This is a genomic window from Enterococcus sp. HY326 (assembly GCF_026157065.1).
In the GTDB taxonomy this organism is placed as follows: Bacteria; Bacillota; Bacilli; order Lactobacillales; family Enterococcaceae; genus HY326.
In genome coordinates this window covers 1-57,671 of the sequence record NZ_JANLGQ010000005.1, presented here as the reverse complement: position 1 = coordinate 57,671, position 57,671 = coordinate 1, and the positions used below count along the sequence as shown (strand labels likewise).

47 protein-coding genes and 2 pseudogenes (1 of these 49 running past the window's edge) are annotated in these 57,671 nt (G+C 40.4%); 42 read left to right on the top strand and 7 right to left on the bottom strand.

Annotated features, from left to right (window positions below):
* The 3 genes from ORH16_RS13035 to ORH16_RS13025 form a co-directional block, all read left to right on the top strand.
* Positions 1-996: the 3' portion of a M24 family metallopeptidase gene (locus tag ORH16_RS13035; protein WP_265459287.1), read on the top strand. Its footprint begins 411 nt before the window's first position; the window shows 996 of its 1,407 coding nt (coding positions 412-1,407); the start codon falls outside the window, past its left edge; it ends in the stop codon at positions 994-996.
* 230 nt (positions 997-1,226) lie between these two features.
* A complete protein-coding gene (locus tag ORH16_RS13030) occupies positions 1,227-2,054 on the top strand; it encodes a PRD domain-containing protein (RefSeq protein ID WP_265459286.1) in 828 nt (275 codons plus the stop codon).
* Between the two features lie 88 nt (positions 2,055-2,142).
* Positions 2,143-3,597 (top strand): PTS transporter subunit EIIC, encoded by a 1,455-nt coding sequence (locus ORH16_RS13025; RefSeq protein WP_265459285.1) that lies wholly within the window; start codon positions 2,143-2,145, stop codon positions 3,595-3,597.
* A gap of 127 nt (positions 3,598-3,724) precedes the next feature.
* On the opposite strand, the gene ORH16_RS13020 is transcribed toward ORH16_RS13025, so the two are convergent.
* A complete protein-coding gene (locus ORH16_RS13020; RefSeq protein WP_265459284.1) occupies positions 3,725-4,096 on the bottom strand; it encodes a hypothetical protein in 372 nt (123 codons plus the stop codon).
* Between the two features lie 487 nt (positions 4,097-4,583).
* On the opposite strand from ORH16_RS13020, the gene ORH16_RS13015 reads away from it, so the two are divergent.
* The 8 genes and pseudogenes from ORH16_RS13015 to ORH16_RS12985 all read left to right on the top strand — a co-directional run bounded on the left by ORH16_RS13015 (position 4,584) and on the right by ORH16_RS12985 (position 12,612).
* Positions 4,584-5,417 carry a phosphate acyltransferase gene (locus ORH16_RS13015; RefSeq protein ID WP_265459283.1) on the top strand — a complete coding sequence of 278 codons (834 nt, stop codon included), beginning with the start codon at positions 4,584-4,586 and terminating at the stop codon, positions 5,415-5,417.
* 115 nt (positions 5,418-5,532) lie between these two features.
* Complete coding sequence (gene buk / locus ORH16_RS13010) at positions 5,533-6,603, top strand: butyrate kinase (RefSeq protein ID WP_265459282.1); 1,071 nt, start codon at positions 5,533-5,535, stop codon at positions 6,601-6,603.
* Positions 6,604-6,629: 26 nt separating this feature from the next.
* Positions 6,630-8,042 (top strand): dihydrolipoyl dehydrogenase, encoded by a 1,413-nt coding sequence (gene lpdA, locus ORH16_RS13005; protein ID WP_265459281.1) that lies wholly within the window; start codon positions 6,630-6,632, stop codon positions 8,040-8,042.
* 17 nt (positions 8,043-8,059) lie between these two features.
* A complete protein-coding gene (locus ORH16_RS13000) occupies positions 8,060-9,046 on the top strand; it encodes a thiamine pyrophosphate-dependent dehydrogenase E1 component subunit alpha (RefSeq protein WP_265459280.1) in 987 nt (328 codons plus the stop codon).
* Positions 9,047-9,077: 31 nt separating this feature from the next.
* Complete coding sequence (locus tag ORH16_RS12995; protein WP_265459279.1) at positions 9,078-10,064, top strand: alpha-ketoacid dehydrogenase subunit beta; 987 nt, start codon at positions 9,078-9,080, stop codon at positions 10,062-10,064.
* A gap of 25 nt (positions 10,065-10,089) precedes the next feature.
* Positions 10,090-10,260: pseudogene (locus ORH16_RS18950) on the top strand (biotin/lipoyl-containing protein); the annotation flags it as partial.
* A 213-nt stretch (positions 10,261-10,473) separates the two neighbouring features.
* Positions 10,474-11,388, top strand: a pseudogene (locus ORH16_RS12990) (dihydrolipoamide acetyltransferase family protein); the annotation flags it as partial.
* Between the two features lie 171 nt (positions 11,389-11,559).
* On the top strand, positions 11,560-12,612 hold the full coding sequence (locus tag ORH16_RS12985; protein ID WP_265459277.1) for a PTS sugar transporter subunit IIC: 1,053 nt from the start codon (positions 11,560-11,562) through the stop codon (positions 12,610-12,612).
* Positions 12,613-12,652: 40 nt separating this feature from the next.
* On the opposite strand, the gene ORH16_RS12980 is transcribed toward ORH16_RS12985, so the two are convergent.
* A complete protein-coding gene (locus tag ORH16_RS12980) occupies positions 12,653-13,549 on the bottom strand; it encodes a LysR family transcriptional regulator (protein WP_265459276.1) in 897 nt (298 codons plus the stop codon).
* 147 nt (positions 13,550-13,696) lie between these two features.
* On the opposite strand from ORH16_RS12980, the gene ORH16_RS12975 reads away from it, so the two are divergent.
* The 3 genes from ORH16_RS12975 to ORH16_RS12965 all read left to right on the top strand — a co-directional run bounded on the left by ORH16_RS12975 (position 13,697) and on the right by ORH16_RS12965 (position 16,429).
* On the top strand, positions 13,697-14,638 hold the full coding sequence (locus ORH16_RS12975; protein ID WP_265459275.1) for a 2-dehydropantoate 2-reductase: 942 nt from the start codon (positions 13,697-13,699) through the stop codon (positions 14,636-14,638).
* Between the two features lie 291 nt (positions 14,639-14,929).
* A complete protein-coding gene (locus ORH16_RS18910) occupies positions 14,930-15,547 on the top strand; it encodes a helix-turn-helix transcriptional regulator (RefSeq protein ID WP_322597305.1) in 618 nt (205 codons plus the stop codon).
* A gap of 243 nt (positions 15,548-15,790) precedes the next feature.
* Positions 15,791-16,429, top strand: coding sequence for a YczE/YyaS/YitT family protein (locus ORH16_RS12965; RefSeq protein ID WP_265459274.1), 639 nt, complete (start codon positions 15,791-15,793; stop codon positions 16,427-16,429).
* Between the two features lie 68 nt (positions 16,430-16,497).
* Here the strand turns inward: ORH16_RS12965 and proC are convergent, their stop codons facing one another.
* A complete protein-coding gene (proC, locus tag ORH16_RS12960; protein WP_265459273.1) occupies positions 16,498-17,298 on the bottom strand; it encodes a pyrroline-5-carboxylate reductase in 801 nt (266 codons plus the stop codon).
* Positions 17,299-17,485: 187 nt separating this feature from the next.
* On the opposite strand from proC, the gene mprF reads away from it, so the two are divergent.
* From mprF to ORH16_RS12935, 5 genes are all read left to right on the top strand, one after another.
* Complete coding sequence (gene mprF, locus ORH16_RS12955) at positions 17,486-20,062, top strand: bifunctional lysylphosphatidylglycerol flippase/synthetase MprF (RefSeq protein ID WP_265459272.1); 2,577 nt, start codon at positions 17,486-17,488, stop codon at positions 20,060-20,062.
* 248 nt (positions 20,063-20,310) lie between these two features.
* Positions 20,311-21,168, top strand: coding sequence for a 4-(cytidine 5'-diphospho)-2-C-methyl-D-erythritol kinase (ispE, locus tag ORH16_RS12950; RefSeq protein WP_265459271.1), 858 nt, complete (start codon positions 20,311-20,313; stop codon positions 21,166-21,168).
* Between the two features lie 176 nt (positions 21,169-21,344).
* Entirely contained in the window at positions 21,345-22,313 is a 969-nt protein-coding gene (locus ORH16_RS12945) for a metal ABC transporter substrate-binding protein (RefSeq protein ID WP_265459270.1), read from the top strand.
* A gap of 92 nt (positions 22,314-22,405) precedes the next feature.
* The gene (locus ORH16_RS12940; protein WP_265459269.1) at positions 22,406-23,086 is read left to right on the top strand and encodes a metal ABC transporter ATP-binding protein; all 681 of its coding nucleotides are present in this window, start codon (positions 22,406-22,408) and stop codon (positions 23,084-23,086) included.
* Positions 23,059-23,892: a metal ABC transporter permease gene (locus tag ORH16_RS12935; RefSeq protein WP_265459268.1), complete on the top strand. Its 834-nt coding sequence runs from the start codon at positions 23,059-23,061 to the stop codon at positions 23,890-23,892. The genes ORH16_RS12940 and ORH16_RS12935 overlap by 28 nt, the downstream gene beginning before the upstream one ends.
* Positions 23,893-24,023: 131 nt before the next feature.
* Here ORH16_RS12935 and ORH16_RS12930 read toward each other — a convergent pair whose 3' ends face one another.
* The 3 genes from ORH16_RS12930 to ORH16_RS12920 form a co-directional block, all read right to left on the bottom strand.
* Entirely contained in the window at positions 24,024-25,751 is a 1,728-nt protein-coding gene (locus ORH16_RS12930; RefSeq protein WP_265459267.1) for an ABC transporter permease/substrate binding protein, read from the bottom strand.
* Complete coding sequence (locus tag ORH16_RS12925; protein WP_265459266.1) at positions 25,744-27,000, bottom strand: quaternary amine ABC transporter ATP-binding protein; 1,257 nt, start codon at positions 26,998-27,000, stop codon at positions 25,744-25,746. The genes ORH16_RS12930 and ORH16_RS12925 overlap by 8 nt, the downstream gene beginning before the upstream one ends.
* Before the next feature lie 140 nt (positions 27,001-27,140).
* Complete coding sequence (locus ORH16_RS12920) at positions 27,141-27,779, bottom strand: GntR family transcriptional regulator (protein ID WP_265459265.1); 639 nt, start codon at positions 27,777-27,779, stop codon at positions 27,141-27,143.
* A 255-nt stretch (positions 27,780-28,034) separates the two neighbouring features.
* Between ORH16_RS12920 and ORH16_RS12915 the strand changes: the two genes are divergently transcribed.
* Together ORH16_RS12915 and ORH16_RS12910 are read left to right on the top strand one after the other, a co-directional pair.
* Complete coding sequence (locus tag ORH16_RS12915) at positions 28,035-28,490, top strand: LytTR family DNA-binding domain-containing protein (RefSeq protein ID WP_265459264.1); 456 nt, start codon at positions 28,035-28,037, stop codon at positions 28,488-28,490.
* Positions 28,491-28,511: 21 nt separating this feature from the next.
* Positions 28,512-28,919 (top strand): hypothetical protein, encoded by a 408-nt coding sequence (locus ORH16_RS12910; protein ID WP_265459263.1) that lies wholly within the window; start codon positions 28,512-28,514, stop codon positions 28,917-28,919.
* Positions 28,920-28,997: 78 nt separating this feature from the next.
* On the opposite strand, the gene ORH16_RS12905 is transcribed toward ORH16_RS12910, so the two are convergent.
* Positions 28,998-29,519 (bottom strand): methyltransferase family protein, encoded by a 522-nt coding sequence (locus tag ORH16_RS12905; RefSeq protein WP_265459262.1) that lies wholly within the window; start codon positions 29,517-29,519, stop codon positions 28,998-29,000.
* A 239-nt stretch (positions 29,520-29,758) separates the two neighbouring features.
* Here ORH16_RS12905 and purR point away from each other — a divergent pair, with 239 nt between their 5' ends.
* From purR to ORH16_RS12805, 21 genes are all read left to right on the top strand, one after another.
* Entirely contained in the window at positions 29,759-30,577 is an 819-nt protein-coding gene (purR, locus tag ORH16_RS12900; RefSeq protein WP_265459261.1) for a pur operon repressor, read from the top strand.
* 386 nt (positions 30,578-30,963) lie between these two features.
* A complete protein-coding gene (locus ORH16_RS12895; RefSeq protein WP_265459260.1) occupies positions 30,964-33,234 on the top strand; it encodes an LPXTG cell wall anchor domain-containing protein in 2,271 nt (756 codons plus the stop codon).
* A 275-nt stretch (positions 33,235-33,509) separates the two neighbouring features.
* Positions 33,510-34,898, top strand: coding sequence for a bifunctional UDP-N-acetylglucosamine diphosphorylase/glucosamine-1-phosphate N-acetyltransferase GlmU (glmU, locus tag ORH16_RS12890; protein ID WP_265459259.1), 1,389 nt, complete (start codon positions 33,510-33,512; stop codon positions 34,896-34,898).
* 85 nt (positions 34,899-34,983) lie between these two features.
* Positions 34,984-35,952 (top strand): ribose-phosphate diphosphokinase, encoded by a 969-nt coding sequence (locus tag ORH16_RS12885; RefSeq protein ID WP_265459258.1) that lies wholly within the window; start codon positions 34,984-34,986, stop codon positions 35,950-35,952.
* Positions 35,953-36,168: 216 nt separating this feature from the next.
* Positions 36,169-36,960 carry a helix-turn-helix transcriptional regulator gene (locus tag ORH16_RS12880; protein WP_265459257.1) on the top strand — a complete coding sequence of 264 codons (792 nt, stop codon included), beginning with the start codon at positions 36,169-36,171 and terminating at the stop codon, positions 36,958-36,960.
* 447 nt (positions 36,961-37,407) lie between these two features.
* Positions 37,408-38,103 carry a winged helix-turn-helix domain-containing protein gene (locus ORH16_RS12875; protein ID WP_265459256.1) on the top strand — a complete coding sequence of 232 codons (696 nt, stop codon included), beginning with the start codon at positions 37,408-37,410 and terminating at the stop codon, positions 38,101-38,103.
* 150 nt (positions 38,104-38,253) lie between these two features.
* Entirely contained in the window at positions 38,254-42,018 is a 3,765-nt protein-coding gene (locus ORH16_RS12870; protein WP_265459255.1) for a beta strand repeat-containing protein, read from the top strand.
* A gap of 71 nt (positions 42,019-42,089) precedes the next feature.
* A complete protein-coding gene (locus tag ORH16_RS12865; RefSeq protein WP_265459254.1) occupies positions 42,090-42,350 on the top strand; it encodes an LPXTG cell wall anchor domain-containing protein in 261 nt (86 codons plus the stop codon).
* 116 nt (positions 42,351-42,466) lie between these two features.
* Entirely contained in the window at positions 42,467-42,862 is a 396-nt protein-coding gene (locus ORH16_RS12860) for a hypothetical protein (RefSeq protein ID WP_265459253.1), read from the top strand.
* 18 nt (positions 42,863-42,880) lie between these two features.
* Positions 42,881-43,231, top strand: coding sequence for a WxL domain-containing protein (locus tag ORH16_RS18945; protein WP_416207866.1), 351 nt, complete (start codon positions 42,881-42,883; stop codon positions 43,229-43,231).
* Between the two features lie 82 nt (positions 43,232-43,313).
* The gene (locus ORH16_RS12855) at positions 43,314-44,453 is read left to right on the top strand and encodes a DUF916 and DUF3324 domain-containing protein (RefSeq protein WP_265459252.1); all 1,140 of its coding nucleotides are present in this window, start codon (positions 43,314-43,316) and stop codon (positions 44,451-44,453) included.
* A gap of 3 nt (positions 44,454-44,456) precedes the next feature.
* A complete protein-coding gene (locus tag ORH16_RS12850; RefSeq protein ID WP_265459251.1) occupies positions 44,457-45,122 on the top strand; it encodes a hypothetical protein in 666 nt (221 codons plus the stop codon).
* A 187-nt stretch (positions 45,123-45,309) separates the two neighbouring features.
* The gene (gene lepB, locus ORH16_RS12845; protein ID WP_322597307.1) at positions 45,310-46,065 is read left to right on the top strand and encodes a signal peptidase I; all 756 of its coding nucleotides are present in this window, start codon (positions 45,310-45,312) and stop codon (positions 46,063-46,065) included.
* Entirely contained in the window at positions 46,062-46,664 is a 603-nt protein-coding gene (gene lepB, locus ORH16_RS12840; protein WP_322597304.1) for a signal peptidase I, read from the top strand. Before lepB (ORH16_RS12845) ends, lepB (ORH16_RS12840) begins: the two co-directional genes overlap by 4 nt.
* Before the next feature lie 29 nt (positions 46,665-46,693).
* Positions 46,694-49,312 carry a YfhO family protein gene (locus ORH16_RS12835; RefSeq protein WP_265459250.1) on the top strand — a complete coding sequence of 873 codons (2,619 nt, stop codon included), beginning with the start codon at positions 46,694-46,696 and terminating at the stop codon, positions 49,310-49,312.
* Entirely contained in the window at positions 49,296-50,252 is a 957-nt protein-coding gene (locus ORH16_RS12830; RefSeq protein ID WP_265459249.1) for a DUF5067 domain-containing protein, read from the top strand. The genes ORH16_RS12835 and ORH16_RS12830 overlap by 17 nt, the downstream gene beginning before the upstream one ends.
* A 1-nt stretch (position 50,253) precedes the next feature.
* A complete protein-coding gene (locus ORH16_RS12825; protein WP_265459248.1) occupies positions 50,254-50,976 on the top strand; it encodes a hypothetical protein in 723 nt (240 codons plus the stop codon).
* 55 nt (positions 50,977-51,031) lie between these two features.
* Positions 51,032-52,015 (top strand): glycosyltransferase family 2 protein, encoded by a 984-nt coding sequence (locus tag ORH16_RS12820; protein ID WP_265459247.1) that lies wholly within the window; start codon positions 51,032-51,034, stop codon positions 52,013-52,015.
* Positions 51,996-53,690, top strand: coding sequence for a hypothetical protein (locus ORH16_RS12815; protein WP_265459246.1), 1,695 nt, complete (start codon positions 51,996-51,998; stop codon positions 53,688-53,690). The genes ORH16_RS12820 and ORH16_RS12815 overlap by 20 nt, the downstream gene beginning before the upstream one ends.
* Positions 53,691-53,988: 298 nt before the next feature.
* The gene (locus ORH16_RS12810) at positions 53,989-54,222 is read left to right on the top strand and encodes a hypothetical protein (protein WP_265459245.1); all 234 of its coding nucleotides are present in this window, start codon (positions 53,989-53,991) and stop codon (positions 54,220-54,222) included.
* Positions 54,223-54,894: 672 nt separating this feature from the next.
* Positions 54,895-57,671: lectin like domain-containing protein (locus ORH16_RS12805; RefSeq protein ID WP_265459244.1), on the top strand; the 2,777-nt coding region annotated here is incomplete at its 3' end.

The following is a 57,671-nucleotide window of genomic DNA, read 5'->3' as shown; positions in this document are numbered from 1 at the left end:
AAAAATCAAAAAGTTGGTCTTGTTGGTTGGAAGATGTTTACAACTAAGCAGGTGGATGCTCGGAAAATTTATGATACTCCGTACTATATTGTACAAGCGCTAATTCATCTAGTTGGGGAAGAGAAGCTTGAAAATTATGCAGATTTCTTTATTGGTGGGGCAAAGGGTGCAAGGACTACGAATAATGCAAATGAACTTGCCCACTACGAGTTTGGTGCGCAGCTAGCCAGCTTCGGACTGCTCAAAGCTTTGAACCAAATTGAAGTTGGAATGAGTGAAATGACTTTAGGTAATCTATTGAATCAAGCTGGTCAACGCAACAGCGTAGTGACAATTGCAGCTGCTGGAGAACGATTCATCAAAGCCAATATTTATCCAACTGAAAAAAAATTAAAACAAGGTGAGACATTATCATTGACGGTTGGCTACAAAGGGGGGCTATCATCAAGAGCAGGATATGTTGCTAGAGGTGAAGAAGACTTGCCAAGTGACCAGAAAGATTATTTGGAGAAGGTCGCTAAACCCTATTTTGCAGCAGTTGTCAGCTGGCTTGAAAATATGAAAATTAACTCAATCGGTGCAGATATCTATAATCTGATAGATAAAGTTTTACCTCAGAAAAAGTATCATTGGCATTTAAACCCAGGACACTTAGTAGCTGATGAGGAATGGATGTCCTCACCGATTTATCCCGATTCTTCTGAAGTATTAAAAAGTGGCATGCTGTTACAGATTGACATTATTCCAAGTGTCAGCGGTTATGCAGGAGCAAGTTGCGAAAGTACAATTGCATTAGCAGACGAGGAACTGCGTAATGATTTGCACAAAAAATATCCACTTCTGTGGGGCAACATAGTGAAGAGACGCAGCTTTTTAAAAGATATTTTAAATATTCAACTTCCTCCAGAAGTGTTACCGATGAGTGATACAGTTGCGTACTACCGGCCTTTTATGCTTGATAAGCAAGCCGTTTTGCGTAAAAAACAGAGTCGTTAACTAAATCTTTAAACTTAGCGTAGAGAGTAACAATATTGGTGGAAATGATTACGCTATAGCAGCTGAGCATGATTTCAAAAGTTGTAAAACAGGATGTTTTTTATTATTGATGCAGATATCTAGAATATTTTTTTCAAGCGGTAGTAGGAATCATTAGAACAAGAGATAGTAAAAATTTTATTAGTAAGTCCTTTCGAAGGTTTGAAGAGTTACCACGGGGGTGGCAATCGTTGAAAGTAAAACAGGTTTATAATAATAATGTACTTTTAGCTGAAGATAATCACCACAATGAGTTGATATTATTAGGGAAAGGTATCGGCTTTGGTTTAAAAAAAGGCGATGAAGTTACCCCGAAACAAGTGGAGAAAATTTTTAAGCTTTCAAAAGAAGAACAATTCAAGTTTCAAGAAATAGTCAATACCCTACCGTTAGATTACATCATGATTTCAGATCAATTGGTTCAAATCATAAAATCAAAATTGGGAGAATCTATCAGTGATAGTATCTATATTACATTAACTGACCATATTTATAATATTATGGAACGTTATCAAAGAGGTATTTTTTTTGATAAGCATGTTCTTGCAAATATTAAACGACTATATGCTAGAGAATATCAAGTGGCTTTGGTTTGTGTAGCTTTATTACGAAAAGAACTGGATGTGAAAATTCCAGATGAAGAAGCAAATTTTATTGCCTTACACATTGTTGCTGCTGAAAGTCAGGTAGATTTTGTTGATTTAGACTTGCTGAGTCAGATGACAGAGCAACTGCTGGCTGTTATAAACAACTGCTTTCCTAAACTAGACAAAGCGAGTTATCGTTATGAGCGGCTGAGTCTGGAATGTCGTTTTTTTGCTAAGAAAGTGATGGAGAACCAAAGAAAAGAGCAGAATCGCCACACAGAGGAAGATGTTGCCAATTTTGAGACAAAGTACCAAGTAGAATTTCATTGTGTCTATCAAATTACGGTTCTATTCAAGCAACGATATCAATACAGCATCTCACTCGATGATCAAATATTTTTGTTGATGCAGCTTATACAGCTAGATTTGTAAAGGAGGGAAGTTTTTTATGTTCTAAGGTGGATGGTTACATTAAGTTGGCCAAACCTCCTCACTGTCAAACCAACAAGGAGGAGCAATTATGACTTATAACAAAATGGCTGAAGAGATTCTAGAGAATATCGGGGGCGTTGAAAATATTAACAACGTGACCCACTGTGCGACACGCTTACGGATTAATTTCAAAAATGCGTCACTAGTCAATGATGAAGGAATCAAAAATGCCGATAAGGTCGTGGGGTATATTCGAAAGCCCGACCAAATTCAAATTGTCATTGGTCCAAAAGTTACCGATGCATATAATGAATTTATTGAAGTGTCCAAATGGACTTCACAAGGTACAGAGGTGAATCAAGAAGTAGAACAGGTACAAGCGAAACGCAATTTTATGTATTACGTTAATAAAGTAGGGAACTTTTGTGCTTCTAGCTTTATGCCAATGATCCCCGCCTTAATTATCGGGGGATTAATTCTAGCAATCCGCAATTTACTGATAAATTATTTTGGTTTTGATGCTGAGGGCGGGACAACTGAAATCATGCTATCAATCTTTAGAGCTGCTTTCACATTCTTACCAATCTATTTAGGTTTTAATGTTGCTAAGACCTTAAAAATGCAACCGATTATGGGAGCGTTACTGGGTACGTTATTAGTGAGTCCGTCAATTTCAAATGTTGAAGGTCTGTCATTTTTAGGTATTTCAATCCCAACTGTTGATTACTCTAGTAGTGTGATGCCAATAGTCTTTGGTTGCTTCTTTATGTATTTTGTTGATAAAGGTTTGGCGAAGATAATTCCAGAAGCAATCATATACTTTATGAAGCCGCTACTAACAATGATTATTGTAGTGCCAGTCACACTAATTGTCTTAGGACCAATCGGCACGCAACTCAGTACTGGTTTTGCTAATATTATTCTATGGTTAATGGAAAATGCCGGCTTTGTAGCTATGCCGATTTTGGCGGCAGTTTATCCTTATATGGTGATGCTCGGTTTGGATAAAGCTCTAACTCCAGTAGGTATCCAATTAATTGCTCAATTAGGATACAATCCATTAACAATTACTGCCGGGTTTGTTTCCAACTTAGCAATTGGTGCTACCACGCTAGCATTGGCAATGTCAATTAAAAATAATAAAGAGAAAAAAGGGATGATTACCTCATTTGCAATTACAGGTCTGTGTGGTGTCACTGAACCGGCCTTTTATGGAGCATTAATTCAACGACCACTAATTTTAATTGGAACAGCTATCGGTGCTGTTAGTGGTGGTTTAGTGGCCGGAATTTTCGGTTTGGTTAATTATGTCCATGGGGGGTGTCCAGGTTTGTTGACTTTCTTATTTTTCTTAAATCCTGATGGCAGCATGTATAACTTTATTCTGTCCTTTATTGTCGCAGCCGTCACCATCTCAGTTACTTTTGTTGCAACAAAAGTTGTCATTGCCAAAACTAAAATGGCTGATGAGGAAGAAGTTTTAGATGAAACTACAATGGAAGCAGAGGAAGTTGTGGAAGAAAGTCCTGTGGAGCCAGCGTAATAGCGGTTAGAATGTAATCAATCTTTAGAAAATTGTTCATTTTAACCTTAGAAAATAAAAAGACGGATAAATCAATTTTACGCTGGCTGAAGAGCAGCTAAAGCGGAGATTGATTTATCCGTCTTTTTTATACCAACCTACTATCCTCATCCGGCGCTGGCTGGAACTGCGAAATTTCATCGATGATTTGCAGCAATGTTTGATGGGCTTGATCGTAATCGGCAAGTTTATCACCGAATTCTTGGTTAAAGCCCTCCAAGCCACCTTTGGCAAAGCTGTATTCATAGCGATAAACAGCATCATAGGCTTTGGCAAAGCGTTTCAATAAATCAATTTTACCATCTAATTGTAGCGCCATTTGAATGGTGCGGAAATCTGTGTAGCCTAGCTCAAATTGAATCGCCCAGATTCTGATAAATTCGTGCTGCGCTTTGATATGCAGAAAATGGTGCTCTGTATTCCATTTCAAATTATTAATTGAACCTCGTACATCTAACATTTAATCACCCTCATTTTTTTTAGTTTAAGCTCACCTTTACTTTACTCCTATTTTATTATAAATAACAAGAAAGCGACTTGTTCGACTTTTCCGCCAAAAAAAGTTATCCGGCAAAAAATTCATGCTGAAAACGAAAATCCATTTTTTGAAATTCATAAAAATAATTGTGAATTTCAAAAAACGTCTTTCGTTTAATCTTTTACAAATTTCACAATCCAATTTATTTTTACCTCTGAAATAGGATTTTATCGAAAAATTAATGTGAAATATTTTTCTTTTTCACAGTTTTTATTTTGTGAATATTCTGACTATAACCAGATTTGCCAAGGGAAACCATTCCTATAAAAGCTTTTCATATTTTTCTCAAAAGCTAACTTTTTTGGTATTAATTTTTTTAATAAATGAATAAATAATAACAATTTGTTAACGCTTACAAAATGGTGTAAGTTAAGATTAACAGCAGGAAATTAAAGAAAGGGTGACCGAAATGATTGTTGTCTCAATCGCTGGTGGTTCTCAACCGGAGATTTTAGAAGTGGTCCAAAATGCCCAGCAACATTTTGCCGCTGAAATGAAATTTGTTGTATTTGATACAAAGGAAAATATTGCTGATGAGAGCCTGTGGGAATATCATCATTGCCAAAGTGAGGAAGAAGTCGTTGAAAAGGCGGTGACCTTGGTGGCACAAGGTCAAGCTCAAATTTTATTCAAGGGAATTATTCAGACACATACCCTGTTAAAAGAAGTCTTACAAAAAAAACATGAGTTGAAAACGCGCAAAGTTATTTCTTATGTGGCTTTGATTGATTTGCCGTCAGCCCAGCAGTCTTTTTTATTAACAGATAGTGCCATGAATATCGCTCCCAATCAAGAAACGATGATTGGCATTGTTGAAAATGTGGAGGAAGTGGCTCAGCGGATTGGGATTAGCCAGCCTAAGATTGCCCTCTTGAGTTCCGCAGAAAACTTTAATCCTAAAATGCCTTCTTCGGTATTAGCGGCAGAAGTGACACAGCATTTTAAGAATAAACAGAATGGTGTTGTCTTTGGGCCAATTTCTTTTGATCTGGCGTTGTCCAAGGAATCGGTTCAGCACAAACATTATCAAGGGCCGATTATGGGGGATGCAGATGCGTTGGTCGTGCCGACGATTGATGTAGGCAACAGCTTGTATAAGTCTCTGACGATGTATGCTGGCGCAAAGGTTGGCGGCACAATTGTCGGGACCAAAATTCCCATCGTACTAACTTCAAGAAGCGATTCACCAGAAGCTAAGCTTTTTTCACTAGAGTTTGCGGTTAAGCAAGTTCAACAGCAGTAGTTTTTGAGTCATTCTTTAAGACTAGCAGGCATGAATACAATGCCAATCAAAAAAATATTCAAAGTAGTTTTCAAGCATTAACTATTACTGTAAACCTTAAAAGAAGGAGAATCTTATGGAAGCCATTTTAGTTATTAACCCTGGTTCAACCTCGACGAAAGTTGCGATTTATGGTGAAAATCAATTAATTGCAGAAACGACGATGCGCCATAGTGTGTCAGAACTAGCGCAATATCCTCAGGTGATGGATCAAATTGCGTTTCGCTACCAGCTGATTTTAGAGTTTGTTAAAGATCAGCACATGTTGGATCAGTTAAAGGCGGTTGTCGGTCGCGGCGGTTTATTAAAACCAATTCCTGGCGGGACTTACCGTGTGGATGAAGCAATGTTAACGGATTTGCGGGAAGAAAAGTACAATACTCACGCTTCCAATCTCGGCGCAATTTTAGCCAATGAATTTACCAAGACGTTAGGAATTCCCGCTTTTATTGTCGATCCGGTGGTTGTCGATGAGCTGCAGCCCTTAGCAAGGATTTCCGGCTTAAAAGGAATTGAGCGCCGCAGTGTGGCCCATGCCCTCAATCAAAAGGCAGTGGCCCGCAAGCTAGTGAAAAAGCTGGGCAAAACTTACGAAGAGAGTTCACTGATTGTAGCCCATTTAGGGGGCGGCATTAGTATTGGCGCCCATCAGCAAGGAAAAATGGTGGAGGTCGTCAACGGCTTAGATGGTGAAGGTCCCTACACACCTGAAAGAAGTGGTGGGCTACCATTAGTTGAATTTGCTGAATTTATTTTAAGCAAGCAGCTGAACTTAGCTGAAGTCAAAAAATTAATTGCTGGTGAGGCCGGACTTAAATCTTATCTAGGGGAAACGGATCTGCGGGAAATTCAAAAACGAATTGATTCAGGGGATCAAGATGCAAAATTTTTCTTAGACGGCCTCTGCTACCAAGTTGGCAAAAGTATTTCTGAATTGGCGGCTGTTTTTAAAGGGCAGGTGGATGCCATCATTTTAACTGGAGGGCTGATTCATTCTGAATATGTCGGCAATGCCATTACAGAATATGTTGATTGGCTAGCACCGGTGCTGAAGTTTCCCGGTGAGATGGAAATGCAGGCCTTATATGAAGGGGCAAACAGAGTGTTGGCTGGTGAGGAAACACCTTTAGATTACAGTCAGATGTAGACCACAAAAAATAGGAGTGAGGTAAAGTGGCAGAACAAACAGATTTATTAGTATTAGGCGGCGGAACTGGGGGCTATGTTTCAGCAATTTCAGCAGCTCAAGCCGGTTTAAATGTCGTATTGGTTGAACAGGATAAATTAGGTGGAACTTGCTTGCATCGCGGTTGTATTCCGACTAAAGCTTTGCTGAGAAGTGCCGAGGTTTACGACACAATAAAACGCTCAGGGGAATTCGGTATCGAACAGGCCGAGACAGCGGTGGTTAATTTCCAAAGGATGCAAGAGCGCAAACAAGGGATTGTCAATCAGCTGCATCAAGGTGTGGAGGAATTATGCAAGAAAAATAAAATTCGTGTGTTGAAGGGAACAGGAGCTGTCTTAGGCCCATCGATTTTCTCACCAGTTTCCGGTGCTATTGCGGTGACCTTTAATGATAAGAGTCAAGAAGAAGAAATTATCGTACCGAAAAATGTGATTATCGCAACTGGCTCCAGTCCCAAAACTTTGCCGAATCTACCTTTAGATGAAGAAAATATTTTATCCTCAGACGGTATGCTGCGTTTGGAAAATTTACCACAGAGCATCATGATTGTCGGCGGGGGCGTGATTGGCGTTGAATGGGCTTCTTTATTAAATAGTTTAGGAGTCGATGTGACAATCGTCGAATTTTTCGATCGGCTGCTGGTTAATGAAAGCGCTACGATTTCTAAAGAATTGAAGCGGACTTTTAGCAAGAAGGGCATCAAAGTTTTACTTAAAAGTAAGGTGACAGAGGCAGAAATTCAAGAGGGAAAAGTTAAAGTTGCGATTGACGGGCAGGAACCGCTGCTGGTTGAGAAGGTGATGGTGGCAATTGGTCGCTCAGCAAATGTTGAAAGGTTAGGCCTGCAAAATACTTCTATCAAATACAACGAGAAAGGCATCGAGGTCAATCAGCATTATCAGACAACGGAAGGCCACATTTACGCGATTGGCGATTGTATCGATACGCTGCAGCTGGCCCACGTTGCGATGAAAGAAGGGGAGCTGGCAGTCAGCCATCTATTGCAGCAAAAGACTGAGCCACTAAATTATAAGAATGTGCCCCGGGCTGTATACACGAATCCCGAAATTGCCAGCGTTGGTTATGTGAAGGAGAATTTGCCAGAGGATAAAAAGGTCAAGTTTGGCCGTTTTAATTTTTCTGGAAATGGCAAATCTTTAGTTTACGGCGAAAAGGCGGGCTTTGTTGAAGTGATTCGAGATTTAGATACGGATGATTTATTAGGAGTGTCCATTATTGGTCCCCACGCTACCGATTTGATTTCTGAAGTGAGTACCGCCCTTTATCTGGATGCTTCACCCTTTGAAATCGGTGAGGCGGTCCACCCGCATCCGACACTTTCCGAGGCGATTCAAGAGGCGGCCCTAGATACTTACGGAAAAGCCATCCATAAATAGCAGAAAGGTTGATAAAAATGGAAGCAATCAAGAAAACTGATTTAAGCAAAGAGGAAATTATCCAAGCTTATAAATATGTTGTGCGGGGCCGTCGGCTAGATGAACGTCTCTGGCAATTGACCCGCATTGGGAAAACATCTTTTAATATTTCCGGTCAAGGGGCCGAAGTTGCGCAAGTTGCTATGTCACTGGCTTTTACTCCTGAAAAAGATTATTTCTTACCTTATTACCGGGACATGACCGCCAGTATGGTGTGGGGGATGACCGCCAAAGATATTCTCTTAGGTTCTTTTGGTAAAGAAGCAGATCCCTCCTCCCATGGTCGGCAGATGCCCAATCACTATGGTTCAAAGGCTCATCACATCGTCTCTGGTTCTTCAACTGTCAGTACTCAAATGCCGATTGCGACCGGCGTTGCGTACTCCGCTCGTTTAGAAAACGCGGATTTCGTGACGGTGGTCACCACTGGCGAAGGCTCGGCCAATCAAGGGGAAGTGCGAGAAGCAATGAATTTTGCCGGTGTTAAACATTTGCCACTAATTTTTGTGATTGAAAATAATGGCTACGCAATCTCCGTACCCATAGAACAACAATACGCTGGGAATTTTTCGGATCGAGCGAAGGGCTATGGCTTTAGCGGCGAAACAATTGACGGCAGTGATTTCGCTAAAGTTTATTTAGCCTTTAAAACAGCTGTCGCTGAGGCCCGTGCCGGCAAAGGACCTAAATTAATTGAGTTGAAGGTGGAGCGTTTGACTTCTCATTCCTCTGATGACGATCAGTCAGTCTATCGTTCAAAAGAAGAAATTGAATTGATGAAAAAGCAGGACTCTCTTCATATTTTCCAAAAACAATTACTTGAAGAAGGCTACCTAACGCCGGAGTTAATTGAAGAGATTGAACAAGAAATTCAAGAGGAAGTCAACACCGCAACTGATGAAGCAGAGAAGATGCCTGATCCGTTAGCGTCGAGCTTGCTGGATGAAGTTTACGCAAGTAATTAAGACGAGAGAGTGAGAAAGGAAGGAACTAAACATGGCGAACATGACATATTTAGAAGCGATTAACCTGGGTATTTCAGAAGAGATGGCCAGAGATGAAAAAGTCGTCATCTTCGGGGAAGATGTCGGCGGCGAAAAGGGTGGTGTCTTCGGTGTAACGAAGGGCTTGGCGGCTCGTTTTGGCGATGAGCGCTGTTTTAACACACCTTTGACGGAAGGCTTGATTGGCGGATTAGCAGTTGGCCTTGGATTAAGAGGCTATCGGGCGATTGGCGAATTCCAATTTGCTGATTATATTTTACCGGCGACCAATCAAATTTTGTCAGAAGCCCGGACAATGCGTTATCGCACTAAAGGCGATTGGACAGCACCGATTGTTTACCGAGCACCTTATGGCGGTGGCGTGCGGGGTGGTTTGTACCATTCCCAATCAACGGAAAAACTTTTCTTTGGACAACCTGGTCTGCGGGTCGTCACTCCGTCAAATCCTTATGATGCAAAGGGGATGATTAAAGCGGCAATTCGCTCTGATGATCCTGTGATTTTTTATGAACACAAGCGGCTGTATCGCCTATTAAAGGCTGACGTGCCGGAGGATGATTATATTGTGCCGATTGACAAAGCCAATGTCATCAGAGAAGGTGATGACATTACGGTCATCAGCTATGGCATGATGTTGCAATATGTTATTTCGGCAGCGGAAAAATTAGCTGAGGAAGGCATTCAGGCCCACGTTGTCGATGTCCGTTCCCTTTATCCGCTAGATCGAGAAACTTTAGTGGCGGCAGCGCAGAAAACTGGGAAAGTTTTATTGGTGACTGAAGACAATAGTGAAGGCAGTGTTGTCGGTGAAATCGGCGCGATGATTGCCGAAGATGCTTTATTTGATTTAGATGCGCCGATTAAACGTTTAGGCGGACCAAATGCACCAAGCATGAGTTACGCTTTGCCACTGGAAAGAGCCTTTTTGGTCAATGAAGAGCAAGTGACAGAAGCGATGAGAGAATTAGCCCATTTCTAAAAATGGCGTAAGGAGGAAATAAGTTATGGCAATTAAAGAAATCCTGATGCCTAGTTTAGGAGAAAGCGTGACCGAGGCATCTGTTACCCAATGGTTGGTGAAGCCTGGTGATCAGGTGAAAAGATATGATCCTTTAATGGAAGTGATTTCCGATAAAGTTTCAACGGAGATTCCTTCAGATTTTGATGGAACCATTCAGGAAATTTTAGTTGAATTGGATAGTGATTTACCAATCGGCACACCATTGATGACGATTGAGGTTGCTGGAGAAGCTGATGTTCAACAACCAGAGGCTCAACAATCAAAAGCAGCACCGCAATCAGAAACAACAGTTTCGAAACAACCAGAAAAGACAGCACCACTACCAACTGAAGCGAATCCGAAAGTAGCAAACAGCAGCGGAAAAAAACGCTATTCACCAGCGGTTATGCATATTGCTCAGGAAAAAAATATTAATTTAGAAGATGTCGTAGGGACCGGTGCCAATGGTCGAATAACCCGCAAAGATGTGTTGAATTATACACCAACAACTGAATCAGTTCCCTCAAAAGCACCAACGCCAGCGCAGGAACCGTCAGCGCCGACAGCAAAACCAAAAGCTGAACCGATTTCTTTTGCGGAGCAAGGTGATGTGACGGTTCCAGCTGATCCGGTGCGCAAAGAAATTGCTAAACGGATGGTCAGAAGCGTCAATGAGATTCCCCATGCTTGGGTGATGGTCGAGGTGGATGTGTCCAATATTGTCAAACTGCGAAACAGCCTAAAGGATAAATTCAAAGAACAAGAAGGCATTTCATTAAGCTACTTCCCATTCTTTGCCAAAGCCGTTGTCCAAGCGCTGAAAAACAATCCTAAGGTTAATACCTCATGGCAAGAAGGGAATATCATCTACCATAAAGATATTAATTTGTCGATTGCGGTTACGACTGAAGATAATTTATTTGTCCCGGTCATTCACCAGGCTGATAATTATTCGCTAGCCGGCTTAGCTAAAGAAATTGACCGTTTGGCTACCGAGGTCCGCAGCAATCAGCTGGCATCAAAAGATATGCAAGGTGGAACCTTCACAATCAACAATACCGGCAGCATCGGTTCGACCCAATCAATGGGGATTATCAATTATCCCCAAGCGGCCATTTTACAGGTGGAATCAATTGTCAAACGGGTAGTGCCATCAGCGGATGGCGGTATCAAGTTTGCCGACATGATTAATCTCTGCCTGTCGATTGACCACCGGATTTTAGACGGTCAACAAGCAGGACAATTCTTAAAGGATATTAAAGATAATTTAGCCAAGTTCAATGATGAAGCTGCCGTTTATTAAAAATTGGCAGCGGAGCTAACGCAAAGATTCAGTTCCATAATTTTTAACAATCTGTCTGACAAAAGCTACCGACCTTCAAATAGAGTTTGAAATTGGGTGCCGCTCGCTCGATAACTCAAGCGAAGCCCATTTTTAAACGATGATGTTAAATGTTCACTAGGGGGAACGATGATGATAAACGAAGCAGCTAGTCCAAAGCTAACCGTCAAAATATTTTTTAACAAACTGTTAGCTGGGACGGCCCAAGGTACCATCATTGCGCTGATTCCTAATGCGGTGTTAGGCGCAATTTTAAAATATTTTTCTGAGGTGACGGCGATTCAAATGATTATCAATGCCGGCTTGATTTTTCAATTAGCAACACCCTTGATTATGGCGGCAATGATTGCCAAACAATTTGATTTAGCACCCACCAAAATGATGACGGTGAGCGGCACCGCTTTTGTCGGCTCTGGCGTGGTTCAGTTCAATTCAGATATCAACGGCTTTGTTGCCTCGGGAACTGGCGACATTATCAATACCATCATCACAGCGGCGATTGCCGTCTTAATGGTGATGGCAATCGGCAACCGCTTTGGCTCAGTCGAAATTATTGCCTTGCCAATTGTTGTCGGCATTGGGGCAGGATTTGCAGGCATGCTAACCTATCCCATCATTACGCAGATTACGGTAATTATCGGCAATCTGATAAATAATTTCACTAATTTCCAACCGCTACTGATGAGTGTGCTGATTGCCTGTTCCTTTGCTACCCTAATTATTTCCCCCATCACGACAGTGGGGATTGGCTTAGCTATCCAGTTGAGCGGCGTGTCTTCTGGAACTGCGGCGATGGGCATCGCCGCAACGACAATTGTCTTGGTGATTAATTCTTGGAAAGTCAATAAATCCGGCGTGACAGTGGCCGTAGCCTTAGGTGGCATGAAAATGATGATGCCAAATCTGTTCAAGTATCCGATTATTTTATTGCCGGTCCTTTTCACGGCGATTATTTCTGCGATACCGGTGGCTTTATTTGAAATTGCCGGCACGCCGCAATCAGCTGGCTTTGGCCTAGTTGGATTAGTCGGACCACTAGCTTCTTTAGATGCCGGTCTCAATCTTGCCCTGTTGATACTTGCCTGGTTTGTAATTCCCATTGTGGCGGGCTTATTAGCAAAATTTCTATTTGAGAAAATTTTGAAGCTTTATGACAGCAGCGTGGTCTTTAAATATCAAGGCTAAGACCGACCTTGAGAAAAATAATTCGCCAGATTTGGTAAAATCAATTATCTTTGATAATATCAATGAGGTCAGTGATGTCTGTCGAAATGTTGGCACCTTTACGCAGGGCAATGCCAATTGGGAAAAAATTATATTTATCTTTTAAAGGAATCCATTTGAGGCCTTCACTTTTACCGACTTCGCGATATTCGATTGGTAAAATACAAATGGATTCATTTTTTTGTAAACTGTGGAGCAATACTTGCAAATCGTCGTTGTACAACACAATATTCGGGACAAAGCCGAATTTGCTAGCCCGCTGCAGGAGCAAACGCCCCAGCATGAAGTTTGTTGTCAGCGAAGAAAAACGCTGGTCCTTTAAATCAGGAAACGTCAGCTCTTCGTGGACTGCTAGTGGACTCGTTTCTGGAACGACCACATAAACATGGTAGCCCCTCGTAGTGGTATCCAAAGCTTCAAAATTTATCTGATCCGGAAAAAGATTGGGGTACGAAACCAGTCCAATATCCAGTTCCTCCTGCACAATTTTTTCCTGCAAATAATGGGAGCCATTTTGTTTGATAACCAAATCTACTTGGGGATGCGTTTCTAAAAAGTGAGAAAGCTCTTTCATAAATTGGACGGCAAACAGGGTCGTAATCCCCAGCCGGATTTTATTTTTTTTAGCATCCCCTTGACCACCCATACTTTGGACATCTAGAATTAGTTGGTCAAATTGTTGGACAATGGTTTTACCTTTTTCATACAGATATAAGCCGCTGCTGGTCAACTGATAAATATTTTTGTTATTGGTAAAGAGGGTGGTTTGCAGCTCCGCCTCCATTTTTTTTAATGCTACTGAAAGGGTTGGCTGTGTTACGAAAAGATTTTTGGCGGCGGCCGACATGCTATGGGTGTCGGCAATTTCTATAAAATACTTCAATTGTTGGATGTTCATGGGGCACCTTCCATTCTAGAGTATTTCTATTGAAAATTTTAAAGGCTTAGTATACATATTATTTTATCAGAATTTCAGCTTTAATTTTAGCTCCATCGAAAGACATGACTGATTTTTTTTATTAGAGAGAGACTGAGGAGTGACAACATGAAAATTATTATTGCCGGTGCAGGAGCCATGGGCAGCCGCTTTGCCTTAATGCTGCACCAAGCCCGAAATGATGTCATCTTGATTGATGGCTGGCCTGACCATATTGAAGCCATCAAAAAAAATGGGCTACAAGCCAATTTAAATGGAGAGCACGTGCAGGCTGAGATTCCGATATACAATCAAAAGGCTGCCGGCACTGTTGATTTCGCCGCTGATTTAGTCATTGTCTTTACCAAAGTGATGCAATTAGACGGGATGCTGCAAAGCATTAAACCGCTCATCCACGCCCACACTAAGGTTTTATGTTTGCTAAACGGAATTGGTCATGAGGACATCATTGAAAAATATGTCCCGCTAGATAATATTCTTTTAGGCAATACTATGTGGACGGCGGAGCTGGAGGGTCCCGGCAAGGTTAAATTATTTGGCGCCGGCGGAGTGGAGCTGACCAATTTAGGGACAGCTGGTGAAGCTGGCGCGGCTGCAGTAATTCAAGTGTTGAATGACGCACAGCTCAACGCTAACTACTCTCATAATATTATGGCTTCTATCTATAAAAAAGCCTGCATCAATGGCACAATGAATGGCCTATGTACAATTTTAGACAGCAATATGGCTGATTTTGGTGACACAACCGTGGCTGATCCGATTGTCGAAAGTATTGTGGGGGAATTTTATCAAGTGGCGCAAGCGCAAGGCATTCCTTTGGATCAAGAGGATGTCTTAGCCCAAGTGAAGGCTTGCTATAATCGGGAAACCATCGGCCTCCATCATCCATCGATGTATCAAGATTTAATTATCAGCCATCGTTTGACGGAGATTGATTACATCAATGGCACAATTGTCAGAAAAGGCAAGGAACATGGCATCGCAACACCCTATTGCCTGTTTTTAACCCAGTTAGTTCACGCTAAGGAACAATTGTTAAAAGCGAAATAGTTTGGATTCAATTATAAGTAGAGAGTGCTAGTGACTTTAGATAGTTGCTGGTGCTTTTTTTATGCTTATAATTTGGAGAATACAAGACTCTGGTTTTTGGTTGTGAATTAAAGGATATAAAAAAATCAAGACAACCACAGTATTAGGAATGAACTAGTGCTAAAATTGTAATAATAAACCTTGATTTATCAACATGTAAAGCAATCTTTACAAAAGAAAAATGGGAATTGTAAAGGATGTTTTCTGGTTTTTAGCAGGTGACTTCTTATACTTTGATTACGGAGGGAAATTATGAATATTGATCAAAAACTGAAAGCTGCTCGTAAAGCTGCTGGGCTGACACAAGAAGCTCTAGCGGAAAAGATAAATGTTAGCCGCCAAACTATTTCTAGTTGGGAGAATGGTCGCAGTTATCCAGATATTATCAGCATCGTATTATTGAGTGATATTTATCAAGTTTCCCTTGATCATTTATTAAAAGGGGACGATCAAATGTTAAAAGAACTAGAAAAAGATACCAATGTTGTAAAAAGTAATCGCAAGTTAATTGGAATCTATCTAGGATGTATCTTAGGCTATGGTATTTTGTACCTGATACTGCCAATGCTGCAAATTCCAAAAATTGAGAATCTCATCATTAATATTCTAATTTTGGTTGGAGTTGGCTTGGCTCTCTTAATTCAATTAGTTAGATACTTGCAGCGAACAGAGGCTCTTAAGAGAAGTACATCAAATGTTGTTTTAGCTAAAATTGCCATAATTTTTACAGGTGTGCTGGTGATTATTGGCGCTTTTGAGTTATTACAACTCTTTGTGACGGTAAGCTGGCAGATGGCAGTGGGCCGTTTGCTAATATGTCTTGTAGGTGGTGGAATAGTTTACGTAATAATTAGAAAACTTCGAGCATGATTTTCTCAGCATTTGTAAATGGGCTAGCTGCTTGAAATCATAATTAACAAAATTAGGAAAAAGTTTGAGCTTCTTAAATATAGTTTGTATTGGTAATCACTAAGGTAGCAATCTCAATACTTCTCAACGCTTCGTCTAATGATAAAACCTAAAATTAACAAAAAAAGTTAAAAAAGCGTTTTACAAATGGCTGAAATTCTTTTATGGTTAGAGCAGTGAATCTTTCTAAGGAGAATTTTTCGGATGCAGATGACTAGAGTTAATTTGTTTATGATGGTTTCAGGAAATATCCTATTAGGTTTTTGTATAGCAGTCCTACGGTTTATCAATCTGGGGACCGACCCTTTTTCAGCGATGAATATTGGGCTGGCTCAAGTTAGCCAGCTGAGCTATGGAGTGGCGCAATTAGGTGTCAATCTGATTTTGTTTATTTTTCAATTTATCTTTGCCCGCGGAACGATTGGCTGGGGCTCTTTGATGAATTTGGCGCTGTTGGCTTTTATCTCAGACTTTTTCCTGATGCTGATTGAAGCAAGCGAGCTTGCGAGTCCGAGTCTGGTTGTGAGCCTCATTTTATTAATACCTTGCTTGTTGCTGATGGCTTTTTCGCTGTCTCTTTATATTTCTAGCGATTTGGGAGTCGCCCCTTATGATTCGTTGGCGATTTTCTTACCAGAACGCATCGGCATTCCTTTTCGGCTGTGTCGAATTATGACGGATGCCTTTTGTGTAGTGGTAGCCTTTTTCACCGGCAGTGCCATTGGGATTGGCACGTTGGCTATTGTTTTACTGACAGGTCCGTTAGTTCAGTGGTTTAACGAAAATGTCAGTAATAAAATTCAAGAAAAATTAAGTCCGGCTATAGCAGAGCTGGAGGAATAAATTAGGAAAGCACGATACACGAATTGGTCAGTTCACCCACTTCGTGTAGCGTGCTTATTTTTTGAAATTTATGACATGCTTTGATCTTTTTTGATGGTGGCATCGATGCCTTCAATGACAGCCGGAATAAAACCGGCTTTCTCCAAGGTGACGACCCCTTCAACGGTAGTGCCGCCGGGGGAGGAAACCTGATCGACTAAATCCCACGGAGACTCTTCGCCTTCCAAAAGACGCTTGGCTGATCCTAGCACAGCTTTGGCGGCAATCTCGGTGGCCAATTTTTTGGGCATTCCGTTTAACACACCGGCTCGACTGATGGCGTCGATAAACATGTAAACATAGGCTGGGGAGCTGCCGGCTAATCCAATAAAGGTACTGAAATCTTTTTCGGCGATGTCATAGACGCCGCCAACGGCTCCGAATAAATCTTTGACCGCTGCTAAAACTGTTGCCGGGACCTGCTGGTTGCTGCAAATAGCACTGACGCCGGCTTCGACGCTGACATTAACATTCGGCATTACTCGAATCAGCGGCTGGCTGTCATTCCCTAAAAGCTCTGCTAAACTCGCCAGGCTGACGCCAGCAGCAATCGATACGAGGGTTTTTTCTGGGGAAAGTGTTGAGGCGATTTTCGGTAAAACCTTAGCGAGTAAATTTGGTTTGACTGCCAAAATAATAATATCGGCGGCATCAACAACTTCCGTATTTTTTTTAAGGGCAACAACACCTGTTTTTTCCGCTACTGCCTCAGCGCTGCTAAAATGACCAGCGGAAATAAAAAGCTCCTCAGGGGCCACTACTTTTTTATGAATTAAACCATGAATAATTGCTTGGGCCATATTGCCGGCACCGATAAATCCAATTTTCATTGCACATCCTCCTTTAAGTTAATGGTTCTTCTTTATGATACCTGTTGCAAAAGTTTTTGTCATTTGCCAGCTGACGTCAAGCTTGCTTTTAGCAAAGTAGTTCGGCTTGGCTTTTTTTACACAAAAGTGGAAAAAATCAGGGATTTCCGCTAACATAAAGTTAAGAATGAGAATGGTGGCGCTAGTTTTGAAAAAAATTATTCAGACAAGCTGGGGTTGGATTAAACAACACAGCTTTATTTTAAAATTAATTTTCTTTGCCTCAGTGTTGGTCTTTGTGGCCAATCAGCTGACGCACATTACCCGAGGCATGAGCTGGCAGCAGGTCTTCGCCAAGATGGGGGAACAAGGTAATCTGGCCCTTGTGGTGATGGCGGCGACGGGTTTGGTCTGTATTTTACCGATGCTTGGCTATGATTGGGTGACGATTCGGACGCTGGAAAAACAAGGCAAGCCGAAGATGTCGCGGCGGGAATGGTTTGTTTCCGCTTGGGTCACCAATACGATTAACAATCTCGCCGGCTTCGGCGGTGTGGTGGGCTCCGCTTTACGGGGGAGTTTTTACGGTAAAGATTTTGACCGTAAAAAAGTGTTGGCCACTGTCTCAAAGGTGGCCCTCTTTATGTTGAGTGGATTATCTTTGCTGTCTTTGTTCACGCTGATTGATACCTTTTTGATTCATCCCGATCAATTTTTTCAGGAATATTGGATTTGGATGCTGGTGGGCTCTGTGATTGCGCCGGCCTTAATCGTCTTTGCCTATTTAAATCGCAGACGGCTGTTTCAAGAATTGTATCCCGGCGGCATCATCAGCTTGGTGCTGACTTCTTTAGGCCAATGGTGCGGTGCGCTAATTGCCTTTTTGACAATCGGGAATCTTTTAGGTATCGCCCTACCTTTAGCGGCCATTTATCCGATGTTTATTATTGCGACCCTGATTGGGATGCTGACCATGGTGCCCGGCGGTGTCGGCACCTTTGATGTCTTGATTATTTTAGGCTTGAGTCAACAGGGCATCGACCAAAATACCGTGGTAGTCTGGCTTCTATTTTATCGGCTCTTTTATTATGTCTTGCCGTTTTTGACGGGGATTTTATTGTTTGTCCGTCAAACAGGAGTCAAGGTCAATCGCTTCTTTGACAATCTGCCGAAAATTATGACGCAAAAAACCGCCCATTTTATTTTAGTGGCGGCGGTCTATTTTGCCGGCATCATGATGGTCCTATTATCGACAATTAGCAATTTGTCGACCTTAAGCCGTCTTTTTGAATTTTTACTACCCTTTTCCTTTGATTTCTTAGATCAAACAATCAATATGATGGTGGGCTTTTTACTACTGGGTTTGGCTCGGGGGCTGTGGCTCAAAGTTCGGCGGGCATTTTGGCCGACGATTTTACTGTTAGCCTTTGGAATTATCAATGCAGTCTTGCGGACAACTTCACTACGTCTTATCATTGTTTATCTGATTATTATCGGCCTTGTCTGGATTTCCCGCAAAGAATTTTACCGCCAGAAATTTGTTTATTCTTGGGGTGCTATTATTTTTGACAGTATTCTCTTTGGCTTTTTGTTTATCGTCTATGCAATCGCCGGCTATTATAATAGTAATAATTTAGGGGGCGCGCTGATTTCCAATCGTTTTATTTTCTTTCCTTCGGATGATGTCTGGTTTTCCGGTCTCGTCGGAATTGGCTTATCTTTGATGGCTTTAGCCTTGTTGTATCAATATTTAGCAGATACGACGCTGACTTTGGGGGAAGAATTAAATCCTGCTCGTTTAAATCAATTGGTGCAGGCATATGGCGGCACTAATGCCAGCCATTATCTAACCTTGCCGGGCTATCGCTATTTTTATTATCAAGAAAATCGTCAGGACCAAGTCGTTTTTGGTTTTCAAATGAAGGCCAACAAGTGCTTTGTGCTGGGTAATCCCATCGGCGACCAGCGGAAATGGCGCCAAGCGACCCAGGCTTTTACCCGCTACGCAGATCAGCGGGGCTATCAGCTGGCTTTTTATAAAATTTCCGATGATTATACGTTGATTTTACACGACTTGGGTTATGATTTTGCCAAGGTCGGTGAAGTGGGAATCGTCAGTCTGCAAAAGAGCGGTCGCGTCCCCTTTGGTGAAGCGTTGGAATTTAAAAAGCTTACCCACGAAGGCTATCGTTTTCAATTTTATCAAGAATTACCGGCAGAATTATTAGCCAGCTGTCAAAAGGTTTCTGATGAATGGCTGGACGGAGCCAAAGAAAAGCAATTTTCTGTGGGGCGCTTTGAAGACAGCTATTTGAATGCCAGCGGCGTCGGCGTTGTCTTTAATCAAGCCAATGAGCTGGTGGGCTTTATCACCCAACAGCCAATCAGCCAATCGACCGTTTCCTTTGACCTCTTGCGACTGAAAAAAGAAGTACCAGTTAGCTTAGCCAATTTTTTAATTGCTAAACAGTTGGATGTCTATCGCAGTGAAGGCTTCGCTTACGCCAATATCGGCATGGCGCCATTGGCTCGAGTGGGGGATTCAGAATTTTCCTTCTGGGAGGAGCGGGTGATGAATATTATTTATCGCTACGGCAGCTTTTTCTACGAGTTTCAGACCTCCCAGCAAAATAAGGAATATTACGTCGATGAATGGCAATCCCGTTACTTTGCTTACCGTTCAAACAGCAGCTTTATCTTAGGTGCTGGCCAATTGCTGATGCTAATTGGTTACGGCAAAGCACGGGGCGCCGGTTTAGCAGAAGAAGTACTGCGGGAAAATTAGTAGTTAAAGAGTTGTCCCTCCATTGCAACAGATTTATTATGAAGCACGCAAAAATTTTTGTGGAAGAAGCCTGAGTTGTTAGGCTCCAACTGCAGAAGAAAGTGTTGTCGTAATGAATCTGTTAAAGCTGTGGAGGGAATTTTTTTGCTGCAGCTAAGGAGATAATTTTTATTTCAGCACGGGTTTTTTTACAATTATTTTCCCGTGTGATAAAATTATTGCAATTATTCCAAAGTAAGGTGGCTGCAATGGAAATTATGGAAAAGGCCCCCGCCAAGATTAATCTCGGGCTAGATGTCTTGGGTCGGCGGGCAGATAATTATCATGAATTAGCCATGGTGATGACGAGCATTGACTTATTAGACCGGATTTCATTAGAAGAAATTCCGGAAAATAAAATCATCGTCGAAACCAATAAGGCTTTTTTACCAACAGATGGTCGCAACAATGTCTATCAGGCCATCTCATTAATCAAGCGCCGCTATCAGATTGAAAAGGGCGTCAAAGTATTTATCAAAAAAGAAATTCCCGTCGCAGCAGGTCTCGGTGGCGGTAGCACCGATTGTGCCGCAGCGTTGAGAGGCATTAATCGGCTCTGGAATCTTGGTCTAAGCTTAGATGAGCTGACAGAAATCGGTTTAGAGGTCGGCACCGATGTTCCGTTTTGTCTGCATGGCAACACAGCTTTAGCAACTGGTGTCGGCGAAAAAATTACCCATCTGCCGACAATGCCTCAGTGCTGGGTGGTTTTAGTTAAACCCCGCTTCAGTGTCTCGACACCGACAGTCTTTAAGGATTTGGTGATGGAGGATGTGCATCACCCTGATATTGAAGGTCTGATTGATGCAATTCAAACAGATGATTATCAAGGGATGATTCAAAAGATGGGCAATTCTTTAGAAGCTGTGACCATCAACCGTCATCCAGTGATTCAACAAATCAAAGAGCGCATGCTAAAATATGGTGCAGATGTTTCCTTGATGACCGGCAGCGGGCCAACAGTGTTTGGCCTGTGTGACAAATACTCGCGAGCCCAACGAGTATACAATGCTTTAAAAGGTTTTTGCGATGAAGTGTATCTCGTGCGAACCCTCAAAAATGAATAGGAATTCATGAGTTTTCCGATTTATCTTGAAATTTTCGAGGTAAATCGGAAATTTTTCGTTTTATATTGACGAATAACTTTTTCTTTGCTAAGTTAAACATTGTCCTAAATCGGAAATTTTTCGATTTGCAAATTTAAACGCAAATTTATCGATAGAAATGAAAAGAGGCAGAAGAGATGAAAAAATTAATTACGTTTACTAGTATCGTTGGCTTGGGGTTGTTTTTGGCGGCCTGTGGTAGTGACAATGGCGCCACTAGCAGTTCAAGTTCAGCAGCGGTTGAATCAGACAGTGACATCAAAATTGTTACGACTTTTTATCCCATGTATGAATTTACCAAACAAGTGGTCGGCGATAGCGCAGAGGTTGAGCTGATGATTCCTGCCGGCACAGAGCCCCACGATTACGAGCCAAGCGCTAAGGACATCGCCAATATTGTCGATGCCGATGCATTTGTTTATAACAGCGACGAGTTTGAAACTTGGGTCAGCGATATTTCCGAAAATATTGATACTCAACAGACAGCGGTCATTCAAGCCGCTGATGGAATTGAATTGATGGAGGGGGCTGAAGAAGAACATGACCATGAGACAGAAGAATCCCATGAAGAAGAACACAGTCATGAGTTGGACCCTCACGTTTGGTTGAGCCCAGTGCTGGCAGCGCAAGAAGTCGAAACTATTCAAGCGGCTTTAAGTGAAAAATATCCTGAATTAGCAGATACCTTTGCGGAAAATGCGGAAAATTATATTGCCGAATTGAATGCTCTAGATGAAGAATATACGACAGCTTTAGCGGATGCCACAGAAAGAACCTTTGTGACGCAACATGCGGCCTTTGGCTATTTAGCCCGCCAATATGATTTAACGCAGGTGGCGATTTCCGGCATTTCTCCAGATGAAGAACCAAGTGCCAGTCGTTTAGCTGAGCTGAAGGATTATGTGGATGAAAACGGCATTCAATACATTTATTTTGAAGAAAATGCTTCTTCAACAGTGGCGGAAACTTTAGCCAGTGAAGCCAATGTCGAAACGCTGGTCTTGAATCCGTTAGAAAGCTTAACCACCGAACAGCTAGACAATGGCGAAGATTATATTTCCGTGATGCAAGAAAACCTTAGCGCTTTACAAAAAACGATTCAATAAAGTATCATCAACTAGTCCCGCTGTGCTTTTTCTTTGAGAGGCACAGCTATTAGTTTGTTATAAAAGTTTACCCAGAAACAAGGAGTGGTGAGATGCACTACATACAAGTCAAGGATTTGACCTTTTATTATGACGATGAGCCGGTGCTCGAAGACGTTTCCTATGAAGTCAATCCCGGCGAGTTTGTCATTTTAACCGGAGAAAATGGCGCGGCAAAATCAACATTGATTAAAGCGACGTTGGGCTTATTAAAGCCGACCAAAGGCGAGGTGCTGATTGCCGATAAAAATGCAGAGGGCAATCAGATCAGCATTGGTTATATTCCTCAACAAGTGGCTTCGTTTAACGCTGGTTTTCCCAGTACCGTTCTAGAACTCGTGCGGTCTGGTCGCTACTCTAGAGGCCGCTGGTTCAAGCGGCTAACCCAAAAAGATCATCAGCATGTGCAGCGGGCTTTAGAATCGGTGGACATGTGGAATATGCGCAATAAAAAAATCGGCGAATTATCCGGCGGCCAAAAACAACGCATCAGCTTGGCTCGGATTTTTGCCACGGATCCCGATTTATTTATTTTAGATGAACCAACCACCGGGATGGATGAACAATCCCGCAAAGAGTTTTACCGTTTGCTAAGACATAACGCCCATGTGCACAACAAGGGCATTTTAATGATTACCCATGACCATGAAGATATTAAAGAATACGCTGACCGGCAAATCCGTTTGGTCAGAAAGGAGGACTCACAATGGCGTTGCTTTCATATGAATTCATGAGACGGGCTTTGATTGCCGCAATTTTTATTGCCGGCATTGCGCCCATGCTAGGAGTCTTTCTAGTTATTCGTCGCCAGTCCTTAATGGCGGACACCTTGTCCCACGTCTCTTTAGCAGGTGTCGCTCTAGGCTTCTTTTTAAATTTAAACCCCGATTTGACGACTTTATTTGTCGTGGTGGTGGCCGCCGTTATTTTAGAGTATTTGCGGGGTCTTTACCGCTCATATTCAGAAATTTCGATTGCCATTTTGATGGCGGGGGGCTTGGCTTTAGCGCTGGTGCTGATGAGTATTGATGGCGGCAGTAACTCCACCAGCATCCAGTCATATTTATTTGGTTCGATTGTGACAATCACTTGGCAGCAGGTGATTGTGTTAGGTGGCTTGTTTGCGATAATCGGCGTGTTATTCTTTCTATTTAAACGGCCGATGTATGTGTTGACCTTTGACGAGGACACGGCCCATGTTGATGGCTTACCGACACGTTTGATGTCGATGTTTTTCAATGTGGTCACCGGGGTTGCCATTGCGGTGATGATTCCGATTGCCGGTGCTTTACTGATTTCGGCAATTATGGTCTTGCCGGCTTCTGTCGGCATGCGGGTCGGCAAAAGTTTCAATACAGTCATTTTAGTTAGTGTGATTGTCGGCTTTATCGGCATGCTCGGCGGCTTGTTTGGCTCCTTTTATCTGGACACACCACCAGGGGCCACGATTACGCTGGTCTTCATCGCGATTTTCTTAGTCGTAAATTTATTTTTACGCCTAGTGGTGCTAAATTATCGTAAACGCAATTTGGAAAAATAAGTAGCACTGATTTTTGGCGACTACTTGGAACATAAAAAAACCGAACTAGCGGAAAACTTCTAGGCTGAGAGCTCTCAGCTTTAGAAATTTTCCATTGCTAGTTCGGTTTTTTATTTTAACGTTAGCTGGCTTTAAGCCATCCAGCTGTCGACTGTTTCACGATTGTCAGCAATCCAGCTTTTCGCAGCATCTGACGGGCTTGCGCCATCGTTAATGGCACTCATAACAGTTTCCATGTCTTCTACGGTCCAATGGAAGTTATCCAAGACAGCATAAGCTTCCGGCATGTCATCGGCTAAGCCAAGGCGGGCCATTGTATTGATGGTTTCATCGTCCCCCATCGTGCCTTCAGGATCTTCCAAATATTTTAAATCATATTCAGCAAACATCCAATGAGGCGACCAGCCGGTAATCACAATCGGCTCTTGATTGGCAATCGCTTGACCTAAAGCGACGGTCATCGCACCGGTTGAAGCAGTTTCCATGCTCCAATCAGCTAAATTGCTGTAAGCTGCCAAGGTATTTTCGGCAGCACTAACGACGCCGGCTCCGGGTTCAATCCCAGTGATACTCTTGTTGGCTTGGTCAGTTAAATCGGCAATCGAATCGACATCCATGTAGCTAGGGACCACTAAACCAATTTTGGCGCCGGCTAAGTTTTCGCCTAACTCATCAATTTGGTCTTTGTAGCGTTCATAATGAGCTGCGTGGGTGTTGGGCAGCCACGCAGCAACCATCGCATCCGCTTCGCCGTTGGCAATTGATTCCCACATAATCGCATTATCTAAAGGCGTTAGATTTACGGTGTAACCCATTTCCGTTAATACTTCGGCCACGACATTAGTTGAAGCAACCTCAGTATCCCATTGGACATAGGCTAAATCGATGGTGCCACGACTTTCGGTATTTTGGGCTTGATAGGTTAAACCACCGATACCAGCAACTAAGACGACAACAGCGGCAGCTAAAATTCCAACTTTTTGTTTCTTGCTAAGTTTTTTCCGTTGAGCCTGTTGAGCTTTCGGACGATTCATTTTTTGGGTGAATCGGTCAATGATAATCGCTAAGATAACCAAAGCCAGACCATTGACAAAGCCGTTACCGACTTGGGCTCTTTGGAGAGCCGACAAGACACCACGACCCAAACCAGGGGCACCAATCATCGAAGCGATCACGACCATGGATAAGGCTAGCATTGTTGTTTGATTAATGCCGGCTAAAATTGTGCTTTTAGCTAACGGTAATTCTAGTTTAAATAATTTTTGCCAGCCAGTTCCACCAAAGGAATCAGAGGCTTCGACTAAATCACGGGGGATTTGGCGAATGCCGAGATTAGTAAAACGAACCGTCGGCGGTAAAGCAAAAATAACTGAGGCAAAGACTCCTGGTACCATTCCGATACCAAAGAAGGCAACTGCGGGAATCAAATAAACAAAGCCCGGCATAGTTTGCATAAAGTCTAAGACAGGCGTGATAATATTTTTGGCGATTTCGCTTTTCGCCATTAAAATTCCTAGCGGCACACCAATGATAACGGAAATAACACTGGCTAAGATGACCAAGGTCAAGGTATTCATCAAATCAGACCAGAGCCCTTGATTGTAAATAAAGAGCAGGCCAATTAAAGTAAAACCGGTTAGCCCCCATTTTTTATCGGAAATAAAGAAGGCCACGACGGTAATCAATAAAATAAAGAGTAATGGTGGCACGAGTAATAATAAATTCGTCATGCCCTCCATAATAAAGGCACCGGTATCTTGCAAAATAGAAAATAATCCGGCAAAAGTGGTGGTCACCCAATCGGAAAAACTTTCGACCCAATCAGCCACCGGCAAACTTTGCTGTAAAAAATTATTCATGAGTTAGTACCTCGCTTTTTTCCATCATTTCTGTCTGCTCCTGTTGGAGAGCTTCTTCTGCTAGCGTGTCCTCGTCTTGAGAATCAGCCAAGGCTTCAATAACACTGCCGCGAATCACAACACCAATCAGACGCTCATCATCCACCACCGCTAAAGGCGTCGGTGAATCAAAAATGATATTAAAAATATCCGTGACTAACATATCCTTCGGAATTTTTTGGACGTTTTTATCAATAACATCCTTCAAAGTCAGATTCTTTTTGCGGGCTTCTGATGCACTCTCGGCTGTCAGACTACCCTTTAACTTGCGCTTGCGGTCAACAGCTAGCAGCATGCTGACTTCTTCTTTACGCATTCGGTTTAAAGCAACGTTAGGTCCATCAACTTCAATGTTGGTGGTCAAAGCCGGCACCATAATATTTTGCGCTGTTAAGACCTTCGAGCGGTCAACGTCTTCAACGAAATCACGAACATATTGGTTGGCAGGATTGGTTAAGAAATCTTCACCGGTCCCAATCTGAATAATTTCACCATCCTTCATCAAGGCGATACGATCACCGATTCGCAATGCTTCATTTAAATCATGGGTGATAAAAATAATCGTTTTTTGGACATTTGCTTGTAGGTCTAATAATTCATCCTGCATTTCTCGACGAATTAGTGGGTCCAAAGCAGAAAAGGCTTCATCCATTAATAAAATTTCCGGATTATTTGCCAGCGCCCGGGCCAAACCGACCCGTTGTTGCATCCCGCCGGAAAGCTGATTCGGATATTGGTCTTTAAAGGATAAAAGGCCAGAATTATCTAAAGCTTTTTCAGCTTTTTCCCGACGTTCCTCTAAAGGCACGCCACGGACTTCCAAGCCGTATTCGGTATTTTCTAAAATTGTCCGATTCGGAAACAGAGCAAAATTTTGAAAAACCATATTGATTTTATGGCGGCGGACTTCTCGCAATTCCTGTTTATTCATTTGGGCAATTTCGTCCCCGTCAATGTAAATTTCGCCGGCGGTTGGATCAATCAAACGATTGAGCAGACGAATTAAAGTCGACTTTCCGCTTCCGGAAAGACCCATAATTACAAAAATTTCCCCTTCGTTGACTTCAAAGCTGGCGTCATAAACACCGACAGTGGCGCCGGTTTTTTCTAAAATTTCTGTTTTGCTTTTATTTTCTTTCATCATGGTTAAGGCTTGTTGCTGCCGTTTCCCAAAAATTTTGGTTAAATGTTCAACCCTTACTTTCTTCAAAAAATTTCCTCCTAACAAAAAGTGACCACACTAGATTAACATCGTGTGGTCACTTTTGTCAAAAGCAAAGTATCATGATTCTTTTCAGAAAATGAATAGTTTTATTTAATAAAGCGTGTTATATCAACGCTTTTCCTTAGTTAATTATTTGGATAAAAAAAGTTTTGCATCCGCTGCAAACCGAGCTCACTGCCGACAAAAAGCAGCGTGTCATCTTGATTTAATTTGGCATAGGGTCCTGGTGATAAAAGGAGTTCGGTGCTACTTTGAATGGCAACGATAGTCACGCCGGTTTCATGCCAAATATTTAAATCCTGGATGGTTTCCCCCAAGTGTAGCGCCTGTGCATTTAAGGTTAACTCATAGGGCACAAAAGGAGTAAAATTATGCACTTGTTTCATTTGTGAAACTAGTTGATTCATCAGCTCAGTCACGTTATCCAATTCAGTTTTTTGTTTGGCGACACTGCTCAGAATTTCATTTTTTATTTCTTGAATGGATTGCACATCTTGGTATTGCTCATAGTAGAGCTGGGCCTTCTCTCGGGAAATTACATAAGCGCCGCTGCCGTGACGCATCTCCATAATTCCAAGGTCCACCAAGACACTGATGGCTTTGCGGGCGGTTTCCGGTGAGACGTTAAAATTAGTAGCAATTGTTGAACGGGCTTGGATTTTCTCGCCGACTTGGTAGGTTTTTTTGGCAATCCGTTCGGCAATAGCGACAGAAATTTGTTGGTATCGAGGCAGGGTGATTTTTTTCTTGGGCTGGTCCATCATTCAATAAAACTCCTTTAAATAAAAATTTAGATGGTCATTTTTTTGCATTATAACATATCACTTCTAAGCAACAGGAAAAAACTGTTCAGGCTAGGATAAATTAGTCGAGTTTTGGAATTTTTTTAGAAAATTGCGCCGGGAGCAAGAGTTTTTCATTATACTAAATGCAACAAAGTCAGATTTTCTGCAACAAACCAAAAAAGACAAGAGTTTAACGTGGGCCCGTGCTAAATTAGTAACAAAAGGAGGCAGGCAATGAAAATAAAATGGTTTTGGGATCAAGAGTATGCAACAAACGAAATTGGGATTCAGCTACATCCTGTCAATCAGAGCTTGGCAGCGGAACTGACCAAGGCAATTCATCAAGAGCAACTGTTGGAAGTGATTCAACCGGCGAATGAACGCCGGCAAAATATCTCTTTAAGTCAGGTTTTATTGATTGAAGCGATGGATCAGCTTTCAAAGGTTTACACAACAGACGATCAAGTCTTTTATCTTAAAGGACGTCTCAAGGAATTTGAATATTTACAGGCAGCGGGGATTTTTCGAATTAATAATTCGGTAATTTTAAATCTGGCAGAGGTGGCAAGCTTCAAAAACGGCCAGTATGCCCGCTTAGAAGTTCAACTAAAAAATGGCCAGACCCTCACTGTCAGCCGACATTATGCAAAGCAAATTAAAGAAGCCAGTGCTGCTTTTAGCAGCCGCTAAAAAAATTAAGGAGTGTTCATTATGAAAGAATTAAAAAATCAGTTTATGCAGGGTGCCTTTTTAACAATCGTTTGGTTAACAGCTCTAATGAGTTTAGGATTTGGAAATGTAAGTCTGAACCTGTTCTATTTTTGGCATATTATCGGGATTGCTGTTATCGCCGGTGGCGTATTCGGAGTGGCGTATCCTTACCTGTGGAATTATGGGACGTGGTCGGCGCCAATTAACATTTTAGTGATGACTCTCCTGAATTTTCTGGCCGGTTTTACAGCTGTTTATCTATTTTCAGTCGAAATGTTGCAACTAATTTTACCCTTCTGGTGGGCAATTTTATTGTTGAATTTGGTCTTGCACGTCATTGCATTTTATTTTTATCGCAATCAGCAAAACAAAAAAATGGCTGCCGAATTAAATCAATTAGGCAAATAAAACAGCTCGCAGCTAAAAATAGCAGGTGAAAATCTATTTGAGGGTTTAAATAATTATAACGAGCAGTCAGCGGCACCTTTAAAAATAGCGCCGCACTCGGGACTGGTATTCTTGGTAGCTGTGACCGAATTGTTCAAGGCACCACCGTTCTTCTGCGCGGATAATCCAGTGGGCAGCCAATTGAAAGACTGCAAGAATAATCAATAGCGGAAACGAGCGAGTCAACAAGACAATTGAAAGAAAAAATAAAAAATAAGCGACATACATAGGATTTCTAGAAAAGCGATAAAAGCCGGCTGTGTTCAAGCCGTTTGCTGACGGCTTGGCAAAAGCATAACTTGCCAGTAGGCATAGTAGATTGCTGAGTAAATATAGCGCAGCTCCTGCGATAAAAAGCCAATCGTTTATGATGGTGATTCTGAGAAAAAGCGGATAAAAAATCAGCAGCAGGGTAGTCAGCTGATACAAAAGGTAGGCTGCTTTTTCAAAGCCAAGTAGCGGGACAAAATGAGCTGCTCGCTGCAGTGCGTTTTTAGAAAAACGCCCCATCAGAAAAAAGCGAATGAATAAAAAAGGAATCAGTAGTAAAAAAGCATTCATCGGCGGGCTCCTTAACAGGTTTTCTTTTAAAATTAGCAAAAGCTCAGCAAAAAGTCTATCGATTTTCGTGGTCAGCTATCTGTTGACGACGATTTTTTATTAGATAGACGAAAGATTTTCAATGATTTAAACAAATCGACCGTTAATAGACGAACTATTTTTCGTGAATTCAGAAAAACACTCGATATTTTCCTGCTAAACCCTTATAATAGAAAAGATTACAAGGGAGGAGCCAGATTTTGAAAACACGGCGTAGTGAACGTTTAATCGATATGACAAATTATTTACTGAATCATCCCCATGATTTGGTATCTTTGAGCTTTTTTTCAAAGCGATATGAATCGGCTAAATCATCCATCAGTGAAGATTTAGCGATTATCAAAAAAACTTTTAAGGAGCGGGGCACGGGTATTTTAGAAACAGTTCCGGGAGCTGCTGGCGGGGTCTATTTTATTCCGTCGATTAGTGAAAATGAGGCCCGAGAATACATCACCCAATTGGCCAATCGCTTATCTGAACAAGACCGCTTGTTGCCGGGGGGGTATGTTTATTTATCTGACTTGCTAGGCGAACCGGAATTACTGCGGCAGGTGGGTCGCATCATTGCCACTAAGTATTTAGGTCAAGAAATCGATGCGGTGATGACGGTAGCCACAAAAGGCGTGCCGATTGCCCAAGCAGTTTCTACTTATTTAAATGTTCCTTTTGTAATTGTTAGACGAGATTCTAAAATTACCGAAGGCTCAACCGTCAGTGTCAACTATGTTTCTGGTTCATCTGAGCGTATTGAAAAGATGGAATTATCTAAGCGCAGCCTGAAGCGAGGCTCGCGGGTTTTAGTCGTCGATGATTTCATGAAGGGCGGCGGCACGGTCAATGGGATGAAGAGCTTGATTGAAGAATTTGAAGCGACCCTCGTCGGCATCACCGTGTTTGCGGAAACTAAGTTCAACGGTCCACGGGCAGTCACCGACTATACTTCCTTATTATTTGTTGAAGATGTTGATACGACGACGAAAAATATCTCCGTAGTGCCCGGAAATTATTTTACTGAATAAAATCGTCTCTCTGCTGTAAAAGCTAAGCAAGAGACATCTGATACTCAAACTATCTTTTAGGAAAGCACCCGCTTGCTGCTGGTTGTTTACCTTTAGATAGTTTGATTTTTTTTGAAGTAGTAACGAGCCAATGAAAAGAAAATTGACAGTTATAATTAAAAAAATAATTAAATTATGGCAAAGGGACAGAAAATAAAAATAGCAGCCAGCTTTTCTTCCATAAAAATCACTAACAGCTTTAATTTGGGCTAAAATATCGAAAAAAATTATCATAAATGGCAATCTCCTATTGATAGTAGAAGCGTTAACATGGTACGATAATACATATGACATAAATTAAATAATTATTTTTTATTGAGGTTATAAAGGAAAAAAGGGGGAGAAAAATGTCTAAGAATAGAGGGATTTTTCTATTTTCAACACTTGCTTGTTTAGGCTTAATTGTTGGTGGCGCCGTTGTGGGCAGCCAAGTGAGCGGCGTTGAAGCGGCTAGATCTGCTAAAACGTCCACCAGTACAACTTCCGAGACAACAAGTACAACGGAAAGTACGGTAACTAGTTCAACTGATACGAGCGAATCAAGCGAAGAAGCGCAAATTTATTCTGAAGGGATGACCTTAAGAGGTCTGGAAACAGTTCGCGTCGGCGACACCGGCAAATTTGCGATTGATTTTGATTTGGGTGAAACGGAATTTGACGGCAGCTATGTCTTTGAAGACGAAGCTGGCTTATTAGAGATTGACTCTGATGGCAATTGGACCGCCATAGCAGCTGGACAAACAGAAATTTCATACGGCTATCTGCCAAATGAAAGCATGGCGAGTGCGTTAGCGGATGTGGAGTTTGCGGGTCAAGCACCGGCTACTCTGCCAATCGAAGTAGTGGATAAAGAGGCCGTGCTTTTTGACGGCATGACCATGACCAATGAAGCCAGTGATATTACCGTTGGCGACACTGGCAAATTTGACATCAGCTTTGAAGATGAGAGTCTCTTTAATGATGGCAGTTATTATTTTAATTATGATCCAGCATTAATCACCGTTGCTGCGGACGGTACTTGGGAAGCTTTAGCAAAAGGAGCCGCCAAAGTATCTTACGGTTATATTCCGCAAGAGACAGAAGCTACCACTGACTCTAGTGAAGAAGAAACAACTAATTCTTCTGATGAAGAGGCAACGCAAAGAACTACTGAAATTGCCCCACAAGCTGCTGAAGAAGAACAAGAAGAGCCGTCGTTGGAATTAAACATTCGAGCAGCAATTGATCAAAATGCGGTCTATAGTTATGGCATGACAATTGAAACACCAACTGGCGACGTGGTTGTTGGCCAAACTGGTCAATTTAATCCACAAGTCAGCCTATTGCAAGAAGGCAATAACGGGCAAGAAGTTACATTTGCTGGAACTTTTGTCTGGGATTACGATGAAACAGCTTTAACAATTGATGAAAATGGCAATTGGACAGCTTTAAAAGCCGGTAATTTCCAAATTAATTACGGCTACACACCGACTGAGGCAACACTGGCAGGCATGCAGACTTATTTCGGTGAAGAAAATATGCCAGCAACAGGGACGTTAGGGTATTTGATGCGAGTTGGTGATGGCAATACAGATATTCAGGAGATTTATTCTGAAGGCTTAACGATGACGATGCCTGAAGTGTTTGATGTAGCTAATCCAGTTGTCGAAGTTGGTGACAAAGGTACATTCAAATTTGATTTTAGTATGCCTGATGTTGAATTCAGTGGAAACTACCATTTTCTATATGATCCTGAGATGATTGAGATTGATGCCAATGGTAATTGGACCGCTAAAAAGTCCGGTCAGATTATTGTCGAGTATGGTTATATTCCAGATTCTAAGATGCTAGCAGCTATGAATGGTGAAACGAGTGGATCGTCATCAACTAATGAATCTTCAACTACTGAGACAACTACCACTGACTCATCGTCAACTAGTACATCTACTAGCGAAACGTCAACGAGTGGAACTTCGAGCTCAACAAGCAGTACAAGTACAGATACTACTTCATCAACCGAAAGTTCAACAACAGAATCATCTACTACTGATTCTACAAGTAGCACGACACCAACGGCTACTCGTGCAGCAACAAATAATACGAGAACAAGCGTGCCAACAGGAATAAAAACCTTGACGATGACTTCTCTAGAAAAGCTTGATGTTGCTGATGGTTGGACCATAACAAGAGGAATGACATTAACAGCACCTGAGCTGGTAACAGTTGGTGATACTGGCACCTTTACATTAGCAGTTGATTTTACCGGTGAAGGCGATGTCGCCTTTGATGGAACTTATGTTTTAGGTTATGATACCACCTATCTGAATGTTTCAGATAGTGGGACTTGGACTGCTCTGCAAGCAGGAACGGTCAATATCAGCTATGCTTATCAGCCGAGTGAAAAAATGATTTCAGATTTGAATAAGTTTTATGTTGGGAATCTTCCAACTCTTACATCTGAGCAACCATTTGTCACCATGACGATTGCTGCTGCCACTGGCAAAACGCCAGACGACACCGGAAAATTACCGCAAACAGGCGAAGAAAACAATGACGCTATCTACATTGCTTTCGGTATAGCTATAACCTTGATGGCTCTAGCTGTCTGGAAAAAAGAAAAAATCTTTAACATGAAATAAGAATTGTTTATAGGCAATTGCTCGCAGGGGCGATTGCCTATTTTTGTTCTTACTGTGTTTGACCAGACTTCTAAAACTTTTTGTAAAAATTTAGTGCTGGTAATTTAGCAAGAAAAGAATAATTTGAGTGGTGGACTATTCAATCAATATTCTTTTCAATCCGTAATCCTTTTATAATAGAAGTGATTTAAGAAACTTCATTCGTTTTTTGCAAGCCAAGGCCCGCAAATTCATGTATAATAATAGCAGCAAACTAAATAGCAGGAGTGAATATATTGGAAAATCGTTACGCAATTATTCTGGCAGCGGGCAAAGGTACCCGCATGAAATCGAAGTTATATAAAGTGTTACATCCGGTGGCTGGCAAACCGATGGTGGAGCACATTATCAATCGTGTGATTGAAACTAAACCAACTGAAATTGTGACAATTGTCGGTCACGGTGCAGAAATGGTTCAAGAGCAATTAGGTGAGCGTAGTCAGTATGTTTTACAGGCGGAACAATTAGGCACCGGTCATGCTGTGATGCAGGCGGCCCAATTTTTAGAAGGCAAACAAGGTACAACCTTGGTAATCAGTGGTGATACGCCGTTACTGACGGCGGAAACTTTGGACCATTTGATTGAATATCATCAAGGGAAGCAGGCTAGCGCGACGATTTTAACCGCTGATGCTGCGGACCCAACTGGCTATGGCCGGATTATTCGTGACCATGTTGGCATTGTGGACCGGATTGTGGAACAAAAGGATGCAACTGACGAAGAGGCTCGAGTGACTGAAATCAATACAGGGACTTACTGTTTTGATAATGAAAAACTCTTTGAAGCGCTGAAAAAAATTGGCACCGACAATGCCCAAGGTGAATATTATTTAACCGACATTATTGAAATTTTAAAAGCGGATGGTGAAATTGTCGCAGCCTATCAAACGAAGGACTTCGAGGAGTCCTTAGGGGTTAATGACCGGATGGCACTGGCAGAAGCCAACCGTCTGATGCGGGCTCGCATTAACCGCCAACATATGGTCAACGGAGTGAGTTTTATTGATCCTGATTCAACTTATGTGGATGCCGATATCGAAATCGGTTCAGATACAGTAATCGAAGCGGGGGTTCAGCTGCAGGGAAACACTAAAATCGGCGAAGATTGTCTAATCGGCGCCCATTCACGAATTGTTGACAGCCAAATTGGTGATGGCGTGAAGGTCTATGCCTCAGTGATTGAAGAAAGCATCGTAAAAAATGCAGCAGACATTGGTCCATATGCTCATCTGCGGCCTCAAGCCGAAATCGGCGAACGGGTGCACATCGGTAACTTTGTTGAAGTGAAGAAGGCAACGATTGGTGCAGATACTAAAGTTGGTCATTTGACTTATGTGGGGGATGCGATTCTCGGAAAAGATATTAATGTCGGCTGTGGTGTCGTTTTTGTCAATTACGATGGGAAAAATAAACATCAAACTATTATCGGCGACAACAGCTTTATCGGCTCAGCTTCCAACTTGATTGCTCCATTAACAATTGGTGAGCATGCGATTACAGCAGCTGGTTCTACAATCACTGATGATGTGCCGGTAAACGGCATGGGAATTGGTCGTGCCCGCCAAGTAAACAAGGCGGATTTTGCTAAAAAATTTCCTTATTTAAATGATTCGCTAAAAGATTAAGAATCCCTTGATTTCTTACTGGAAAATGACTACTATGTATGGTGTATGAAAAAAGTCCTTGTCAAAAAAGAAAGTGGAGGTAACCATGTCGAAACATTATTTTGACCCTCGGTTGAAAATTTTTGCACTAAACTCTAACAAACCCCTGGCTGAGAAAATTGCCGCAACAATTGGAGTGGAACTCGGAAAGTCATCAGTCACCCAATTTAGTGATGGTGAAATTCAAGTCAACATTGAAGAAAGTATTCGTGGCTCCCACGTCTACATCGTCCAATCAACTAGCAGTCCAGTCAACGACAACTTGATGGAACTTTTAATTATGATTGATGCATTAAAACGTGCCAGTGCAAAAACAATCAATGTGGTCATGCCTTATTACGGCTATGCTCGACAAGATCGCAAAGCGCGGTCCCGTGAACCAATCACAGCAAAATTGGTAGCAAATATGATTGAAAAAGCCGGTGCTAACCGCATGCTGACTTTAGATTTACATGCCTCACAAATTCAAGGTTTCTTTGATATCCCAGTGGATCACTTAATGGGTGCACCACTGATTGCAAATTATTTTATGGAAAAAGGTATCGGCGGCGATGAAGTGGTCGTTGTATCTCCAGACCACGGCGGTGTAACTCGTGCCCGTAAATTGGCTGAATATTTGAAATCGCCAATCGCAATTATCGACAAACGTCGCCCTAAAGCAAACGTCGCTGAAGTGATGAACATCATTGGAAATGTCGACGGCAAAATTTGTGTAATCATTGACGATATGATTGACACAGCTGGTACAATTACCTTAGCTGCCAACGCATTAAAAGAGGCTGGCGCTAAAATGGTATATGCGTCTTGTACTCATCCGGTTCTTTCCGGCCCAGCAATTGAAAGAATTCAAGATTCTGCAATTGAGCGTTTAGTGGTGACAGATTCAATCAACCTACCTGCTGACCGAAAAATCGAAAAAATCGATGAAATCAGTGTCGGCGAACTAATGGCAGATGCTATCAAACGCATCCACGAAAATAAACCAGTTAGTCCACTTTTTGAAACAAAAAAATAAGCTGAATTATAGAGCACCTACAAAGGACCATTCCAGATGGAGAACCTTTGTAGGTGTTTTTTTGTTTTTGGACAAGCTGAAAAAAGAAAGGTACAATTTTGGTAATGAGAAATACTGATAGAATCAGGTTGCATCAATTCGTTGCGGGATAGATTTGCCTGTGCGCTAAATTTTTGCATCGCAAAGGATTGAAAATATTTCGGGAGGCAGTTTAAGATGACAGTAACCATTGGTGAACAATTAAAAAAAATTCGCAGCGAACACAATCTAACCCAAGCAGAGGTTGCTGAAAAATTAAAAGTTTCCCGTCAAACTTTGTCCAAATGGGAGCTGGATAAGAGCTTGCCAGACTTGCAAAGTCTGACACTTTTAGCTGCTTTTTACAATTTTTCTGTGGATGATTTGCTTGGGGTGGCAAAGGAGCGCAAAAAGATGTTACAACCAATCAATAAAAAAGAGTTACAGCAGAAATTCTTATCAGCATTTAACAGGCAAGCCAATCTAAAAGAGGAAAAAGAGCAATTTATCCAACAATGTTTTGCTGATAAGTTAGCCACCCGTCCTGATTTTTTTAAAAATTTATATTGGCTGCATATTGTTCAAGAAGCGATTATCCCCGGCTATTTTGGACCATATATACCAACAATTAACGGACAAGCACAGCAATTTTTAAAATTATTTCCAACTTATAACTATCAAATCTATTGGTTAAATGAGAATGGTATAGGTTTTTTCTCAATTATGGAATGGTTAGAAGAGGAAAAAGTCCATTTCTTTCCTTTTACAGAGATGAAATATGTTGTTTTCGGGAAAGCCTACAGTACTAAATTGACCGCCGGAAATCCTTGGGCCTTTGCCTATCGAACGCAACAGGGAAATTATGATTTTGTCCCACTTAAAAATCCTCGAGAAGCTGAGGATTTTAAAACTATCATAGCAAGCTTAGATTCAGGTGGGGAGTATTTTAAAGTCCTAACTGAGCAGGCAGTCATTAAATATATCGTTTAGGAAGCAAAAAAATGTAGCTATACTTAATAGAAGAAACTAGTATTAGTTGGTTGTCAGAATTCTAATTTTTAGCGATATAGGAGAAAAAAAGTCAAATATTCAGTTTTTTTTATATAAATTAGCGGCAAAATTCAAAATCAGAACTTTTTGAAATTCAAAAAGCTCTGTTTTTTTTGTGTATCCTGATTTTATTTTGGTAAATATGAATGGAAATAAAAAAAAAATCAAAATAAATTATTATAAACATAAAAAATATAAAACAATTTGTTTGAAATGATTAATTTTAAATTGACACTATGTTGTAAAGACCTTAAAATAATTATTGAAGAATACTAATTATTAAGGATTTTCTTTTTATTTAATAGTTATAAATAAGTCAATTAGGTAATATTGAAAAAGGGGTTTGTAATGTAGAGATAAAAGGGAAAGATTTTTGGGGGTGGTTCGATGGCGCATATTGGAATTTTTACGAAGGATGTTTTATCCGAAACAGATTTTCAAAATAAACTTCAGTTGTTAGGTTATGAAGTGTTTTGCTCGAAAACCATGTTGGAAAGCGTTCTAAAAAAGCGTGGAGGAAAATACCTGGAGCTTTTTCCGATTATGGTAATTAGTCAGACAATTTTCTTGAAGGAAGAAGTTCAAGCGTTGTTGTCATTGACAAAAAAAAATGAAACGGTTTTGCTCCAAATCTCTGAGGAGAGGATACCAGAGGAGTTCTCTGAATGCGAAGAGCTAGGATATATAAAACGAATTAGAAAAGATATTTCTCTGATTGAGTTGAAAGAAACGATGGCTGAGGCCGAGAATACCTTAGCAGAACGGATATCAAAACAAAATATTGAGATTTGCCAAGAAAAATTTATCGACAGTCTTTCCAAAAATGAGCGGAAGGTGTTTTTTATTTTGTTTAATGCTAGGGGTAACTTTGTCAACCGAGATCAGCTGAGTCAGCAAATCTGGCCTGGTGAAGTGACAGATTCGAGGTTGGTTCAACTTTCGCAGCTGATTGCAAAAATCCGCAAGAAGCTAGTAGAGGCAGGCTTTTCTAAAGATAGCTTGAGTACCAATTGGACAAAAGGCTATGCCATCTCCACCAAGCTACTAATTCGCCCCCGGATGTTAGAGGGTTTGAATAAGTAATGAGATGTATGAAAGAAAAAAGGAGATTAATTTGAAAGGGGGGAGTTGTTGGGTTAGTACACTAATCATTTGGGTTAATTTTATACAATCTGAAACGAGAGGTGATGGTTGGGAATAAAAATCTATAAAAAGGAGGGAAGAGTGAATGAAATGAAAAAGAGAAAAAAATACGTACCACTTAAATTAGTGGCTGTTCTCTCTATCCTATTAACGATTTTAATACCTTCAATAGTTGGATTGACACAAACTTCAGCTCAAGAAGAGCCATTGAAGATTTCGACAGAAATGAATTTGGAAAATCTTGGGGTGGGGTATGGCATCATCTTAACTATTGATGATGAGCGAGAAATTGGTGACATCATAACAGAAAGAAATTCTTCTTTGCCGCAGCCTTCGCTAGACAGCAGCTATGAAAAGCAGCTGGATGAAGCAGCGGTAAAAAGACAATGGAAAATCACAATTCCAGAAGGGCTTTCCTTCGATGAAGAGGCGGAAAAAAATCTGATTCTTGGGGAGGACCCAGAGGCAGAAGTGCCAGTTTTTACTTATGATGAAGAAACTAAAGAATTATTAATTGAAGTAGAGGGTGACACCAAACAAAGCACCTTACTGCTTACCATTGATGAAGAACGCAAGTATGAACTGGCGATTTCTGATGCGAATCTACCTGTTACGTCCAATACAATTGAGTTTTCAGTAAAAGGAAAGGTCGATCCAGCTGATTTTATCGCTAATGCTGTGGATTCTGAGGAGGAAAGTACTTCTGGAGAGTCTCAAGCGACTTCAGAGAATCTTACACCTTTTAGTATGGATAGCATCACTCCACAGGAGGATGGTCTTGATGTAGGAATTACATCAATTCGGAATGAGTTATTTAATATTACTCAAGGAGGGGTATTAATTGACGGAGATCCGTTTGCAACCACAAATTTACCTTATGTGGAGCAAGGAGATGTTCTTAAACATTATATGACGGTTGGTAATGCATATGCTTTTTCACAATACATTTCATATATTGAGTTAGACTTTAATGCAGATATTTATGAGCAGTCATCGGCATTAAATAACGTGTATGTAGCAATTACGACTGATTCAGCGTCAGCTCCGAGATGGACGAGTAGTCGATATACAATTTCTGGAAATAGCGCTCGAGTAGATATAAATCAAAATTTTAATGCACGAGAAGTGATGGATATAAACATTCAAGTAAAATTACTTGATAAAATCACGAATCCATCTTTTTATCCTGGAGTGAGATTCGGTATGGATGGGAGAATCTATACTCCTAATGGAACTGGTTGGGGGTTTGGGTGGTTACCTCAGCGAATGTACCAATTTAGTCCAGAGCAAATTCAGCCAACAGTGTCAAACACTGTGAGTTCAAACGGCAGTGCTTTAAACACAACGAGTACTGCAAAACCAAGTAATGCAAGTGAATATTTAAGCGCAGGAGACACGGCAGATTTTGTAGTCACTTCGACCGTGGCTAATGCTACTGGTGCAACGGCTGGAGTACCCGCTAATACGATTGTGTATACCGGGAAAGTGGATCCAACAATTTTCACAATTCCGTCAAGCTTTAGTCCAACGGTAAGAATTGGAAGTACAAATGTCACAGCTACTTCGACAATTGATGCTTCAGGAAATATTAGGGTTGCTTTACCAGCCTCTCAGACATTAAGTAACACACAAACGTTGACTATTTCCTTTAGCTTAACCTCCAGTACTTCTCGTAGTACTGATGTGCGAACGTCCTTAGTAAGTAATATTACTATGAACAGTCGAAATGGAGTTGCAGCCTCGGCAACACAGGCAACAACTCAGTTTTGGTATTCTGCTACACCACCAGCCACAGTGACTGCGACGCTCAACAATACTGTATCTTCTGATGGAGTAGCGCTAGATTTGACGAACGGAACGTTACCGACAGATTCAACAAAATATCTGTCACCAGGCGATACGGCCGATTTTCAATCGACTGTTACAGTTGATAATGGCATGACCGGCACAAGTGGTCTGCCAGTCAACACGATTGTCTATACGGCACAAGTCAGTCCAACTATATTTAATGTTGCTGGTGGTATTTCCAATGCGAATGTAACGGCTACTATTGATGGGGCAACGGCTATGATAGCGAATCATAGTAGCCTTAGTTCTAGCGGGTTATTGACAATAGTGTTCGTCACCACTGGTTATCTTTCAGTAACCTTAACAGAAGGTCAGACATTAACAATTAATTTTAGTCTGCCAACTAGGACAGATAATGCTAATGACGTTAGGACGACATTCTACAGCACAGCAACCATGTTGGATGCTAATAATCAGGCTGTAAACGCTGAAAAGATAATCCAATTTTGGTATTCAGGTGATACTTTAAGTACAACCATTAACCCTGTGTCAGATAATAACACCGACATTGATGCTCTCGGAAATGCCATTACAGATGTCACCGGTATGACCATTTCTGGTTCTACTGGAATTCCAAACGGCTATGTATTGCTGGAAAATAACGGTAGCCCAATTGATGCGAAACGGATACCTAATACTAGTCCATATATTTACTATACGTTACAAGCTGATGCAAATGGGGATTTCTCTTATGATGTGGTTGCCAATAATGTGACGTTGGTCGCTAGTCAAACTTTGAATGCTGTCGGTTTTAATTCGGACTTAACACAACAGTCTGAAAGCAGTACAGTCATCGTCGATAGAACAGCACCAACTGGGACAGCACAAAAAGTGACAGTTGGACCGAATGATGCAAAGCCAACTGATTTCAGAGCGTTTATTGATACAGCAACGCTGGCCGATACAAATCCAACTGTTTCAGCTTCTAACATCAGTGTGACTTATGCTTCTGGAAATGATGCAGTAAATAATTGGATTGCTAACAATGGCACAAAACCAGCAGCGGGAACTTACCCGTTTCAAGTTTATCTAGCTGACCCTACTGGAAACCGACGCCTTGTTGATGTGGAATTGGAGATTACAGAACCAGCAGCAACTTCAGTAACCGTCCGATTCATGAATGAATGGGATTCGACACAAGATCTTGAAACTGCAATTACCATTCAAGGCACAGTTGGGGAAACGATTAATATTCAACAAAATGTTGATTATCGTGTAACATCAGGGTTTTTAGCTAGATTGGGCTGGACTCTAGTTAATACACCAACAGGAGATACCAGCTTCACTTTTGCTGATACAAATGCTGACTTAGTGTACACGTTCCAAAAAGAAACTTCGATAGCAGTCAACTTTTTAGAATCTACAACCAATAATCAACTGACTCCACCCGTTTCACCAGTAACAATCAACGGGTATGTTGGACAGACAATCAGCTTGAGAGCTCAAGCTCAAAATGTGATTGATACGATTATTGCATCAGGCTATGCCTTAGATACAAATAACCTGCCAGCAGGAGATGCAACCTTTAAGTTTATAGATGCAGTACCAAATACTGCTCAGACCTATTATTTCATTCAAGGGTTGTACTTGAAATCGGCACCAGCTGTCATAGATTTTGGACTACAAAATACAATGAACTATGGTGAGATGACGGTGACAGATTTTGACTATGGCAATACGCCATTAGTTGTTACAGATAATCGTTCTGCTAATAATTACTGGCGCTTGACTGCAACGCTGACACAAGTCTTTACTTCTGAAATTTCTAGTCAAATGCTACCAAATGCCTTATGGTACAAAAATGATGGTGGAGAGACTCAAATGCAGCTCAATGTTCCAGTACAAATACTTGAAAATAATCAGACGAATGCGACTGATTATGATGTTAGCAATGCTGAGTGGATTGCAAAAGATAATGGATTTATCTTTAGACTCAATTCATCTGATTATCGTGAACTAGCGAATTATAACGCTAGTATCAGATATACATTGACTGATGCGCCATAGGGAGGGGAAGCTATGAAAAAAGTAAAAAAAGTTTTTCTGGACTGACCCTCTTTATAGCAGTCACAGGTGTCATGTGGCCAAGTATTGGGGAAGCCACTTCTCTAGGTGGAGGTGCAGGGATTACCTTTAAAAAAGGGACGACCACGACCACGGATTCCTCAACGACTCCAACCACGACCTCTTCTAGTGGAGGTACCTTGCCATCAACTTCGGGTTCAGGCAAGCTTCCACAAACAGGTGAGCTAGTGGGAGTAGGTGTCACACTCAGTGGGATTTTATTACTCATGATTGCGTTGCTGACATTGAGAGAGAAGCGTAAGTCAGAAAAATAATACGATTTTAGTGGATTAACCGGTTGTCGAACCGGTCCAAAATCGACAAAACACGGTATAGACTTGGAAAATCCAAGTATATATATATTGAGAGAGAAAAAGGGAGGAAACACAAAATGAAATTAACTTACAAATTGGGAGCTGCAGCAATTGTTGCAGTTGCTGGGGTTGCGATGGTTATCCCGAACACGACAGATGCGGCAGATAGTACTATGAACGGAAAAGGACATATTCAGTTTACCTATGTGTCTAGCAGTGATTTACCAGATATTTCGGATATCACTCGTTCATCTGGTCAATCTGGTAACTCTAATATCACGAGTAACTCCACGTTACCAGTCACTAATCCAGGTAATTTTGGTATCGTAGCTGTTACACCATTAGAGTTTGGTACGCATGATGTTGTAACAGGGATTGCAGCTGATGGAAACTATAAAGTAGAAGCCTACAAAGCGAATGGTGGTGCTGGAGCTGTTGGCGGTTACGATACAGCCAACTTTGTACAGTTCTAAGATTACCGTAGTGGTGGGATTAACAAATATGACCTAACCGCTAGAATTACTTCTCAATTTGCTAGCGGCTCAACTACTTTAAATGGTGCTAATTTAAACTACGCTGGTATTGATGTTAAAAATCAAAACGAAAGTATTGCTGGTTTAGAACCAAGTGTTGCTAATACAACACAACAAGTTACTGATACTGCTCCTACGACCTTTATTACTAATAGTACTGAAGATACTGATGGTTACGGTGCATATGCAGTTGTATTTGACAAAGTAAATCACAGAGATGGTGTAACTTTAAATATCCCTACGGATACTACAATTGTTGATGGTGATTTCAATGCAACAGTACTTTGGACGTTAGTAGACGCAAACTAGAATTTGTTACTACTTAATTAGTTAAGGTTTGCGCCGATGTTCTGGCATCGGCGCAACTCTTTTTTAAAGGAAGGACAACGAGATGAAACTAAGATCAAAATCAGTTTACTTACTAGTTATTATGTACATAATGCTCTTTCTAGGAGGGACAGTAGCCCCAGGTTCTGTCTTTGCGGCCTCTGACACGACGAGCTCAACAGCTACTGAGACCTCAGAAAGTGGCTCAACATATGGTGGCTTTTCTTACAACAATATTTTGCCAGAAAACCAACGGGATACAGGCGTCAGTTATTTTGATTTGCGGATGGAACCTGGGCAACAACAGACAGTCCAAATCGAGTTAGTCAACTATGCAACAGTACCTCGGACCATGCTCGTTTCGTTAAATGGCGCAAAATCTACTTCAACAGGGGTAATTGAGTATGCAAATCCAGACATTGCCAACGACCCTTCATTGAAATACGACTTTAAAGACATTGTAACTGGTCCTGAGAGTATTGAGATGCCAGCGAGTGGTTCGGTCATGTTGGAGTTGAATATTCAGATGCCCGAAAGCAGTTATGATGGGGTTATTTCTGGAGGAATTCAACTGCGCTTTCAAGATGATGCAGATGGAGAAGGAGCACAATCTGCCGGAGTTATCACAAATGAATACGCCTATGTTATTGGGATGACTCTAACTGAAACAGATACAGTTGTTTCACCTGAATTGGCGTTAAATAGTGTAGCTGCTGGCTTATCCAATTATCGCAATGCGGTTTTAGTTAATCTTTCGAATACGGAAGCTGCTTTTTTAAATGATTTAGTTTTAGATGTTCAAATTACTACAGCTAATTCAGATCAAGTTTTATTTGACAGCAAGGTTTCTGGTATGCGGATGGCACCGAATAGTTTTATGGAATTTCCAGTTTCAATGAACGGAGAAACAATGGAGGCCGGTGACTATCGGGCCATTATTGTCGCAACTGCAGGAGATCGAAGTTGGAACTGGGAAGAGAACTTTTCCATTACTAGCGAAGAGGCAGACCAGTTTAACCAAGCAGATGTTAGTTTATCAGCAGAAGAAGGCATCAACTGGTTGCTTGTCCTGTTGATTGCTGGTGGGATTATTATTGTTGGTTTGATTATCTTTGTCATTATTCATGCACTTCGTAAAAAGAAACAACAAACTTCAAGGGATAAAGGAAATTCTTCTAAGAATAAGAAAAAAGCGAGGAAATAAGCTATGAGTCTTTTAGACTGGACTTTTGTTATTCTTTTAGCAGTGGCGATAGTTTGCTTTTTCTTTGGATTAATGAATAGTGTTAGATTGCTATTACTTAATGGGAAAAGGAAAAAATTTAAGCGTCGTCCGCCAAAAGAAAAATCGAAACGTAGGCGCTTTTTAAGTGCACGTAAAGAGTGGCTCCAACAACGGAAAACATTGGCTACTATTACTGTGTTATTTTTTGCTAGCGGCCTTTTTCTGATGGGTGGGTCATGGGTTACCCGCAACTTTCAACAAAATACTTTGCCAGCTGAAGACTCCCAAGTGATTGCTCAAACATATATTGCTTTAAATGACCTAGAAACACAGCTAGGGGAGTTTGAAACAGGAGAAAATCGAGAAAAAGCGATGAATAATATTGGGGAATTAACTGCCACTTTGGAAACCGCTTCTTTTAGAACAACCTCGACAGTTTTAACGCAGGAAAAACAGAGGATAGTGAACCAATATTATCGAGCAGTGCGCCAACTAGCAAGGAATATTAAGGCACAAACTCAAACTCAATTAGCAGGAGAAGGTATGATTGCAGGCTATTTGACTGATATTGAAACAATCAAAGGCTATCAGAATACCATTTTTGAGGAGTTTAATGTCAATGAGGATGCATTGGAAAATCAGCTTTAGTGGTGAAGAGAGTGGAAAAACAAAAGAAGAAATCAGTTTCCAAACGAACAATTTTGAGTGGGGGAACAAGTAGAAAGAAGACAAAGACTTCGGATAAAAAAAAGAGGATAGGAAAAGAAATCCTAGCTCTTCAAAAAAATCTACTGAGAAACAATCAAAATCTACTGTAGCAAAGAACTCCAAATCACTGCCTCTAAAAAAAGAGGGGACATCGAAAAGAAAAAGAGGAACGGGTTCTTCCAATAGGAAAAAACAAAATTCCCCCCGTGGAAAAAGTAAGAGATTTTATGGCAGGAAATCACGCTCAAGTTTACTAACCAAGATTAGCGGGAAAATCAAACTAAATAAGGTCAAGAAAAATAGAGCCTCTGGCAGAAAAGGAAAGCATAACAAGTCTATCAAACGAAGAGAGCTTCTCATTGAAATTGGGTTAAGCGTGCTTCTTTTAAGCATTATTTTAGCAATAATCAGTAATTTCACTTTTAGCCTGGTCAAAGTTGAAGGTTATGCGATGTCGCCAAGGATAAACGACCAAGAAACGGTTGTTGTAAGCAAATTGGCTGAGATTAAGCGTTTTGATTTTGTTTACTTTACTGCACCAACAACGGGCATTAAAATGACTCGGAGAGTGATTGGTTTGCCAGGGGAAACAATATCTTACAAAGAAAATGTTCTTTATGTAGATGGTAAAGAAGTTGTAGAGCGTTTTCTTGATGTTTCCAACCGAACAGATGGAGATCAGAACTGGACGGAGGATTTTGATTTAACCGAAATATTACCAGCTGGAATCACGCAAATTCCAGAAGGATATTATTTCGTTTTAGGGGACAATCGCCCATATGCAACGGATAGCCGCATTTTTGGGTTAGTATCTCAAGATGATATTGTTGGTAAAGTGACGATGCGTTTATTCCCTTTACGAAGTATGGGCAGATTTATATGAGGATAAATATGATGAACAATAAGCAAAATAGCATCAGGGAAAAACCTTTAAAACAAAAAAAAGTAATGAAGAGACTGTTACCTTTTTGGTTTATTGGGGTTTTGTTAGTGATGTTTTTTTTTCTAGGCACACATCAGGTGAATGGAGAATCCATGGAACCGACTTTTCAAGATCAAGATCGTATCTTAATCTTGAAGCGTATGACACCACAACGAAATGATATCGTGACGTTTACGCCTGAAGATGATCCAAGTGGCTCTTATGTAAAACGGGTGATAGGAGTACCTGGAGATCACCTCCTTCTAAGAGGTGATCCTCTTTACCTTGTTCCAAAAGAAGATGAGATGCCAGAAGTTCCTGCAGATGTTTGGGAACCAACGAATCTGCCGGCGAGCACACAAATAATTACAGTTGAGTCGACTGTGGCGACTACATTGTTTAACTACAGTAATATTCCAGAAGGCCATTATTTTGTTGAAGGGGATAATCGCAATCATTCTACCGATAGCCGTAGTTTTGGCTGGATATCGCAGGACCAGATTGAAGGTGTGGTGAAATATCGGTATTACCCGTTGTCAAAAATGGGTTCGATTTCTTAATACAATTGGATGAAGAAAGTGAGAAAAATATGAAAAGAGCAGTTGCTGTAGCATTTGGGAAAAAATATTGGTTGGATATTCTCTGTAGCTTTGTTTTGCCGGTACTCCTAATTGGAGCGGCCTATGCAACGCTAGGAATATATTGGGGCAGTGATAAAAGTATCTTAGCTAGTGATGCGTTTGCCCAGTATGCTAATTTTCATGCTAGCTTTAACAATGTGTTACAAGGAAAAGAAAGTATATTTTATAGCTGGTCAGGTTCGCTTGGTTTAAATTACGTAGCGTTAATGGGCTATTATCTGAATGGCTTTTTTACTTGGCTAGTTGTTTTTTTTGACAATATTGATATGCCCAACTTTATCTATTTTATTACCCTACTGAAGATAGGGGTTAGTGGGATAAGTTTTTGGGTCTATGCTCACAATACATATAAATTGAAACGGGAACTGGTTCTTGCTTTAACCATTTGTTATGCTCTCATGTCTTATGTTGTAGCCTATGGATTAGTCGTGATGTGGCTGGATACTTTTGTTTATTTACCTTTGATTGTCTTAGGAATCAATCGGTTGATGGATAAAAAGAAGCCGTTGCTGTTGTTTATTAGCTATCTTCTACTGTTTTTCTCTAGCTTTTACATGGCCTTTATGGCGGGCGTCTTTTCCTTTATGTATTATGTTTTCAGACTTCTGACAAATTGGCAGCGGTATAAAAGTAGCGTTGGCTATTATCTGATTACGGCTCTAACAGCGGGCGGTATCTCAATGATTACAATATTACCAACGATCCTTGATTTAAGATCCAATGGAGAAGCGTTGGATACCTTGACCAAATTTTGGAATGATACTGTTGGGGCATGGGACTTAGTCGCAAAAAATCTAATTGGGATGTATGATACCTCGCAATACAATTCAATGGCTTTTGTTTACATCGGGTTGTTACCCTTAATTTTTGCATTGTTCTATTTTGTAAGTAAAAAGACACCGCTCAAAAATAAAATCCTCTTTGGGGTGTTTTTACTAATTTTAATCATGAGTATTAATATTGAACCTATGAACTTGTTTTGGCATGGGTTGCATTCACCATACATGTTTTTATATCGTTTTAGTTTCACCATATCCTTTTTAGTTATTATTTTAGCAGGGTATGGGTTAGAACGTTTTACTAAGGAAGAGCTGAACCACTTAACCAATTTAGTTTTATTCATGGGTGGAGTCATTTTTGTTTTCTTTTTACTATCGGATAAAAAGCGTTATGGAGAGATTACAACACAATCCTTAATTTTCACAGTTGCTTTCCTCGCTGTCTATTTAGGATTGCTTATATTTGATAAATCTGAAAGTAAATTTTCACGTTTTCAAAAATTTGTGCCGATGACATTTTTAGTATTGATTTGTGGAGAAATGTTCCTGAATAGTGCGGCAATTATTAAAGGGGTCTCAGATGAATGGTATTACACTAATACTTCACAATATCAGGATGGTCACGAAGATATACAAAATTTAGTTGATTTAGCTGATGACCGCAATGAAGATTTTTTTAGATTAGAAAATTTAAATAGCATTACAATGAATGATAGTTTTAACTTCGGCTACTCTGGTGTGACCATGTTCTCTTCAATCAGGAACCGCTATTCTTCAGCATATCTAAATGCGTTAGGTTTTCGGTCTGTGGGCACAAACTTGAATATCAATTATAGGAATAATACGTTAATGGCAGATGGTCTAATTGGTATCAAATACAACATTGCAAAAGGAGATTTGGATAAGTTTGGCTATGAGTCTATTGGTGAATCTGGAGAGTATCAATTATATGAAAATAAATATGCACTCCCTTTAGGGATTTTAACTGACGAAGGGGCTCTAAATGAGAATGATTTAACTAACCAAACAGATATTCTAAATTACTTAGCGGGTACTCAGGGGGAGATTGTTTCCATTCGGGAATTGACGATTGCAGATAGCAAGAATGTTAATTTAACTGAGAACAGTGACGGGACAGTTGATTTGGAGTCGACAGATTTGAATGATACGAAGTATTTGAGTTGGGTGATTACGTTACCAGCAAATACCCAAGGGTATTTAAGCTTGGTCCCAACTGAATTTGATTTTGTGAATGCGACCGTTACTATAAATGGTGAAAAAACGGAATCAGGTAGTCTGAGTGATGATGGTCAGTACTACAACTTAGGTTATTATGATGAACCCGTTACGTTAGAAGTAACAGCCGGTTTCTCGTCTAACTATGTTCAGGATTTTTCACTTTATAAACCGGATTTGTTGTTGGTGGATACCGAAAAATATGCGGATGTCTTAAGTAAGGTACAAGAAAAAGGAGTACCAATTACTGTTGAGGGAAATCAAGCGACTGCTGAGGTTACAACAACAGAAGAACAAACACTATTAACCACTATTCCCGCAGATAAAGGTTGGAAAGCCTACATTGATGGAGAAGAAATAGAAACAGATTCATTTAAAAATGCGTTTATTGCGATTGAAATTCCGGAGGGTACTCATGAGATTAAACTAGTTTATGTTCCTCACGGCTTTTTAATTGGAGTTGTGATTGCGGTCATCTGTTTCATCCTATTTATAGTATTTCTGCTTTGGCTGAAAAAAAGGAGGAGATTAACAGATGAAACGACAGATTAAACTGCTATCTTTTTGTTTCTTTACCTTCATTTTAGTGTTACTAAGTGCCTGTGACGCTCAAAATTTAGCAGGCGAACCGGTAGAGTTTTCAGCATTAGAAGGTAGCTATTCAATCAAACTTCCCGAAAACTGGGAAGAAGAGAAGGAGCCAACGACATTATTTACTAGCGATACCCTCTTTGGTGCTCAAGATACTAAAAGTCTTTCCTATATGATGGTTCGAGGATATGAAGAGGAATTATTTACAGAAGAAGGTCAATTAGAAGACTATGGGGAAACCCTTTATAGCGAACGCTATGTATTGGAAAACGTGGAACAAACCAACTTTAAAGTAGGAGATTATTTTGGGCGTCACTATCGGCTACAATCACAATTCCAAAGGAAAGAGACTTGGTTGGATGTCTACTTAGTTTCAGTCGAAAATGCAGTGATCGAGTTTCAATTTTATAGTCCTATCGATCGGAGTGCGAGCAGCCGAGAAAAATTATTTACTGAATGCGTCCAAACGTTAGTTGTAGATACACCTAGTCAAGAAATAACGAATCAAGATACTGAAGCTAGTGTCGGTGAAGCGATTGCAGAGGATTATAAATTGAAAATGAGTAGCTATCAAGTGATGGAAGAGGATGGCACGAATTATTTAGTCATCCGCTATCTTTGTACCAATACAAGTAGCACGACAATCGTACCTGAGGAGAAATGGATGGAGGCAGTCACCGTGAGCCAAAGCGGTCAAGAACTGGCTGCCACAAATGGTGTTTCTGATTCTGAAATAATGTATTTATTGGGATTAGGGACCCAAGTATTGCAAGGAAACTATTCAATCGAATGTGCTGCTGTTTATCAATTAGATTCATCCACTGAAGCGGTTACGTTAGACTTTGATAAAGAGTTGTTTATCAATTCTGAAACTACGATATTACCAATAGGAGGAAACTAACATGAGGAGATTAGGCAAAATAGTTCTGCCGTTCATCTTTTTAGTCATTTTAGGAGGGTGCAGTTCAGCTTCAGCAGAATTGAAAGAACTTCCTGAGAAACAAGAAGCCTTGACGTTATGGACCAATCGTTCTTCTGAGTTTGGTAATTCCAATTACTCTGCACCAGAGGGAGAAGCGATAACAGATCTGAAAGAACGTTTTGGAGTAGAGCTCAGTCCTAGCTTCACTGAGTTAGCCAAGCTAGCTACAAATGAAATGACTAAAGATGGTTATACAATTCCTGAACCAGAGTATACGATTGCGTCATCTACAACTTCCTTAAACGTGAGAGATAGAATTTTAGCCTATAATGGTGAGAATATTATGATTTATACGGATATCACAGAGGCTTATAGCTATCTCAAAAACAGTGAGAAGGTTAAAGTCTATTCTGAAGTTTTTGAAATGAGTTTTTGGACCGGTGAAGGTGAATACTTGGGCAAAGATTTTTCGGAATTAGTAAAAAATATTGGAGAGTTATTAGCTATTCCAGAGAAAGAATTGACTGAAGGTTTAGAAAAAATTGATAATTCTGCAGAATATGCCAATCAACTAATTGAAGTCTATGATTCAGTTGAAGCAGCGGAAAAGAATGGCTCTTTTGGGCAACAATTGGTTATAGATTTAGGGGATGATGGCATTCCAGCCAAGATAACCGCTAGCTGGTTTGATTACCGAGTTTAAATTGTATCAGACTAACCTTAGAGAAGAGTGATTTTATAAAGAAAGGAGCACTGGTATGCTTTCAATGTTGACAATTGTCGTTCCTTGCTATAACGAAGAAGAGGTGCTGCCGGTCTCTAGTCAAGCTCTATTATTAGTTATAAAGCAATTGATTGAAGAGAAACAGATTCATCCAGAAAGTAAACTACTCTTTGTAGATGATGGGAGTAAAGATGACACTTGGCAAGTAATTACGGAGTTGCACAAAACAGATCCTGTTCATTTTAACGGGTTAAAGTTGAGTCGGAATTTTGGACACCAAAAAGCACTGTTGGCTGGAATGACACAAGCATCTGCCAGTTCGGACATTGTCATTAGTATCGATGCGGATCTACAAGATGATGTCCAAGCAATCCGCAATATGGTAGCTGCTTACCATGAGGGATACGATGTTGTTTACGGAGTGCGAAATAACCGCGAAAGCGATACTTTTTTTAAACGTCATTCCGCACAATTGTTTTATGGACTAATGAAAAAAATGGGGGTTGAGTTAATCCCTAATCATGCTGACTTCCGTTTATTGAGTCATCGAGCAGTCACAAATTTGCTGGCATTTTCAGAAGAAGCACCATTTTTCCGTGGCTTGGTCCCTCTAGTAGGATTTTCTTCTACGAATGTTTATTACAGGCGAGAAAAACGAGTAGCTGGGGAATCGAAATACCCCTTAAAGAAAATGATTCGCTTTGCGTTGGAGGGCATTACTTCTTTTTCTATCTTACCAATTCAACTCATTCGTCTGTTAGGATTAGTAACTATCTTAATTGGTATTTTTTATATGGGTTATACGCTAGTTCAAAAGTATATATATCACGCTGTTGTTAACGGTTGGGCGTCGATTATTATGAGTATCTGGGTTTTGGGTGGTTTACAGTTAGTTGGAATCGCCACGATAGGAGAGTATTTAGGTCGTGTCTATACCGAAGTGAAGAAACGACCGCGTTTCATAATTGAAACAGTATTAGAAAAAAAGGAGAGATTAAATGAATCGGATAACAAATAATCGTTGGCTAAAAAAAGAAAGTATCCGAGTTCTATTCTTTGCCCTTCTTCTCTCTCTGCTCTTTGTGATGCCGCTTTTGATTAAAGGGGACTTAGTGTATGGAGATGATCTGGTTTATCATTTAAGTCGGATAAAAGAGTTAGTGGGTTGGTTGATGGATGGCGAATTTAATTTTCCGGGAATCAGCACACGTTCGTTTTATTTGATAGGCTATGGGGTCAATCTATTCTATCCTTGGATTACCTTAGTGCCCTTTGCTTTCTTGAGTCAATTGTTTGAAAATGCTGCTTTCGCAATTTCTTTGGGGTTCTTTTTTTATACGTTCTTGACTGCTTGGATCGCTTATTGGTGCATGAAACGGTTTAGTCAATCCTGGGTAGCTAGTGTGTCCTTCACCTTGTTCTATGTCTTTGCCACCTATCGAACAATTGATGGGCTGACTCGCTTTGCACTACCAGAATTTATTGCGTTGACTTTCCTGCCATTGTTAGTTTGGAGCACTTATGAAGTCTTGTTTAAAGAGGTTCGATCTTGGATATGGGTCACAATTAGTTTTGCGCTGATTGTCTGCACTCATGTGTTATCCGCTTTTTTAATCAGTTTATATTTAGTGCTATTTTGGGTTGGCAGTCTGTACTTTATTCGGGAAAAAGTCAAACGAACCTTTATCTTAATTGGAGCAGGGGGATTGGCTATAGCAGGATCGGCCTTTTTCCTCATTCCTTTTTTAGAAGAGCAGCTCTTCCAAACTTTTTTACAGCCTTCCCCCGTCACTCTTGCAGGGAATACGTTGAGCGAGCTACTCGGGCATGGTCTCACTAATGACCTGACTCAATCCAGTTTAGGTGGTATTTACACAATTGGATTGCCTTGTCTGTTAGTGTTGATGTTTGGGTGTTTATTTTGGAAAAAAATGACAAGAACTTATCGACTAATCTATATTCTCAGTTGGTTTACTTTTTGGCTATCGACCGATTTATTTCCTTGGGGAATCTTTCAGCATACGATAATAAATGTGATTCAATATCCCTTTCGTTTGATGATGTTTACTACGTTATTCACCTGCCTGACAGGAGCAAATATAGTCAAGCTCATCAGTGAAGATCAATCGTTAGGAAAACGATCTTTATTGGGCCTTCTTGGAGTCAATCTGATTTTATGTTTCCTACCGTGGTTGATTTCTGTCCAGCGAATGATGGATCAGGCTTACTCATTCGCTTCGGACACCGAGACTATTTTTTTCGAAGATCCAGATAATCGCTATTCTATGTGGATTGATCAGTACGCACCAGCCAGCTCACAACCCTACATAGATGAAATCTATCAACATGTTGGGTATATAGATGGGGATGCCTATCTCATCCCACCCCAAAATCAAGGACAAAAAATTCAATATTCAATGCAAATTGAAAAAGATCAAACTAGTATTGATTTACCAATTATCCGTTATAAAAATACCATAGTTTGGGTGAATCAAAAAGAAGTAGATATGACTTCTTCTGAACGAGGTACTGTCCAAATTGAGGTAGATTCAGGTCCAACTATTGTTGAAGTGGGCTATAAAGCTTCAAAGGTGATTAGAATCAGTTTTTACATCAGTTTTTTCACTTGGCTTGTAATTCTTTTGCGCTACTTTTTTTATGAGTTATATCGCAAATTAAAAAAAGTTAGATAATTCAAGAAGCTGTATCTGGCGTATTAAACGACATTACTAAAAGGGGAAACGAATCATAAATGACTTATTAATTATACTGCCGAAATTATCGTACGAATTACACCTCTAACAATTGCCGTAAATCATGTTTTGGAAGCTCAAACGCACGTTTTTAGGTATGACTCTTACAAAATTATCAGGAACTCAGTTAGATGGGTAAACGATTTTTAACGGAGGCAACATTGTCGGAAATCTGATTGATAATTTATTAACAGCGGTACTTTCGAAATACTTTAAGAGCTTTTTGGTATTTCTAGCGATGCTCTTTGTAGTTTTTTCAAATAATTATTTCTATCTCAATCGAGTAGCTTTACAGGACTCAGGATATAATGCGCTAATTGCTTTAGATGCAATACTTACTGAAGTGGAGGAAGCAAATTTATCCTTAGAAAAGATTTATGTCTTTACAGATACTTTTATGCAAAATGGCAATGAGTTTGTTTATAGTAGATTCTTTGATCCAATTTTGGATTTGAGTCAACATCTTGGATAAATTTTAGTAGAGAAGGTTACACTTTTTTCCTTTTTGATAGGTCTTCAAACTCCTGCGGGGTTAGATAGTCAATCGAGCCATGAATTCGATTCATACATTATCATAAGGCGTTCCATTTCGACTATAGGAGTGTCTTATCTTATTGGTTTCAAGGCATTTTTCTGCTTCAATTGCTGTATATTGCCGGTCCAAATCAGTATGTAGAATCATTCCTTCAGGAATGTGATAGCGCTACTTTCCTTGATTCAATATTTGTAAAACACAATCGACAGTCATTTGCTTTGAAAATGTATAGATAATAATTTTCTCGCATGTAAATCCATGTGGTTTTGGTATCAAATCTTAGACAACTTTTCGTATAAGTAAAATAGATTAAACTTTATTTACGCGAGGATGGGTTTCATCTACTTAGAAAAGTGCTATTCCACCCTTTTTTGGGGTGGAATATTTGAATTTACTGATGTAAAAAAATAATGTTATAAGATATCATTTTTTAAAAAGGAAAATTAAGATAAACTGAAATATGTTTTTAGTTTATATATAAAAAAAATGTATAGCAGTTAATTTAGACGCTTGAGATATCTATTTATTTTACCGATTTTTTATTATATAGTTAATGTAAGCGTTTAGCATTTGCTGTGTCGGGAATATTTTGTTAGAAAGGAGAAAAAAATGAAAAAGAAGTTACTTTGGTTATTGTTGGGTGTAGTGTGTGGTGGAATTGTGGCTTTTGGACCAAGTGTACAGGCAGCAACAGTATATAGTGGGGGAGCTATTCCAGATCCCACGCCTGTCATTGAGCAACCGTCTATTCCGCCTTCAAACTACCGTAGTAGTTCGTTACCGAGTCAATTTGACCCGAGAAAAGAAGGAGGGGATACACCTGTTAAAAGTCAAGGAAATAGGGGACTTTGTTGGGCTTTCTCTGCAACTGGGGCAATCGAGACAGGGGCTCTCAAAGAAGCTCAGGCAGTCTATGATTTCTCAGAATTATATTTAGATTATTATTTTGCAAAGAATGCCTTGGGAAATGAACAAGTAAATACTCATTCTTATGGTAGAAGTCTGAATGCAGGGGGACAAGAGTTTTATCCTATTTATGCTGCCATTAACTGGACGCAACCTATTTTAGAAGAAACTATGCCCTATCAGCCAACAGGAGACATTCCTTTTTTAACTGAGGATCAGTTGAAGGAAGAACCAGCTGTTCATGTTCAAGGAATGGTTTCTATTCCTAAATTAGACAACGAATATACCAATGAAGAACGATTAGCAAAAGTAAATAGTATAAAAAAACAAGTTTTTTCAAATAGTGGTGTAACCTACCAATGGCGGAGCGACTATTTAGGTGACTCGAAATTTTATAACGAAGGGAACTACGCCTTTTATGTCCCGCAAAGTGTTGAGAATCAAGGAATCGATCATTCTACTCTAATTGTTGGTTGGGACGACAGTTATGCAAAAGAAAATTTCAGTTCTGAGCCAAATGAAAATGGTGCATTTATTGTCCGAAATAGTTGGGGAGACTGGTGGGCAGATAATGGCTATTATTATGTTTCCTATGAAGATTATTATGTCGCAACCTCAAGTATATATGGGGTTAGTCAAGTAGAGTCGAAAGAAAATTACGATAATATCTATTCCCATACGGAGTTCTATGGCTATTACCCAAGAGCAGTGTATACAAACTCAGCTATTCTTTCAAATGTGTATCAAACAAATAGTCAAGATGAAACACTTGAAGCTGTCTCGTTCCATACAACACAATACAATACGCCATATGAAATCTACTTGTCGTTAAATACAGATAGTCTTCAAACGACAACGTCATTAGAAAATATGACTCACTTGGGTTCTGGAGTGAAAGAAATACCAGGCATAGAGACTATTGAATTAGAAAATGGGATAAGTTTAAACGGTAACGATAAATTTGCGATTGTTGTAAAACTTAGTAAGCCAGCAGGTGTAAGTAATCTTTATCTATTAACAGAAAATAAACTTTATGATCCAGTACGTTACCAAAATGTGGTAACAAATGAAGGAGAAAGCTATTTAGCTTTATCAGACGGAACAAATGAGACTAATTTGAGCTTTAGAGATTTATCTTCAGTAGAGAATACTAATTTAAGATTATTAGAAGGAAATGTCTATATTAACGCTTATACTGACGATAAGGAAACATTTATTCCAGTTGATACAATCGAAGTTACTCCTACAGAAAAAAGTATGGTAATAGGAGAGGAATTGTCACTATCAGCAAAAATTACTCCAGAAAACGCGACAAATAAAGGTTTTTCATGGACTAGTTCTGATCCAAATGTTGCGACTATTTCTGAGAGTGGAGTTGTTACTGCGAAAGCTGAAGGGACGGTTACAATTACTGCAAAAACAGCTGATGGAAATAAAACAGCTACCAGTACCATAACGGTTACTAAAGAAATAGACGAAGATGATCACGGAGATACAGGTGAAACGGCAACGAAAATAGTGTCTAATGAATGGGTTCAAGGAAAAATGAACAGTGATGGGGATATTGATGTATTTGAGATGCCAATACATTCTGGACGAAATCAAACAATTGTACTAGAGTCTCCAAATGGGTATGTAAAAAAATATACGATTAGAGTAGGAAGTGTTTGGTATGGACCATTTACAGGAATAGAGGCAGGGCTATCGGATGGAAATTATCGTACGACCTATACCTCTACCAATAGTTCAGATACAGCCATCCGTTTCTTCGTAGATAAATCTCTAGTACCAGCAGGAGAAACCTATAAATTTAAAGTTCGTATATTAGAAGAGGGAGAGACACTTGAGCCTGAAGAAGATGATCATGGAGATACAGGAGAGACAGCAACGAAAATAGTGTCTAATGAATGGGTTCAAGGAAGAATGAACAGTGATGGGGATATCGATGTATTTGAGATGCCGATACATTCTGGACGAAATCAAACAATTGTACTAGAGTCTCCAAATGGGTATGTAAAAAAATATACAATTAGAGTAGGAACTGTTTGGTTTGGACCATTTACAGGGAAAGAGGCAGGACTATTAGACGGAAATTATCGTACGACCTATACCTCTACCAATAGTTCAGATACAGCCATCCGTTTCTTCGTAGATAAATCTCTAGTACCAGTCGGAGAAAACTATAAATTTAAAGTTCGTATACTAGAAGAAGGAGAGACACTGGATCCTGAAGAAGATGATCACGGAGATACAGGAGAGACAGCAACGAAAATAGTGTCTAATGAATGGGTTCAAGGAAGAATGAACAGTGATGGGGATATCGATGTATTTGAGATGCCGATACATTCTGGACGAAATCAAACAATTGTACTAGAGTCTCCAAATGGGTATGTAAAAAAATATACAATTAGAGTAGGAACTGTTTGGTTTGGACCATTTACAGGGAAAGAGGCAGGACTATTAGACGGAAATTATCGTAC

What these genes read in the sequence shown, in the direction of transcription:
- ORH16_RS12985 (WP_265459277.1), top strand. Translation starts at nt 11,560, where the DNA reads ATGATAAACGAAGCAGCTAGTCCAAAGCTAACCGTCAAAATATTTTTT.
- ORH16_RS12870 (WP_265459255.1), top strand. Translation starts at nt 38,254, where the DNA reads ATGAAAAAGAGAAAAAAATACGTACCACTTAAATTAGTGGCTGTTCTC.
- ORH16_RS12865 (WP_265459254.1), top strand. Translation starts at nt 42,090, where the DNA reads ATGTGGCCAAGTATTGGGGAAGCCACTTCTCTAGGTGGAGGTGCAGGG.
- ORH16_RS13020 (WP_265459284.1), bottom strand. Translation starts at nt 4,096, where the DNA reads ATGTTAGATGTACGAGGTTCAATTAATAATTTGAAATGGAATACAGAG.
- ORH16_RS12835 (WP_265459250.1), top strand. Translation starts at nt 46,694, where the DNA reads ATGAAAAGAGCAGTTGCTGTAGCATTTGGGAAAAAATATTGGTTGGAT.
- lepB (WP_322597304.1), top strand. Translation starts at nt 46,062, where the DNA reads ATGAGGATAAATATGATGAACAATAAGCAAAATAGCATCAGGGAAAAA.
- buk (WP_265459282.1), top strand. Translation starts at nt 5,533, where the DNA reads ATGGAAGCCATTTTAGTTATTAACCCTGGTTCAACCTCGACGAAAGTT.
- ORH16_RS12945 (WP_265459270.1), top strand. Translation starts at nt 21,345, where the DNA reads ATGAAAAAATTAATTACGTTTACTAGTATCGTTGGCTTGGGGTTGTTT.
- ORH16_RS12965 (WP_265459274.1), top strand. Translation starts at nt 15,791, where the DNA reads ATGCAGATGACTAGAGTTAATTTGTTTATGATGGTTTCAGGAAATATC.
- ORH16_RS13000 (WP_265459280.1), top strand. Translation starts at nt 8,060, where the DNA reads ATGGAAGCAATCAAGAAAACTGATTTAAGCAAAGAGGAAATTATCCAA.
- ORH16_RS12895 (WP_265459260.1), top strand. Translation starts at nt 30,964, where the DNA reads ATGTCTAAGAATAGAGGGATTTTTCTATTTTCAACACTTGCTTGTTTA.
- ORH16_RS12995 (WP_265459279.1), top strand. Translation starts at nt 9,078, where the DNA reads ATGGCGAACATGACATATTTAGAAGCGATTAACCTGGGTATTTCAGAA.
- ORH16_RS18910 (WP_322597305.1), top strand. Translation starts at nt 14,930, where the DNA reads ATGAATATTGATCAAAAACTGAAAGCTGCTCGTAAAGCTGCTGGGCTG.
- ORH16_RS13015 (WP_265459283.1), top strand. Translation starts at nt 4,584, where the DNA reads ATGATTGTTGTCTCAATCGCTGGTGGTTCTCAACCGGAGATTTTAGAA.
- ORH16_RS12830 (WP_265459249.1), top strand. Translation starts at nt 49,296, where the DNA reads ATGAAACGACAGATTAAACTGCTATCTTTTTGTTTCTTTACCTTCATT.
- ORH16_RS12855 (WP_265459252.1), top strand. Translation starts at nt 43,314, where the DNA reads ATGAAACTAAGATCAAAATCAGTTTACTTACTAGTTATTATGTACATA.
- ORH16_RS12935 (WP_265459268.1), top strand. Translation starts at nt 23,059, where the DNA reads ATGGCGTTGCTTTCATATGAATTCATGAGACGGGCTTTGATTGCCGCA.
- ORH16_RS12875 (WP_265459256.1), top strand. Translation starts at nt 37,408, where the DNA reads ATGGCGCATATTGGAATTTTTACGAAGGATGTTTTATCCGAAACAGAT.
- ORH16_RS12885 (WP_265459258.1), top strand. Translation starts at nt 34,984, where the DNA reads ATGTCGAAACATTATTTTGACCCTCGGTTGAAAATTTTTGCACTAAAC.
- ORH16_RS12815 (WP_265459246.1), top strand. Translation starts at nt 51,996, where the DNA reads ATGAATCGGATAACAAATAATCGTTGGCTAAAAAAAGAAAGTATCCGA.
- ORH16_RS12860 (WP_265459253.1), top strand. Translation starts at nt 42,467, where the DNA reads ATGAAATTAACTTACAAATTGGGAGCTGCAGCAATTGTTGCAGTTGCT.
- ORH16_RS12825 (WP_265459248.1), top strand. Translation starts at nt 50,254, where the DNA reads ATGAGGAGATTAGGCAAAATAGTTCTGCCGTTCATCTTTTTAGTCATT.
- ORH16_RS12810 (WP_265459245.1), top strand. Translation starts at nt 53,989, where the DNA reads ATGCTCTTTGTAGTTTTTTCAAATAATTATTTCTATCTCAATCGAGTA.
- ORH16_RS12910 (WP_265459263.1), top strand. Translation starts at nt 28,512, where the DNA reads ATGAAAGAATTAAAAAATCAGTTTATGCAGGGTGCCTTTTTAACAATC.
- ORH16_RS12915 (WP_265459264.1), top strand. Translation starts at nt 28,035, where the DNA reads ATGAAAATAAAATGGTTTTGGGATCAAGAGTATGCAACAAACGAAATT.
- ORH16_RS12905 (WP_265459262.1), bottom strand. Translation starts at nt 29,519, where the DNA reads ATGAATGCTTTTTTACTACTGATTCCTTTTTTATTCATTCGCTTTTTT.
- ORH16_RS12920 (WP_265459265.1), bottom strand. Translation starts at nt 27,779, where the DNA reads ATGATGGACCAGCCCAAGAAAAAAATCACCCTGCCTCGATACCAACAA.
- ORH16_RS12850 (WP_265459251.1), top strand. Translation starts at nt 44,457, where the DNA reads ATGAGTCTTTTAGACTGGACTTTTGTTATTCTTTTAGCAGTGGCGATA.
- ispE (WP_265459271.1), top strand. Translation starts at nt 20,311, where the DNA reads ATGGAAATTATGGAAAAGGCCCCCGCCAAGATTAATCTCGGGCTAGAT.
- proC (WP_265459273.1), bottom strand. Translation starts at nt 17,298, where the DNA reads ATGAAAATTGGATTTATCGGTGCCGGCAATATGGCCCAAGCAATTATT.
- ORH16_RS13025 (WP_265459285.1), top strand. Translation starts at nt 2,143, where the DNA reads ATGACTTATAACAAAATGGCTGAAGAGATTCTAGAGAATATCGGGGGC.
- ORH16_RS12940 (WP_265459269.1), top strand. Translation starts at nt 22,406, where the DNA reads ATGCACTACATACAAGTCAAGGATTTGACCTTTTATTATGACGATGAG.
- ORH16_RS12975 (WP_265459275.1), top strand. Translation starts at nt 13,697, where the DNA reads ATGAAAATTATTATTGCCGGTGCAGGAGCCATGGGCAGCCGCTTTGCC.
- ORH16_RS12980 (WP_265459276.1), bottom strand. Translation starts at nt 13,549, where the DNA reads ATGAACATCCAACAATTGAAGTATTTTATAGAAATTGCCGACACCCAT.
- ORH16_RS12820 (WP_265459247.1), top strand. Translation starts at nt 51,032, where the DNA reads ATGCTTTCAATGTTGACAATTGTCGTTCCTTGCTATAACGAAGAAGAG.
- ORH16_RS12930 (WP_265459267.1), bottom strand. Translation starts at nt 25,751, where the DNA reads ATGAATAATTTTTTACAGCAAAGTTTGCCGGTGGCTGATTGGGTCGAA.
- ORH16_RS12880 (WP_265459257.1), top strand. Translation starts at nt 36,169, where the DNA reads ATGACAGTAACCATTGGTGAACAATTAAAAAAAATTCGCAGCGAACAC.